At 54.5% G+C, this 57,671-nt stretch carries 51 protein-coding genes (1 of these 51 running past the window's edge); 4 read left to right on the forward strand and 47 right to left on the reverse strand.

The genetic code is table 11. The annotated features are described in order from the left end of the window. From KJ970_18605 to KJ970_18635, 7 genes are all read right to left on the reverse strand, one after another. Nucleotides 1–2,648: hypothetical protein (locus KJ970_18605; GenBank protein MBU2692933.1), on the reverse strand; the 2,648-nt coding region annotated here is incomplete at its 3' end. A gap of 189 nt (nt 2,649–2,837) precedes the next feature. Further along, nucleotides 2,838–3,677: a flagellin gene (locus tag KJ970_18610; protein MBU2692934.1), complete on the reverse strand. Its 840-nt coding sequence runs from the start codon at nt 3,675–3,677 to the stop codon at nt 2,838–2,840. A gap of 167 nt (nt 3,678–3,844) precedes the next feature. After that, nucleotides 3,845–4,087 carry a carbon storage regulator CsrA gene (gene csrA, locus KJ970_18615; protein ID MBU2692935.1) on the reverse strand — a complete coding sequence of 81 codons (243 nt, stop codon included), beginning with the start codon at nt 4,085–4,087 and terminating at the stop codon, nt 3,845–3,847. Beyond that, nucleotides 4,075–4,554, reverse strand: a complete 480-nt coding sequence (locus tag KJ970_18620) for a flagellar assembly protein FliW (GenBank protein MBU2692936.1) — start codon at nt 4,552–4,554, stop codon at nt 4,075–4,077. Before KJ970_18620 ends, csrA begins: the two co-directional genes overlap by 13 nt. 5 nt (nt 4,555–4,559) lie before the next feature. Beyond that, a complete protein-coding gene (locus tag KJ970_18625) occupies nt 4,560–5,465 on the reverse strand; it encodes a hypothetical protein (GenBank protein MBU2692937.1) in 906 nt (301 codons plus the stop codon). 12 nt (nt 5,466–5,477) lie between these two features. Further along, entirely contained in the window at nt 5,478–6,827 is a 1,350-nt protein-coding gene (gene flgK, locus KJ970_18630) for a flagellar hook-associated protein FlgK (protein ID MBU2692938.1), read from the reverse strand. Between the two features lie 18 nt (nt 6,828–6,845). After that, entirely contained in the window at nt 6,846–7,352 is a 507-nt protein-coding gene (locus KJ970_18635; GenBank protein MBU2692939.1) for a flagellar protein FlgN, read from the reverse strand. 476 nt (nt 7,353–7,828) lie between these two features. On the opposite strand from KJ970_18635, the gene KJ970_18640 reads away from it, so the two are divergent. Next, nucleotides 7,829–8,344, forward strand: coding sequence for a chemotaxis protein CheX (locus tag KJ970_18640; GenBank protein MBU2692940.1), 516 nt, complete (start codon nt 7,829–7,831; stop codon nt 8,342–8,344). After that, nucleotides 8,341–8,712, forward strand: a complete 372-nt coding sequence (locus KJ970_18645; protein ID MBU2692941.1) for a response regulator — start codon at nt 8,341–8,343, stop codon at nt 8,710–8,712. Before KJ970_18640 ends, KJ970_18645 begins: the two co-directional genes overlap by 4 nt. A 97-nt stretch (nt 8,713–8,809) precedes the next feature. Here the strand turns inward: KJ970_18645 and KJ970_18650 are convergent, their stop codons facing one another. From KJ970_18650 to KJ970_18675, 6 genes are all read right to left on the reverse strand, one after another. After that, nucleotides 8,810–9,676, reverse strand: a complete 867-nt coding sequence (locus tag KJ970_18650; protein MBU2692942.1) for a lytic transglycosylase domain-containing protein — start codon at nt 9,674–9,676, stop codon at nt 8,810–8,812. 168 nt (nt 9,677–9,844) lie between these two features. Next, nucleotides 9,845–10,975 (reverse strand): flagellar basal body P-ring protein FlgI, encoded by a 1,131-nt coding sequence (locus tag KJ970_18655; protein ID MBU2692943.1) that lies wholly within the window; start codon nt 10,973–10,975, stop codon nt 9,845–9,847. A 33-nt stretch (nt 10,976–11,008) separates the two neighbouring features. Further along, nucleotides 11,009–11,608, reverse strand: coding sequence for a flagellar basal body L-ring protein FlgH (locus tag KJ970_18660; protein MBU2692944.1), 600 nt, complete (start codon nt 11,606–11,608; stop codon nt 11,009–11,011). After that, complete coding sequence (gene flgA / locus KJ970_18665; protein ID MBU2692945.1) at nt 11,605–12,324, reverse strand: flagellar basal body P-ring formation chaperone FlgA; 720 nt, start codon at nt 12,322–12,324, stop codon at nt 11,605–11,607. The genes KJ970_18660 and flgA overlap by 4 nt, the downstream gene beginning before the upstream one ends. Further along, nucleotides 12,324–13,112 (reverse strand): flagellar basal-body rod protein FlgG, encoded by a 789-nt coding sequence (flgG, locus tag KJ970_18670; protein MBU2692946.1) that lies wholly within the window; start codon nt 13,110–13,112, stop codon nt 12,324–12,326. The genes flgA and flgG overlap by 1 nt, the downstream gene beginning before the upstream one ends. Nucleotides 13,113–13,127: 15 nt before the next feature. Further along, nucleotides 13,128–13,832, reverse strand: a complete 705-nt coding sequence (locus tag KJ970_18675; protein MBU2692947.1) for a flagellar hook-basal body complex protein — start codon at nt 13,830–13,832, stop codon at nt 13,128–13,130. Between the two features lie 531 nt (nt 13,833–14,363). Here KJ970_18675 and KJ970_18680 point away from each other — a divergent pair. Beyond that, nucleotides 14,364–16,832, forward strand: a complete 2,469-nt coding sequence (locus KJ970_18680; GenBank protein MBU2692948.1) for a SpoIIE family protein phosphatase — start codon at nt 14,364–14,366, stop codon at nt 16,830–16,832. A 509-nt stretch (nt 16,833–17,341) separates the two neighbouring features. Here KJ970_18680 and KJ970_18685 read toward each other — a convergent pair. The 9 genes from KJ970_18685 to recG all read right to left on the reverse strand — a co-directional run bounded on the left by KJ970_18685 (nt 17,342) and on the right by recG (nt 26,886). Further along, a complete protein-coding gene (locus KJ970_18685; protein MBU2692949.1) occupies nt 17,342–18,130 on the reverse strand; it encodes a L,D-transpeptidase family protein in 789 nt (262 codons plus the stop codon). 109 nt (nt 18,131–18,239) lie between these two features. Continuing rightward, nucleotides 18,240–19,040, reverse strand: a complete 801-nt coding sequence (gene uppP / locus KJ970_18690) for an undecaprenyl-diphosphatase UppP (GenBank protein MBU2692950.1) — start codon at nt 19,038–19,040, stop codon at nt 18,240–18,242. Between the two features lie 5 nt (nt 19,041–19,045). After that, nucleotides 19,046–19,777: a tryptophan synthase subunit alpha gene (gene trpA, locus KJ970_18695; GenBank protein MBU2692951.1), complete on the reverse strand. Its 732-nt coding sequence runs from the start codon at nt 19,775–19,777 to the stop codon at nt 19,046–19,048. An 83-nt stretch (nt 19,778–19,860) separates the two neighbouring features. Then, nucleotides 19,861–20,970, reverse strand: a complete 1,110-nt coding sequence (locus KJ970_18700; protein ID MBU2692952.1) for a tetratricopeptide repeat protein — start codon at nt 20,968–20,970, stop codon at nt 19,861–19,863. 17 nt (nt 20,971–20,987) lie between these two features. Beyond that, entirely contained in the window at nt 20,988–21,521 is a 534-nt protein-coding gene (locus KJ970_18705) for a hypothetical protein (protein ID MBU2692953.1), read from the reverse strand. Nucleotides 21,522–21,562: 41 nt separating this feature from the next. Then, complete coding sequence (locus tag KJ970_18710; GenBank protein MBU2692954.1) at nt 21,563–23,143, reverse strand: hypothetical protein; 1,581 nt, start codon at nt 23,141–23,143, stop codon at nt 21,563–21,565. Nucleotides 23,144–23,299: 156 nt separating this feature from the next. Beyond that, nucleotides 23,300–24,037, reverse strand: coding sequence for a hypothetical protein (locus tag KJ970_18715; protein MBU2692955.1), 738 nt, complete (start codon nt 24,035–24,037; stop codon nt 23,300–23,302). A 211-nt stretch (nt 24,038–24,248) separates the two neighbouring features. Then, the gene (locus KJ970_18720) at nt 24,249–24,785 is read right to left on the reverse strand and encodes a zinc-ribbon domain-containing protein (protein MBU2692956.1); all 537 of its coding nucleotides are present in this window, start codon (nt 24,783–24,785) and stop codon (nt 24,249–24,251) included. Between the two features lie 16 nt (nt 24,786–24,801). After that, nucleotides 24,802–26,886, reverse strand: a complete 2,085-nt coding sequence (gene recG / locus KJ970_18725; GenBank protein MBU2692957.1) for an ATP-dependent DNA helicase RecG — start codon at nt 26,884–26,886, stop codon at nt 24,802–24,804. A 130-nt stretch (nt 26,887–27,016) separates the two neighbouring features. Between recG and rpmB the strand changes: the two genes are divergently transcribed. Beyond that, complete coding sequence (gene rpmB, locus KJ970_18730; protein ID MBU2692958.1) at nt 27,017–27,253, forward strand: 50S ribosomal protein L28; 237 nt, start codon at nt 27,017–27,019, stop codon at nt 27,251–27,253. A gap of 143 nt (nt 27,254–27,396) precedes the next feature. On the opposite strand, the gene KJ970_18735 is transcribed toward rpmB, so the two are convergent. The 25 genes from KJ970_18735 to KJ970_18855 all read right to left on the reverse strand — a co-directional run. Next, nucleotides 27,397–28,128, reverse strand: a complete 732-nt coding sequence (locus tag KJ970_18735) for a UDP-2,3-diacylglucosamine diphosphatase (GenBank protein MBU2692959.1) — start codon at nt 28,126–28,128, stop codon at nt 27,397–27,399. A gap of 171 nt (nt 28,129–28,299) precedes the next feature. Further along, nucleotides 28,300–29,934, reverse strand: a complete 1,635-nt coding sequence (locus KJ970_18740; GenBank protein ID MBU2692960.1) for a tetratricopeptide repeat protein — start codon at nt 29,932–29,934, stop codon at nt 28,300–28,302. Between the two features lie 52 nt (nt 29,935–29,986). Then, a complete protein-coding gene (gene ftsZ / locus KJ970_18745; GenBank protein MBU2692961.1) occupies nt 29,987–31,408 on the reverse strand; it encodes a cell division protein FtsZ in 1,422 nt (473 codons plus the stop codon). Nucleotides 31,409–31,498: 90 nt separating this feature from the next. Continuing rightward, nucleotides 31,499–32,722, reverse strand: coding sequence for a cell division protein FtsA (ftsA, locus tag KJ970_18750; protein MBU2692962.1), 1,224 nt, complete (start codon nt 32,720–32,722; stop codon nt 31,499–31,501). A gap of 53 nt (nt 32,723–32,775) precedes the next feature. Beyond that, on the reverse strand, nt 32,776–33,594 hold the full coding sequence (locus KJ970_18755) for a hypothetical protein (GenBank protein ID MBU2692963.1): 819 nt from the start codon (nt 33,592–33,594) through the stop codon (nt 32,776–32,778). Beyond that, on the reverse strand, nt 33,591–35,033 hold the full coding sequence (locus KJ970_18760; protein ID MBU2692964.1) for a UDP-N-acetylmuramate--L-alanine ligase: 1,443 nt from the start codon (nt 35,031–35,033) through the stop codon (nt 33,591–33,593). The genes KJ970_18755 and KJ970_18760 overlap by 4 nt, the downstream gene beginning before the upstream one ends. After that, nucleotides 35,030–36,184 carry an undecaprenyldiphospho-muramoylpentapeptide beta-N-acetylglucosaminyltransferase gene (gene murG / locus KJ970_18765; protein MBU2692965.1) on the reverse strand — a complete coding sequence of 385 codons (1,155 nt, stop codon included), beginning with the start codon at nt 36,182–36,184 and terminating at the stop codon, nt 35,030–35,032. The genes KJ970_18760 and murG overlap by 4 nt, the downstream gene beginning before the upstream one ends. Further along, on the reverse strand, nt 36,181–37,335 hold the full coding sequence (locus tag KJ970_18770; protein ID MBU2692966.1) for an FtsW/RodA/SpoVE family cell cycle protein: 1,155 nt from the start codon (nt 37,333–37,335) through the stop codon (nt 36,181–36,183). Before KJ970_18770 ends, murG begins: the two co-directional genes overlap by 4 nt. Beyond that, nucleotides 37,332–38,717, reverse strand: coding sequence for a UDP-N-acetylmuramoyl-L-alanine--D-glutamate ligase (gene murD / locus KJ970_18775; GenBank protein ID MBU2692967.1), 1,386 nt, complete (start codon nt 38,715–38,717; stop codon nt 37,332–37,334). Before murD ends, KJ970_18770 begins: the two co-directional genes overlap by 4 nt. An 11-nt stretch (nt 38,718–38,728) precedes the next feature. Next, nucleotides 38,729–39,814, reverse strand: a complete 1,086-nt coding sequence (mraY, locus tag KJ970_18780; GenBank protein MBU2692968.1) for a phospho-N-acetylmuramoyl-pentapeptide-transferase — start codon at nt 39,812–39,814, stop codon at nt 38,729–38,731. Nucleotides 39,815–39,866: 52 nt separating this feature from the next. Beyond that, a complete protein-coding gene (murF, locus tag KJ970_18785; GenBank protein ID MBU2692969.1) occupies nt 39,867–41,312 on the reverse strand; it encodes a UDP-N-acetylmuramoyl-tripeptide--D-alanyl-D-alanine ligase in 1,446 nt (481 codons plus the stop codon). Continuing rightward, nucleotides 41,312–42,826, reverse strand: coding sequence for a UDP-N-acetylmuramoyl-L-alanyl-D-glutamate--2,6-diaminopimelate ligase (locus tag KJ970_18790; protein MBU2692970.1), 1,515 nt, complete (start codon nt 42,824–42,826; stop codon nt 41,312–41,314). The genes murF and KJ970_18790 overlap by 1 nt, the downstream gene beginning before the upstream one ends. A 55-nt stretch (nt 42,827–42,881) precedes the next feature. Beyond that, complete coding sequence (locus KJ970_18795) at nt 42,882–45,053, reverse strand: PASTA domain-containing protein (GenBank protein MBU2692971.1); 2,172 nt, start codon at nt 45,051–45,053, stop codon at nt 42,882–42,884. Next, the gene (locus KJ970_18800; protein ID MBU2692972.1) at nt 45,053–45,538 is read right to left on the reverse strand and encodes a hypothetical protein; all 486 of its coding nucleotides are present in this window, start codon (nt 45,536–45,538) and stop codon (nt 45,053–45,055) included. Before KJ970_18800 ends, KJ970_18795 begins: the two co-directional genes overlap by 1 nt. Then, complete coding sequence (rsmH, locus tag KJ970_18805; protein MBU2692973.1) at nt 45,535–46,425, reverse strand: 16S rRNA (cytosine(1402)-N(4))-methyltransferase RsmH; 891 nt, start codon at nt 46,423–46,425, stop codon at nt 45,535–45,537. The genes KJ970_18800 and rsmH overlap by 4 nt, the downstream gene beginning before the upstream one ends. A 189-nt stretch (nt 46,426–46,614) precedes the next feature. Further along, nucleotides 46,615–47,049 (reverse strand): STAS domain-containing protein, encoded by a 435-nt coding sequence (locus KJ970_18810; protein ID MBU2692974.1) that lies wholly within the window; start codon nt 47,047–47,049, stop codon nt 46,615–46,617. 11 nt (nt 47,050–47,060) lie between these two features. Next, entirely contained in the window at nt 47,061–47,483 is a 423-nt protein-coding gene (locus KJ970_18815) for a hypothetical protein (GenBank protein MBU2692975.1), read from the reverse strand. A 294-nt stretch (nt 47,484–47,777) separates the two neighbouring features. Then, a complete protein-coding gene (locus tag KJ970_18820; protein ID MBU2692976.1) occupies nt 47,778–49,034 on the reverse strand; it encodes a glycosyltransferase in 1,257 nt (418 codons plus the stop codon). Then, nucleotides 49,031–51,352 carry a hypothetical protein gene (locus tag KJ970_18825; GenBank protein MBU2692977.1) on the reverse strand — a complete coding sequence of 774 codons (2,322 nt, stop codon included), beginning with the start codon at nt 51,350–51,352 and terminating at the stop codon, nt 49,031–49,033. Before KJ970_18825 ends, KJ970_18820 begins: the two co-directional genes overlap by 4 nt. Further along, nucleotides 51,349–53,508 carry a glycosyltransferase gene (locus tag KJ970_18830; protein MBU2692978.1) on the reverse strand — a complete coding sequence of 720 codons (2,160 nt, stop codon included), beginning with the start codon at nt 53,506–53,508 and terminating at the stop codon, nt 51,349–51,351. The genes KJ970_18825 and KJ970_18830 overlap by 4 nt, the downstream gene beginning before the upstream one ends. Before the next feature lie 5 nt (nt 53,509–53,513). Continuing rightward, nucleotides 53,514–54,251: a polyprenol monophosphomannose synthase gene (locus KJ970_18835; protein MBU2692979.1), complete on the reverse strand. Its 738-nt coding sequence runs from the start codon at nt 54,249–54,251 to the stop codon at nt 53,514–53,516. Between the two features lie 2 nt (nt 54,252–54,253). Next, nucleotides 54,254–55,237, reverse strand: a complete 984-nt coding sequence (locus KJ970_18840) for an SDR family oxidoreductase (GenBank protein ID MBU2692980.1) — start codon at nt 55,235–55,237, stop codon at nt 54,254–54,256. Continuing rightward, entirely contained in the window at nt 55,221–56,159 is a 939-nt protein-coding gene (locus KJ970_18845) for a glycosyltransferase family 2 protein (protein ID MBU2692981.1), read from the reverse strand. The genes KJ970_18840 and KJ970_18845 overlap by 17 nt, the downstream gene beginning before the upstream one ends. A gap of 17 nt (nt 56,160–56,176) precedes the next feature. Continuing rightward, entirely contained in the window at nt 56,177–57,133 is a 957-nt protein-coding gene (locus KJ970_18850; GenBank protein MBU2692982.1) for a GDP-mannose 4,6-dehydratase, read from the reverse strand. A gap of 10 nt (nt 57,134–57,143) precedes the next feature. Beyond that, nucleotides 57,144–57,671: the final stretch of a DUF2723 domain-containing protein gene (locus KJ970_18855; GenBank protein ID MBU2692983.1), read on the reverse strand. Its footprint extends 2,082 nt past the window's final position; the window shows 528 of its 2,610 coding nt (coding positions 2,083–2,610); its start codon lies off the right edge, out of view; it ends in the stop codon at nt 57,144–57,146.

Raw genomic sequence — 57,671 nt, forward strand, 5'->3', positions numbered from 1 at the left:
ACGCTGTCAGGGTAGACCAGCTGCATCTCAACCGTACGCTCCAGATTATTCTGCATCAGTAGCGTCGGATCTCCGTCCCACTGATCCCGCAATGTCAAGGCTGTCGTCAGTTTGCTGTCGATCGTCAATAACTCCGTGCTCGTTGCGGCGTCGGAAGCGACCCTTACCCCGGTGCCGTCGCGCAGGATGGCAAACAGGTAATAGCTGCCATCGGCGGGTGTGCCGCCCGGAGAATTTTTAAACGACCATACCGCCGTGCCGGCCGTCGGAGTGGCGCTGCCGGCGGGAACGCATAATTTCGCTGTTGATGTATCAAAAGTTCCCGTTGCGCCAAAGTAAAAATCAACCCATCCGCCATCCGGCGCATTCTGCGTCGTATAGCTGATGGTATAAGAAGAGGCTGGTGGGAAGCTGTTGGGTAATGCGCTCGCACCGGTGAATGTTAATGTCACCGAGGGTACAGGCGCGGCTTCATACTTCACGACCTTGTTCCGGGATCCATCAGCGACATAAATGTCCAATTCGGTCCCGTTATCCACCAAATCAATAGCCTCAGCTTGGGCATAGTATCCGAAACCGTTGCCCATGGTTCCAAAACCCGTGCTGTATTCCGGCGGCGTGGATCCACCATTCAGGGCTTCGGTATCTTCATAAACCAAGATCCGATGATTGGATTGATCTACAACAGCAATAAAGACATCGCCGCTGGCATCATCCTCAACATCGATATCCCAAGGTGAACTGAGCTTTTCAGAAACTTCGACCCCAAAATTCCATTCCGTTACATATTCAATATAGGCTGGAATCTGCAGCGCGGGGTCTTCCGGATGGAAGGCCAGCTTCTGGATTCGATCATTGCCCGTGTCCACAACATACACGTCGAACTGGCCCAAACCGCTGTTCCAGCGGGCGCAAATGGAGCGCGGGTCGCTGAACTGGCCGGGGCCGTCGCCGGAGGTGCCGTAACGGAGAACATCGGGTGTGGTTGTGTAATTGAATCGAAGAGAAGTTGCTGTCGGCGGGATCATACCGTGAATCCCGTCGCCAAAGGTGATCTGACCCGTCTGCCAATCAACCTCGAAAACACGATCGGCCGGACCGGCGGTCAGAACATTATTGTACCGTGTCCACGTCACCGGCGTCCCGTCGGGATCCGCCGTGATCGTGTTCAAAGACCCCTCCTTGATCGGAGCCGTCAGGGTCCATGTCACCCAGTTGATCGGCACCGTACCCGGGGTCACCACGTCATATTCGACATCCGCCACCGCGCCGACAAGACCCGCACCCGCAGGCTGGGCCGTCATTGTCCGCGCATCGCCGGGGAGCTGATCGCCCGCCCAGTTAAAGTTTCCAACCTCGACAACCTTGATCCGGTTTGCGCCCGCATCGGCGATAAAGGCGTAGTGATTCACCACCGACGCCGTCGTCGCCCAGTCATAATTGGCCGCGGCGGGAGCCACAGCGGGGGGATCCGCGGAGATGCCCGGGACGACCAATAGGGGATCGGCGAGGTTTGCCCATGCCGTCGATGTCACCAAAGTCCGGCCTGTCGTCAGGTCCAGAATGAGCGTGTTGCCCGCGCCATCAACCGTCGCACGATAGGTATGACCGGTCACCTGGTTCGGGTCGGTGATTGACGCAGCAGCGTCCGCCCAGAACGTCGCGCCGCCGCCGACGGCCGCCTGGGATGCAATAGTGCTCGCCCCGCTCCACGCCACATAGACATCGGTGGGATTTGTTAAAACATCGTCATACGCTTCCTGATATGACTCAACACCGGCCGCCGTCACCGTATAAACAAAGAATTCCTCGTTTTGATTTGTGCTGTTATCCGCTTCATCAATGACAAAGATGTCGTCGGATGTGGCGGTGTTTTCATTCGCCGCCACCACAATCGAACTCAGCGCCTCGAAACTGGTAGGACCGCCGGTCGCTTCATCAATCTCAACCGTCGCCACCGTAACGCCGGAGGAGTTCCCATAGTCCAAATCACCCAGACCGAATGCCGCCGTGCCACCGCCTTGATAATCCGTCACAAGGTAACGGACCTCGAAGGACGACGTCGCCGTCAGTGAGTTCGTGGGTAGTACAATTTCAGGAGCATTGCTTACATCATCGTAATCAATGGTATAAACCTGGTCGGCCGCCGTGAATCCCGACACATCGGCGACCCAGGTCCAGGTGACACCTCCAATCATGACAACTTCAGATCCCGGAATCACCCAGTTCGTCGCCGGGTCTGCATATTCCGCCAGGATAATCTGGTTCGAATCCCATTCCTGCGCGGCCGGAGTCACACCGAGGGCCTGAAAGGTGAAGCTGGCGGACCTGTCATAGATATAGGTCGCATTGGCCTCAAATCCCTGGATCCGGTCATTACCGCTGTCCAGTGAATAGACCATCTTCCGACCGTCCGCCGCATAGCGCGCGCCAACGCCGGTAGGTCCCTGGAAGGGTATTTCCGATACCGTGGCATCGACCCTCTGTGCGAGATTCACCTCGTTGATGACGTTATAGGTTGGTCCCTCCCATTCCAGAACGGCGATATATGCCGTATAGGTAAGACCCGCCTGGACCGGCTGTATCAGAACCCCCATGACAAGCCCCAGTGTGAGCCCGATGGCTATAAGCTTGAGCTTCGCTTCCATTAGATTCATCTCCCCTCTATTAGATCAAAACAGCCAAGCGAACCCCGGGTCTCCCTTGGGATTGCGCTCCTATAACCATCCGTTGGCGTTCTGCTTCAGGCAGTTGAGGACCCCCGACCCCCTTCCTGGAAGTCGGCTCTTCATTTCATGCAGGATGTTTATTGTTCACCAGCATTGACATCCCTCTCACTATTGAAATAGCGCCAAGACAGACTGTGAGTTGTAATTCGCCTGAGCCAGCATCGAGGTCGCCGTCTGCTGAAGGATCTGCATCTTTGTCAGATTCAGCTGCTCCATAGCCATGTCAGCGTTCATCAGCCGGTCAAAGGCCGCTTCGGTGTTTACCTGTGCAATTGAAATGTTATCCTCTTTCATCGTCATACGGTTGACCATCGACCCGATACGCGCCAAGGCCGTGGTCACCGCATCCAGCCCCGTATCTACCTCATCCAGATAGGTCGTATAATTGGTGCTGTCGATGATCGAGTCTTCCGTCAGCGCCACGAGCTGACCCATGCCCAGACTTGCCGGTGCATAATCTTGTGTCTGCCAAATCGTGGCGTTTCTCTCACCCGTTTGAAAACTGAAGGTCGCGGAACCGCTCAGCAGCGTCACACCGCTGAACTTGGTTTGCTCAGCAATGTCTTGTATTTCTTCCACAAATTGTACAAGCTGCTTGCTGATCGCCTGCCGCTCGGAATCACCCAACGTATCGTTGGCGGCCATCTCGATTTTCTCCGAAAGAGTAACCATGATATCGTTGATCGAAATCAACCCTCCTTCAGCCACCTCTAACAGGTTCTTTGCAGTTCCAATATTGTTATAGATGGCTTCAAAGATATGACTCCTGTTTTCCAATTTTGATGAGAGAATATAACCTGCCGGATCATCATAGGCATTGTTGATCCTTTTGCCGGTTGCCAGCCTCAGCTGGCTCCTTCCAACGTCTCTGTTCACTTCCCTGAGGGCCCGAATCATCATCAGACCCTGTATATTGCTCCGAATCCGAGTTAGATCTGGAGTAGCCATTTCCTGAGTTCCCTCCTCCTTGATGGACATTCACCGAAGTGAATGCGGGGTTCCTTCCCACAAGGATGAGCAGCGTAACAATTGCCGCCCAACCCGTCCGTTATAAACACTCGGTAGAAAACTTACCGATATTAACAAAATATTTACCGACCACTTCACCGCATAATTCAGGTCTTATGTTTCCGCTTCTTGAACAACTGGGCCACATCTCTTAGGGTCTTGCTTGGTAGACCTTCCGCTCTCTGGTTTTCCTGTTGGATCCGTTCGTAGACCTCTTCGCGGTGAACCGCTACATCAGGCGGCGCCGTAATCCCCAATTTGACTTGGCTGCCACGGACTTCCAGGATCATGATCTTGACCTTGTCCCCTATGCGAATAACCTCGCCTTGTTTTCGCGTCAGGATGAGCATGAATCTTTTCCCCCCAAACTTTCTTCCTGTATGAGCGCCGTTGCCTGACTCAGGAAAGGGGCCCGCAGGGACAAGGATGGATTGTAAAGCACGATCTGTTTGGCGATATTCCGCCGCGGATTAAAAACGATGGGGCCTTTCAGATTGGCCGTCGGAGGACTGTTGTCTCCCGCCGTGACAATGACAAAGATCCGGATCGGGTCATCCGGACCCAATTCCAGAACCTGCCGGTCTTCTAGTGTCAACGAAACCTCATATTCCCCTTCAAAGAAGAGGCTCGGATCTATCAAAATAAACCCGAGACCGTCCTCGATATCGGAAATAAGCCAATAGAAAGGCTGTGTATCCTCAATTTGTGTCAAAAGATATTTATTTCGCTCTTCGAATCCGAGAAGACCGTCAGGAAATTTGTATTCCTGAGCGCCGGCCAGTTCCAAACTCTCTTGCTGAAATTCCGCTAGGCTCATACAAATCACCTTAGAAAATCCAGTAGGCTCAAATCAAAGATGCGCGCACTTGCTGCTAATGTTGCTTCTAGAACGGCGGTTTGTTCCTGTATCTTCATTGCCGCTTCCGTCATGTCGAGGTCTTCATGGCGTGATCGGATGGCTTCTGATTCAACACGTTTTGTATCTAACACATCTTCCATGTCGAACAGCCGATTCACTTGAACTCCGACAACAGCTTGCTGTGTCTGATGCTGTGACAAATGATCCTGAAACACGTCAATGAAGTTCCGAATACCGTCCCCATCGTCTGCCTTCAAACGGTCCCGAAGAGAAAGGATATCCTGGAAAGTCTCTCCATCTTTCCCAAACACATCGGCAGCCGTCACACCCAACGTTAGTTCTTGGCCGGTGCCGAAATAGAATGATCGCGCCTCGGAATCCGCAGAGGTCATTGCCACCGATTCGATCTCACCCTGCTCTCCCCGCCCCAAATCGACAGGAGCCGATTTTGAGGCTTTACCGCCAAAGAGCCTGACCCCGTTCCACTCCGTGTTTGCCAGATCGAAGAGCTCCTCCATATAGGCCTCCAACTCCACCGCCAAGGCATTACGAGAATCAGCTCCCATCCCATCTTGGGCGCCGCGATAAATAATCGTCGAAATCTTGTCAAAAACATCGTTCATCAGATCCAGATGGGCTTCCTGTGTTTCAAGAAAGGAACGAACGGTGAGCAACTTATCCATTCCCGATTCCGCGACCCGAACATCATGTCTCGCCCGCAAAATCGGCGTGACGGCTGCGGGATCATCAGATGGGTTTAGGACCCGCCGACTGGTCGCCATGCGGGCCTGTAAATCCGCCAAGCTGGCGGCATTATTCTGAATGGCCGACAATGGAATCTGATAGCTTGAATGTGTCGAAATCCTCACAATGAGTCTCCTTTAGATCGACAACAGGTCACTTAGCATGTCATCCGCTGTTGAAAAAACCCGGGCCGCCGCTTGAAATGCTCTTTCCGTCATAACCAGATGCATCATTTCTTCGTCGAGATTGACACCGGTGATGGCCTCCCGTTGGGCTTCCAGAGACTCTACGAAGCGGGCCGAGGCCTCCGTTTCCTCTTCTCCGCGCCGGCTCAATGTCCCCACGCGCCCCACCCAGGTCGTCCAATAGTCGCTGGGCGTTGACCCGGAAAGGCCGGGCAATGGAGAATCCTGCAAAGAGGCGATGGCGACACTTATGTCATTTTCCCCTGGATCTCTGGTCGTACCGGCATTGACACGGGTCGGGTCCAAAAGAATGTCATCAGAAACTTGGATATTCCCGGCAGTGGTGCCACTGAAGAAAGCGATTCCATCTGGTCCCATTGAATGAAGTCGATTTACTTCTTGGACTAGAGCAAGGGCAAGATTGTCAAGCTTCCCGCTGATGTCCGGGATAACCTCATCATGCAATTGTAGAATTCCACCGAACTCACCACCGGAAATATGAATTTGGCGCCCGTTTGCGAAGACTTGACTCGCGATACCATTGGCGCTGGTTTCACGCCGTGTTTCCAATGCAACCGCCCCGGTATCTCCAACCAATTGGACACCATCCATACTGATGAGAAGAACACCGTCCTCCCTTTCTTGCGCCACCGCGCCCGTGATGGATGCAACCTCTTCCATCAACCGATCCCGTTGATCTCTGAGATCCGGCGCTTGATCCCCTCTGACTTGCGAATTCCTTACCGTCGCATTGAGTTCCGCAATTTGGGAAAGCTTTTGATTCAGTGAATTGACACCCTGTTCAAGGCGAAAATCTAAGTCTTCTTGGAGCGTTTTCATCCCTTTGGAAAGATTCTGGAAGCGGTCACTGAGCCTTTCCCCTTCCTGCACCAATACATAACGCAAGCCGTCACTCTCGGGTTGATTCGCCAATTCAGTCCAATCATCAAAAAAGGCATCCATGACGGCGCCCAACCCGTTATCAGACGGTTCGCCGACCAGGGCTTCCAGACGCTGCAGATCTTGCTGCCAGACCGACCATTGGTTGTTTAGCGATTTTTGCCGGCTGATCTCCCGATCAAGGTAGGCGTTTCTCCTGCGGCTGATCTGGGCGACTTCAACACCGGTCCCGAATGTTAATGTCCCTTCACGGATAGCAGGAGTTGGAGACAACTCGGCCACCCGGCGGGAATACCCGGGAGTACTCACATTGGCAATATTGTGACCGATGACGGCCAGGGTCTCCTGGTGTGCCATCAGTGACCTTTGGGCGATGCTAAGACTACGGATTAAACCCGACATGGCTCACATCCCCTATAGTTAGGCACGCCGATCCAGTATGGACGGTGGCGTTTTGGCATCCGGCCGGTGACCTGAAGGACCGTACTCGGGCGGATTTAATACAGCGTCGATGAGAGTGCGTCCCAGTCCTTCGACACAGACCAAGGATTTTTCAGCAAGAAGGGCGTTAACTCTCTGAATCTTTCCCAATTGTTGAGCCATTGTGCGGCATGTCTCGCCCAGATTTTGAAGCTCTTCCCGGGCTTGATGGTCGAGATGCGGCAATAGATCAGAGAGGGAACTATTAGCGGATGGGATTTTAAAATGCGCCGTGAGTTCAACAACGACATCTCGGCGTTTCTGTTCCCACACCTTCAATTCGTCGAGACAGCCGACCTGTTGATCCAGGGCTTTGATAAGCCCTTCTGATTTTCCGGCCACGAGAGCATCTTGAACATTCCCCGCGTAGATAAGGAATGTTTTCAATTGCCCGATCTCGGTCTGGAGAATTGATATTAGCCGGCGAACCCTATCCGTAGGGATCATACTGATCGCCTCCTTGCGACGGTTAACCTCACTTTGACCCATCGGAAAGCGGATGGGATATCTGAAGCTGAAACCGTGTGTGGAAAACGCACTCCCCGCATATAAGGCGGATGGTGATATCGATGAGTGCAAAGGCCTCCTATCGGGTCATCCGCTTTTTGTATCCAGGCTGTCTTAGCGTCTGCCTTGAGGGACTGCTTGAAGGACCCTTCAAGGGATGTTTCAAAATGAGACGCCCTGATGGAGGCCCTCTATATATTGGAGAAATTCTTACAACCGGATAAGGATTGCGCTCTAAGGGATCTCCCTTTTGTGGCCGAAATTTGACCCAGCAGATCTTTGTGCGATTTTCAGTTTGCAGGAGATCTCTGCGATTCAAGCGGAGGGGATACCGATCATGATAACATTAAGACGGTTCGGATCCGACATTCCACAGCACTGATCCGCCCAATGATGAAGGAGCGGGAGGCTTGCCTATGAATTTTGAAATCAAAGCAACGGATGACCTTACTTTTGGAAAGCCCTTTATAGAGAGTATTCAGGACCTTTTCCATACAATGTTTATGGAAGAGATAAGGGTCGACTCCATTGTATCGGGTACGGATCCCGTAACAACCCGGGCGGTAACAGCTGTCATCGGTTTATCAGGAGCCGTTCGCGGTACTGTTGCGATATACTTCCCGGATTATATTGCCTGCCATTTGGCAGGGCGTCTTCTTGGGATGGAATTAAACACAATTGATGAGACAGTTTCGGACGCCGTAGCTGAAATCGTAAATATTGTCGCTGGCGGCGCCAAAGGAAGAATCGCGAGCGATCAGATTCGGCAGGTTGATTTGGGATTACCGACGGTCGTCGTTGGTACTGATTATACCGTCCAGTACCCCGCGGGGAGCCGCCGCGCTACCGTTGCTCTCAGCGGGAACTTCGGTGAATTCAGCATGGCAATCACCTACAAGGAATTGATCGGAGAAGGGAGCTACGGCAAATGAGAGTTCTGATTGTGGACGATTCAGCCGTCATGCGGAGAATTCTGGGAAATGCCATGTCTCAGATCGGTGCAACCGTGATCACCCAGGCTGCAGACGGGCGCGAAGCTGTTGAAGCCGCAAATAGGGCTGATTTTGATCTCGTCCTTATGGATTGGAACATGCCCAACCTGTCGGGATTCGATGCACTTAAAGAGATACGCGCCAACGGGAAAAAAATGCCTATTATCATGGTCACGACCGAAGCGGAGAAAGCCCGGGTCATCGACGCGGTCCGCGCCGGCGCCAACAACTATATTATTAAGCCCTTTACTCTCCCAGGTGTGACGGCAAAAATCAAGGATACGCTCGAAAGGGCCCGTGCGGCCTAGGCCGGAACCTTACAACCAGGAATTTTAAAGGGATCATTGGAACCATCAGAATATCCGGAGATCGGCGCACAGACGGTCTTCGGATATTTTCACTTGATCAAATTGAATTACCGAGACTCCCGGGAAACGAGGATGTAGTAGCCCCCTCTGGATCTGCGGCATCAAACCGGCTTTTCAATTCCAAAACATCTTTTATATATGCCTTTGTGGATGGATAGGGCGGCACTCCGTCATACTCCTCGACGCGGCGGGGACCGGCATGATAGGCGGCCAGAGCCAGTTGAGGTTTCTGAAAGCGCTGTAAAAGATTTTTTATATACCGCGCGCCGCCGCGCAAATTATCTAGTGGATTCAGCGGATCCAAGACACCCATATCCTTCGCTGTGCCCGGCATCAACTGCATCAAACCCTGAGCGCCCTTTGAGGAGACCGCGTCGCTTCGACCCGTTGATTCCCGCATGACGATAGCCCGAATCAGATTAGCCGGTAAATCCAACTCACCGGATACTTTTTGAATCAGGGAATCGATCGGTTTCAATGCTGTTTTCTCGGAACGAATCGATTCCAAAGCGGCGGTGTTTCGCACAGCAGTATGATCCGCGGGTGATGCCGTTGGTTTCTGTGATGGATGGAGCGCTTCCTCAATCGTCTTCTTTCGACTGATTTCAGGAGGCGCCTCCCTGGAATCCTTCTGTACCAGATCCAACTGAGGGCGTCGTTCTATTGCGAAACCGGATGCGGAAGGCGGCATCGCGTTTTCATTATCCGAGACCCAGAGTCCGGAGGGGAAAAGATCCATTCTCTCAGCCATCTGGTGGGCCACGGGATCCAGCCAGAGGCTGCTCAAGAGGTCGCTATGCGCCCCCAATCCACCCGTCGATTTTTCCCCTGAAAGAGAAGATTCCAGAGGACGGAGAAGTTCCTTGAACAATAAGGCTTCGAAAGAATCGATCGCCTTCTGCATGGAAGCCGGCGAGTTCAACTGACTTCCAGAGTCCGAAATTCCAATGCTCTTCGTGATGGGGGAGCATGAATTCGCCGGCGCCTGATTGAGTGGGAAATATTTCACACCTGGGACCGGTAACTTGCCGGGCGTTATGGGGTTGATCGGAGGCATCAGGATCAAACCGCTCTACAACACCACAAGCTCGGCCTGAAGAGCGCCCGCCGCCTTCAGCGCTTGGAATATTGAGATGACGTCACGGGACGAAAGTCCCATGGCGTTCAAGGCCCGGGCCAATTCACCCAATGTTGCTGCGCCGCCCAGCACTGTGAAGGCGCTGATCTCATTACCCACCGAAATATCCGATTCGGAAACAACCGTTGTTTCCCCGCCGGAGAAAGCGCCGGGTTGGCTGACATAGGGTTGATTCCGCACTTCTATATTGAGGTTTCCCTGTGATATGGCGACCGGTTGAAGTGTCACACCCGCTCCGGCGACGATCGTTCCGGTTCGCTCATTGATCACAACTCGAGCCGACACGCCGGGTATGACGCGGAGATTTTCCAACTCAGCAACAAAGTGAACAGCGGATTGACCACTCGGGATCCGCGATATGACGGTCCCGGCATCTTCCGCATTGGCCAGGTCTCCATTGGCATCGCCAAGGGAGCTGTTGATGGCCTCAACAAGCCGGCGGGCGGTTGAGAAGTCGGGTCTGTGGAGAAGAATCTTCAAAGAATCCCCCGAAGAAAGTATAACCGGCACCGTCTTCTCGACGATAGCGCCGTTGGGGATTCTTCCGACGGTAAGATGATTGGACAGAACCTGGCTGCCGCTTGGAGCCCCAGCGCCGTAACCGCCGAGAGTGACCGCGCCTTGGGCGACGGCATAAACCAGGCCATCCGCCGCAAGCAGAGGGGTCTGAAGCAGAATCCCGCCCATGAGGCTGGACGCATCACCAATAGAAGAAATAGTGACATCCAACTCCCCCCCTTCGCGGAAAAAGGGAGGCAATGTCGCCGTAACCATGACGGCGGCGACGTTCCGCACCGACATATCATCCTTGGATATTGTTATTCCCATCCCTTCAAGGACATTGGCCAGGGATTGGATTGTGAAACCGGTCCCCGAACGGTCTCCGGTGCCGTCGAGACCCATGACCAAACCATAGCCGGTGAGCTGGTTATTCCTCACACCTTCAATCCTGGCCAGGTCCTTGATCCGCACACCGACATCCTGTCCTTGACTCATACCGGGCATCAGAAGCAGGCAAAGAATTAAGTAGAGAACCGAACTCCATCGATTCTTTTGCCCTCCCATTTCTTCTATTAAGTTTCGTATCATCATTTCAGCCTAGAAGATCCAGCCCAGGATCCTGGAAAAGATCCCCCGGTGAGCCGTATGCCGACCGACACCTTTGCCTTTGTAAGAAATCTGTGCGTCGGCCAAATAGGTGGAAAGCACAATATTGTCGGCTCCGATATCATCCGGGCGGACAACACCCCGTAGCGTTAAATGATCAATTTCTCCGTTCAACTCTATCTGCCGTGTCGCCTCCAGAACCAGATTCCCATTGGGTAAAACACTGACAACCTGGGCCGTCACTTTGGCCCTCAAATCACCGGTTATCGAATTATTCCCCTGGCCATCCATTTTATCCTCAAATCCCATCCCACCACTATAGAGGGGTATGAAATCCAGGATTTCTTCCCAGGGACTGCCGGTTACTTCCAATTCATTTTTCTTCGAACTGCGGAGGGTCGTCTTATTCGTGCCCTGAGCCGATTCCACGATATGGACGGTGACTAAATCGCCCACGCGGCCGGCTTTACGGTTTGCATACAATGACACTCGATCTGAATTGTACAAGGATGTCGCCGCGGCAGACTGTAATCCGGGACCCAAGAAGATCAACGCCCAGAGGACCGGCAGATATCGATTCCTGCATATCACGGCAGCAAGACCTCCAATGTTCCATCTTCAAGAACCCGCGCCCGGCACTCCTTCCGTGCGTCGGTAACCCGGACCCGAATGATATCCCCGGCGCACCCATCCTCGCGGACTTCAGCCACCGTCGAGATTTCCATCATTGCCGAGCGGTATCTTATGGGGATTTTTTGCCCCCGTTGGACCACGGGCGGTTCTTCAATAAGTTCCAGCGTGAGAATCCGCGTCGATCCGATGCCGTGACGGGCTCTCATTCCGACCGGGCTCTTAAAACGGATCTCCTCTTTCTGATGTGTATGCCGCAGCCACTCCCGCCGGACATCCTCTATAGTGAGAATCTCGCCCGGCGCAATAGCACGAGCCGAGATCCAAACCGAGTCGGTCCTGGTTACATCGACGGTGAGAACCCTCTGGATTTCCCGGTCTCCATCCGAAATCCGCATTTGGAAATAATTCCGTCCCATCTGGATTTTTTCCGTCGGATTCAAATTCAAAATCGCGCCATCGGGAAGATCAAGCTCGCTCGGGCTGAAGGTAAATGAGTAAGGACCCGTGCCCAATGATTCCTGGATCAAATGTTCCACCTGCTGCGAGAGGACTCCCATTGATTGACCGCCGAGCGCCCTGGAACCGAGAACCATGATAAGGACGATCCCCAGTCCCATCATGACCGCAACGATTCTTCGGCCGGATTGGAATCGTTTTCGCCCACCAGACGGCATTAGATTCTCCTCAGATTGTTGACGATTGAGAGCATCTCATCCGCTGATTGAACAGCTTTCGAGTTCAATTCAAAGGCCCTTTGCGCCATGATGAGGGCGACCATCTCCTCCACGACTTGGACATTCGATCTTTCCAGGGATCCCTGGATCGTCCGCCCCAGACCCAGCTCCTCCGGTGCGCCAACGACAGGATCACCGGCGGCGGCGCTCGCCTGCAATAAATTCCCCCCCTGCCCCTCCAATGCTCCCGGGTTGAGAAAACGGGCTAATAGGATCTGTCCCAGTTCAGCCGGTGTCGTGCTTCCCGCCGTTTGAGCTATAACGCGGCCGTCTGTGGTAATGGCAACACTGGTGGAATCCTGTGGCAGAGTAATTTCAGGTTCGAGGACGTACCCGCTGGCATTCACGAGCCGCCCTTCAGAATCGACTTTGAGGGCTCCATCGCGTGAATAGGCGATGGTGCCATCGGGTTGCACAAATTGTAGAAAGCCTTCTCCTTGTATAATGAGATCCAACGGATTGTTTGTTGTCTCGGACTCACCCTGGGAGAAGAGCCGTTCCGTCGCGACAACGTGGCTTCCATGGCCTATCTCCAAGGGATTGGGAGAGCCGGATTCGCCGGCTTGGCCGGTGGCGGGGCGAAGCTTCTCATAAAGGAGATCTTCGAAGGCCATTCGAATCCGCTTGAAGCCTGTGGTGTTCACATTGGCCAAATTATGGGCGATTGTGTCCATCGACATCTGTTGCGCCAACATTCCAGAAGCCGCTGTTCGGAGACCTCGAATCATAATTGATCCTCTCCTCTATTGCATGGCCCAGCGCATCAAACCGTCTAATGATTGATCCTGGGCTTGAAAGGCCTTCTGATTCGCTTCGAGAAAACGTAGAATCGTGATCATTTCAGTCATGGTATGTATAGGTGAGACATTGGAGCCTTCCAGACGCCCCTGGACAACCTGAAGGCCGGAGGCCTCCTCGGGTTCCGCATCACTCGAGAGCAAGCCTCCCCCGGCATGGCTCAACGATGTGGGATCCTTGAATTGCACCAATCGCAACCGGCCGGCCGATTGACCGTCGACCAGGACCTCACCCGAGGATTCGACGACCACCTGTGACGCACTCGAGACCATGATCGGTCCGCTCTCCGTTTGAAGCTCGGCCCCACCATAGGTTTGGATTGTGCCGTCCGGTCCCAGAAAGAAATCACCCGAACGCGTATACTTCTCTCCCTCTTCCGTGGCGACGGTGAAGTACCCGTGGCCGATAAGCGCAAGATGCAGGGGTTCGCCTGTTGTTTCGAGGGCCCCCGGTGTTTCATCAACCTGCATCGTGAGGCTCGCGCCGGATGCCTCCGTCAGGGAGCCGGTTTGAGCGGTGAGAAGATTGTGAAAGGCGGTGCGATCCGCCCTAAAACCGGAGACGGAGGAATTGGCGAGATTATTGGCAAGGACCTGTTGAAGGGTCAGAGCGGGGCGAATGGCCGATCCTGAGATCACTAAACCACGCATAAGAAAGCCCCCTTCTATTAAGGTCATCCAATTGATCCGCCCGGGGACCCAAGGGATCCCCGGATGGATCCTGGGACTTCCTGTCCCAGGGTGTGGTCAGGAAGGCGATCGGCACCGTTGTGGATTCCGAGAAGGAGGCCAGTCCCAAACCCATCCTCCACTGGTAACGGACCGCCTGGCGACACCTGACGACCGTTTCACTATGCAGAGGGCGTGCCAACTTGGGTGATATTACACAGGGCATTTTGCAACTGATGGATAGATTTGCCGTTACAGCGATAGTTCTTCCTCCGCCACCAAAGACGCCCCTCCTCGACGCACCGAATGAACCTCCAAGTGGGCAACTTTTGATATCTGGAGAGGAAAAGTTTGCCACTCGGCTGAAAGAAAAATGACCATTTGACCCTAAAACCATGATCTTTGATTGTCAGCACTTCATTTGACCCGTAATCTATCTGTGCCGAGGGCAGGGGATAACGGCCGCATAGAATTTCTCTTCTTGGAACATCATCCGACCCACGGGGGTGGAGCATGGCGGTCTCATTTCGATCTCTTCACTCCCTCTTTGTTCCTCTCGCGATCCTCACGATCGGAGCTCAGATCTTTTCTTTGGACCGCCTCGCCCAGGAGCCGCTTCTGGGACTCAGTGACAGAGAGGGAATTATCCAGGTCATTCATAAGGGAGGGCCCGCGGAGAAGGCCGGGCTTCGAGGGGGTGACCAAATCCTGGCCGTCGACGGAACGAGGGTTCGATTTCCCTACAGCGCCTCCGATCTCCTTAAAAGGGAGGGGGCCCGGCCCCACATACTTTACCTCCGTCGCGGAGCTGCGGGGCTGACGCTCGAACTCACTCCGAACCCGCCCCAGAAAGAGGATGTTGCATGGAATCTCACAATGGCGGGAATCGTGCTCGGCACTCTCTTGATGGGCCTAATCGTCTACCTCAAGAAACAGCGCTCCGTCACTTTAACATTTTTTGGCATCTGTTATGGAATAGGTATCCTTATACTCCCTCCTCACTTGCCACGTCAAGAGACGGTCCTGCTCATTAATGCGGTCCTAACGGATTTGGTTTCAGCCTTTCTCCCGGCCCTCTTTGTCCATTTTTTCCTGCTCTTCCCCGCTCGAAGATCGATCCTGGCCCGGAACCCTTTTCTGGTCTGGATCCTCTATCTACCCTCATTCACACTCTTTGGCCTCGCCCAAATCACTCATCATGTTCAATACTTTCTGGATATCGATACCATAAGATTGTCCATTGCCCTCGGGATGGCGGCCGACATCCTCTTTATGACCGGAATCGCCCTCTCATTGGGCCTTTTTATTCATGCTTTCCGCCGGATGAAGATTCCATCGCTACGCCGCCGGATTCATGTCACTTTCATCGGCACTCTATTGGGAATCACGCCGACTCTGATCGTCTATTCGCTTCACACCGCCCTGCCCGGGCATACCATTCCCGGGGATCGGTGGGCTGTCGTCACCTTTATCTTCATCCCAGCCTCTTTTGGCTATGCGATTATCCGGCATGGCGTTTTTGAAATTGATCGCCTCATCCGGCGGAGTCTCGCCGTGACGCTGCTCATCGCCCTCGTGGTGATTATCTACTTCGGAATTTATACAATCCTTCAGGGCTCCCTGCCGAAACTAACCGGAACGCCGGGACTGACACCGAGTCTCGTGGCTCTGATCCTCGTTCTCGTGCTCTTCAGCCCGATCCGTGGTCGTTTCCAAAGGCTTTTGGATCGCGACCTTCCCCTCTCCCCGGCCTCTTCCGATCGAACCGCCATGGAGTTCGGCCGCAGGATACGCTCTGTCACAATCTGGGAGGAATTAGTAGCAGAAATTGTAGATGGGTTGTCTCAGCACCTGAATGCCCGATCCGGACTCCTCTTCCTCCCCGACGCTGATGGAAATCGGCTCAAGTTGTCCTATGCCAGTGGCATAAAACTCGGTCTGCTCGGCAGATTCAATCTCAGCGTCCGGGTCCTACAGGCGGTCAGCAGCCTTGGCAGCTCGATCGTCCGGGATGATTTGGATGCCGAACTACCATTTGGCTGGCTCGATGAAAAGGATCGTTTGGCTTTGGATCAGGCGGATTCGCGTCTCCTGGTCGCGCTTCAGGGCAAGGACCGGCCGTTGGGTTTGATCCTCCTCGGTCCCAGAATGGACGGTGGATCATATGAGGGATGGCAGCTCGGTTTTCTTGACGACCTAGCCGAGCAGGGCGCCGTGGCCCTCGAGAACGCCCTTTTCCACCGGGAAGCGGTTCGTGAGGTGAAGCTAAAAAACGATTTGGAAATCGCCCACTCGCTTCAAAGCAGTCTTCTACCACGCTGCCCCCCGGTGATTCCCAACGCGGAGTTGTCCGGAAAAACCATTCCATGCCAGGATGTCGGCGGCGATTACTACGACTTTCTGACGCCGGATCCGGAACACCTCATCCTGAGTTTAGGGGATGTATCCGGCAAAGGCGTTCCCGGCGCCCTGCTGATGGCCAATTTGCAGGCCATTTTCCGCGCCGAAGCATCACACACATTCGATCCCGTGCAACTGCTTCAGAGGGTAAACCGGAGAGTTTGTGAAATCAGGCGGCCGGACCGCTTCATTTCACTTTTTTGTGCAACCTATGAGATTTCATCAAGGGTCCTGCGGTATGCATCCGCGGGCCATCCCCCCGCGCTGGTCATGCTGAAGGACGGCACAATGAGGCGATTGGATCTCTCCGGCCTTCTCCTCGGCATTCAACCCGATGCCGAATACTATGAGGGGCGGATTTCACTTTCTTCCGGGGATCTTCTCCTGAGCTACAGTGACGGCGCGATCGAGCGGGAAGGTCCCATGGGAATGCTGGGTGAAGAGGGAATGGTAAAAGCTTTGTCACGTCATAGGCAATTATCCGCCAGAGACCTCTTAAACCGTCTCTTTGACGAAATCCGTTATCACTCGGCCCAGCCGCTCCAAGATGACACGACCTTGTTAATCTTAAAAGCACTGTAACCGCTTGCCGTTTAAAGACAAATCGGATCTGCTTTTTGCGAAAATACCGTGTGTAACAGAGCCATTCGCACGAAAAAAATAAAAAAAGCCTTTCCCCCTCAAGTTAGGCTCGCATTCTGCAGATAATTGTAATGGGAAGTCGGGAGGTGTGGAGTCATCGGGGTATCGTTTGATTCCCAGGGTTGGCGACAGGGGGATCGGCCAATCTTCCTCGTCGCCTCAATAACAGGAGGGAGAGGGGGCTCGACATGATTTGGGTAGCCCTACTCGTGGGAGTTCTGTTCGATCTTTTCTGGTGGCTGAGACGTTAGGATGGCTTCCGTTTTATAATGATCGAGGTCATGAGTTAAGATCACAAAAGAGTCGCCATCGTCCCGCACCCACGGCGGGCCGGTACGACAGGAGGTTTGGATTCAGTGGAAACAATAACACTGCGCCTCCTGGGCACCGCGGTTCCAGGGGGCGCATCTCAATTCCCAAAAATTCCTCATAACGCCTGATTCTAATGTTTAATATGAAATACCTTGGGGTTCTTCTTCAGCGGCGGGAACCGTGAAAGTATAAGCACCTTCGGAGTCTATCGCAACAACCGGCGGCATCCCCGTTCGTACAAAACTCTCGTATCCCTCCTGGAGATTCCGCCAAAATCTCAGAAGTTCGCTGCGTTGATCTTCCCCCCCCGGTTCCTGGACCATGGCGGCATAGGGCCCGGATCCGCTCAATAGGGCCTGCTGCAGCCATTCCATACCTGAGGAATCCATATGCGCCGGGAAAATATGAACCGGGATCTGCCCCTGTCCCATATTACGCGCTTCCACGGCCGCAATATAGAGTTCCTTGATATAGCTATCCGTCATGGCCAGGCATCCAATGCTGAGACAGCTTCCATGAATAAAAATATCTCCACCCGGGGAGTTCTGATCGCTGAAGAAGCCGTCGGATAGATTCGGATAATCCAATCCCAAAGCGAGATGGAAGCGGCTGGCTGGATTGAAACAATTAATTTTATAAAAGCCCTCAGGCACCTGCATATCACCTTCGCGGCGTTTCGGCCCCAGTCCGCCTGAGTGGGCGCAAATTTCGTATTCGCGAACCTTGAGGTACGGATCATTGGGTTCCGATTGTGTCCATAGCTCGAGAAGACCCTCGGCTTTGATAACACGCATATAGATTCCGGTGGGCGGGAAAGAGGCTTTCTGTTGATCAAAAAATGTCTTTATGACACCGAGCTTTTCCTGATAGGCGACCCGGACCCGTGGGAAGCAGATTTGTTCATCTTTAAAGGACCGGCCGGCCACTCTCTTCACCCCCCGCAAGAAGACATGTTGAACAGATGCATACGAATTAACCGCCGTTTCGGCGGAAAGCTATCCAGAAATTATAAAACGCGACGGCTCAGGCGGCGCCTCAGAATAAAAAGAGTCCCAATCCACCGACAAGAATACAATACACCCCAAATAAGGCCAAGTCACCCTTCCTTAACAGCCGCAGCAGGACGGCGATCGCTGAATACCCCGAAACCGCGGCCATGGTAAAACCGGCCGCCAGAGATCCCAAACCGCCGGTGGATACGGTGCCGGCCAGTTCGGGGAGACTCACGATCATCGCCCCCAAAATCGCCGGAATGGAGAGGAGGAAACTGAATCGGGCGGCTTCCCGGGCATCCACCCCGAGCATAAGCCCCGAAGTGATTGTGGAGCCGGATCGGGAGACGCCCGGCAGGAGAGCGATGGCTTGAAAAATTCCGATGAGGATCGCTGAAGGAGGCCGGACACCGGCCTTCCCACGGCGGAACCACCGGGATGACGCCATGAAGACCCCGGTGCACAGAAGACAAAGCGCCGCGGAGCGTGGGTATTGGAAGGCTTCCTCGATGTGGGACCTTAAGAGGAATCCCGCCACCACGACCGGTAACGTGCCGAGCAGCAACAGACCGGTATAAACGGCCTCCGAGCGCCCCTCCCCACCACGGGTGGCGATCCAGCGCATAACCCCGCCCACCAAGCGCACCAGATCCGACCTATAGTAAATAATGACGGCCAGAAGTGTTCCCAAATGTAAAACGACTTCGAGTGCTACTCCCGGCTCCTCGATACCAAGAAGTCTTTGGGCAAAAACAAGGTGCCCGGAACTGCTGACCGGCAGAAATTCCGTGAGCCCCTGCAGAAGCCCCAGAAGCATCGTCTCCCATGTCGTTGGGTTAAACATGATGGCTATCTCCCGAGAGCCGGAGAAAGTTCCTGCAGAAAGCGGGTCAGCTTCGCGGTTCCATCCGTCAGATCCTCGGATTCCATGAGGATCTCCAGCAAGCGCGCGCCGAGAACAACGCCATCAACATCGGCCTTAATCGATCGTATATCCATTGCCGATCGCACTCCGAAACCGCAAACAATGGGAAGATCGGTATGATCACGGACGAGGCCGACTTGCCGGTCTAGATTGTCGGCAAAACCCCGGCCGTGCCCCGTGACCCCGGTTCGGGTCAAACAATATACAAAGCCTGAAGCCCTGGATAGTATCCGGGGCAAACGCGCGGGTGGAGTCGTCGGCGCAACAAGCGTGATACATTTCAATCCCGATTCATGGGCTAATTCCCAGAAATGAGGTCTTTCATCAACCGGGAGATCTGAAACAAGAAGCCCATCGACTCCGGCCGCGACGGCATCTGAAAAGAAGGCCTGCTCCCCATAGGCCAGCAAGGGATTTAGATAGGTCATGAGGATAACCGGTATGGTGCTTTCGCGCCGCAACTCGCCGACCAAACCCAATATTGATTTGACCGTGACGCCCGCCGCGAGCGCTTTCTGTGAGGCCGCCTGAATCGTCGGACCATCGGCAATCGGATCGGAGTAGGGAATTCCGAGCTCTAACAGATCGGCGCCCCCCTTTTCCAGAGCTTTAACAATGAATAGAGTCTTATCGGGCTGAGGGTATCCCCCGGTCATGAAGGGAATGAGAGCGCGCCTTCCTGCGTCACGAGCGGCTTCAAAGGCCCTGGCGATCCGGCCGGATGTCCCACGTCTCGGTATCAGAGATCCTCTCCGCGCTTGGATCCCAGTTCATCGGCCTTCTGGTAAGCTCTCTGGGCTTTTTGATAGGCACCCTTCTTATCATAAGCGATCCCTTGATAGAAATGGGCGCGAGCGTTATCCGGCTCAAGCCTTAACAATTCATCCAATAGGCGAATTGTTTCATCGGGGCGATCCAATTTGTTATAGGTCAAAGCGAGATAATAAAGGGCGCGGGTATCCTTGGGTTCCCTGTCAAGCCCCCTATGAAGAGCCTTCAGCGCCGCCGTATAGAGTCCACGCTTGTAACAGAGGCGTCCTATCTGAAGAGTGGCATCCTGGTGGGTGGGATCCATCGCAAGAACCTTGCGTAAGCGATCCAAGGCCGCATCCGGTTCTGATTCTTCAAGGAGCAGGCCGAGATTGAAATGGGCTTCGATACATTTATCATCAAGCTCCGCAGCTCGATGGAATTCCGCCGCCGCTTCTTGTCCATAACCCTTTTCGGCGTAGAGCGTGCCCAGATTCAGATGCCCTTCAACATTTTCGGGCTCCAACTCCAGCACCCGGCGCAGCATTTCGACGGCGCGATCGGTATCCCCCATCCGTTCATAGAGAAGACCGAGATTGACCAGGGCGCCCCCCATCCTGGTGTCCCGCTCGAGGGCGTCATGGAAGTACCCCAGCGCCTCTTCATCCTCCCCCAATTCAAGTGAAACCAGTCCCATCCGAAACCGGGGCTCCGCCTCTTCCGGTGCAAGCTGGGCCGCCCGCCTGTACTCCTCAAGGGCTTCCCGGAACCGATCCAGACCCTCGAGACAGGATCCCCGCAGCCGCCAAAACTCCCATTGGTGCTTGAATTCCGACCCGCTCTGATTGAGGATTTCTGCAGCGCGTTTCGATTCACCCGCTTGCAGAAAAAGCATAACGCAGGTGCGCAGCGTGGACCAATCCCCCGGGTGTTTCCCGATGCGCAGCCGCAGTAGTTCCGCCGCGGCATGGGAGCGTCCAGTGGATCGATAGGTATCTAGAAGTTCTTGAAGGAGGATCTCATCATCCGGGCATTGCTTAAAACGGGTCTCCAGATCCTGGAGCCGCTGGGTTTCCTTTTCTGAGGACCGGGTGTCCACGAACGGGATCCCCTAGGTTAGGGTGAGGTTTCGTCAGACTCCTGGGTGACGTCATCCCCGCCCCACCAGGGTCGATAGCCTGGATAATACCCCAGTGCGTCATTCGCCGGCCGAAATTGCCAGGGTTGATAACCCCTGTAAGAGGCATACCCAAATGAAATCTGCGTATGCCGGGAGGGATTCCAGGTCACCTGAAGATCGCGGATCCCAAACTCCGTCTGATTCCCCCCGAAGGCATCGGCGAAAGCAGGATTCCAATCAACCCCAAGACTCATCCTCATTTTAAGGGTCGAAGAAACAGGATAGGTTAGATGGGTCAGATAGTCGCCGGAGGGTCCTTCAAGGAATCCGCCTGACGAATAGCCAAAAGAAACAGAATTGGAAACCTGAAGTTTTTCCAAACCGGAGACCGATCCCAGGAGCCAAGGCGTCGACTGGGTGGGGATTTTAAGGAGTCCGGGTTGTTGGGTTGTGATCCCGCTATCGGATGTGGCGCCCGCGGAAACCGCTCCCCATACACACAAGACTATCACGGCCAGGGTTCTTCGCATGCTAGACGACTCCCGGTAGATATGGTCCAACCTGGTACCCCTCACCTCAAATCTACTGCACGAAACTCCCTCCCGTCAAGATCATCGCCTTCATCCGGCACCTCTTCTTCCTCAATAAACCGGATGAGAAGTTTGAGGGCGATCTGTTTTTCCGATCCCCGCCTGGGGATCACCACCGGAACGATGATCTCTTGTGGCTGAAAATCCGCCGAGGCCGGTCCGGGCGGCGCATAGGGGGGTGGAACATTTTGCGGCAAGGGCGGCGGAGGGGGAGGCTCCTGTCTCATCCTCTCTTCTTTGGATTCCTCATCATGCGAGGCGATCATTCTCTGAGTCGGATCGGAGAGGCGGTCCTCGGTGATTCTCAAATCCGGCGGCGCCATGCGCGCCCCTTTCGAGATCGCCATCGGTTCCACCAGTTTCAAGGTAGGAACCTGTTCGGGTTCTGCCTTTGACTCTTCTTCTGAACCTTCTTTTGACCCTGCTGGATCGGACCATCCGGCAACGGGTTGAAGCGGCCGGACCGGCTCCTTTGTTGCATCCGTTTCAGCTGTTTCCTTACGTTCCTTCCCAAGCGGGATTGATTCCTGAATGGGCTTCAGCTCCAGATCCCTGTCGTCCGTTTGACCGGTCTTTTGAGCCGTGATTTCTTGGGGGAGATCCTCAGCCGGGGCCTGCCCTTTGGCTGGCGCCTCTTCCTGGCCATTCTTGGAGAACCACCGTTTGAATCGGGCGGTAAAACCATTTGATGGAGCATAGGCCGTCTCTTCCGGCTCCGCTTCCGTCTTTGCGATTTCCTGCGATGTGACGGAAAGGGATGGTTCGATCGGTGTCATTTCTTCCTTCGAAGGAATGTTCGACATTTCCTGCAGGTCCGCCACCGCCTCCACCGCCTCTTCCACCTCCTCCACCTCTTCCGGCCCCTCATCCATGATGGGCTGGATTTCCTCTTGCTCCTCAGGCTGATCCAGAATCTCCGCGGTCAGATCGGCTTCCGGTTGCGAGCCCGGCGGCGCCGGTGTCACAACTTGTACACCAATCTCCTCTGAGAGATGTCGGAGAAGAAGGCGGCTGATGGCCTTGAAGGTATCCAAGACCCCCTCCCCTGTCGTCGCCACCGCCTCAAACCATGGAACACCCGTTGGATTGAGAACCCGCTGCATTTCATCGATGCTCATGACATTCGGAAGATCCCGTTTGTTATACTGTATCGACCATGGAATATCATCTATGGACAATCCCTGTTCCCTGAGGTTCTCCTTAAGATTCTGGAGGCTCTCCACGTTTTCATCCATCTTGCCTCTTTGGGAATCGGCGACAAAAACAACGGCATCCACACCTTTAAGTACAAGTTTGCGCGTTGCATTGTAATAAACCTGTCCCGGCACGGTGTAGAGCAGAAATCGCGTTTTGAAACCGGCAAGTTCACCAAGATTGACGGGTAGAAAATCAAAGAAAAGGGTACGCTCCGTCTTTGTTTTGACAGAGACCATGCGACCCTTGTTCCCCTCCGGAACACTGCTAAAGATAGATTCCAGATTTGTCGTTTTCCCACTCAGTCCGGGGCCGTAATAGACGATCTTCGCGTTGATCTCCCTACCGGAGTAACTGACGAGAACCATGCCTCCTCCAATTCCCTGGGCAACGACCAGGGTTTGTCACTTCCTGCTGATGAAATGAGACCGGCGATAGCGGTATTGATTCCTAAATCCCTTCGCCGATGATCTTTAAAACCTAGACGTCCGAATGCCTCCCCTAACGGCATTCCGACGTTCCTCTTATCGGCCGCCCGGGCAAACACCTTGAAAGACCTGCTTTGAGGCGAACCACCATCTTTTGGACCCCGCACCCGCCTTCAACAGCTGTCGGGAAAGACGGTGCGGCCGGGAAACCTTCACTCCATCCACAACACCCGTAAATCCGGCGGCACGGGCGAGGGTGACAATCCTCTCATCCCCCTTTTCAAAGGGGAGAGCCAGCCACAAATCCCGCTCCTTTCGCTCGGTCCGCGGTAGATGAGCCATGAGCGTGTGACAGAAAAGTTCGAGATTCCAAGCGGCATCGGGTGTGCATAGGCTCTCCAGGCGGACGGGGGTATCCCAAAGGCCACCCAATCGGACCCCTTCTCGGAGAAGAACAGAAAGATCCAGGGAGGAGATCATCCCCTCATCTCCCAGTCTATTGGGATTCAGAAAGAGGGTGACGGGGATGTGCATCGCCTTTAAAAGAGGCCATACATAGTCCCTCTGGCACCGGCACCCACCCTCCAAGGCGACGACAAATGATTCGGTCGCCTTCATCCCATTCCGCCCAGGTGTAAGATCCTGGGATAGCTCGCCCGCTTGACAGAATCTGTAGCCCCTTTCTCTGTACTCCAGGAGGGTGGAACGAAGATGTGAAATGGTAGAATCGCCTGAGCCTCCTCCAGGGACGGCATGGCCGACGACGAGTACCTTGGCGCCCTCCATGAATCCAGGTACGGACCTGTTCGGACGCATCCATAGCGCCTGCAACATGAGAACCTCCTTTCCCACCCGATCAATGTTGCAATGAAAGTGCCGGAATAGAGATAGAAATTATATTGAGGCAATGTTGTTAATTTATTGAATTTCAATGCATTAGAATCATGTGTGAAAAAAAGAAGCCGCGGGGTGGAATCGACGGGATCCAGTGTGGACGGAACCCAACAGGTTGTGGCTATTTTTCTACCACTGAGGGGAAAGGGAATCAGGAATGTTTCGAGGCCGGGACCATCTCCAAAATCGTCCTAAGTCGTTCGAGTGCAACCCAGCCGATAGACCTAATCCTGCCTTTGGGGGCGGATTCAGGCGGCTCGGTCTCGGAGAACGCCTCGAGAAATTGTGAAAACTCCAAACCGTAGCTGGCCAAAAATTCCCCCTTTGCAAGAGCCTGGCGGATTTTGACCTCTCGGCCGGCGGCCCATCTCCGAAGCGCCCGATCGAGGAGTTCCTCCGGCGCAGAGGCTCTCCTCTCTGATTCTTTATCGGATTCCGAGGGGCTCTCGGGATGTTGAACCTGAATCGGTTCCCGTTGGTCCCCATCCGCTGTGGGAGAACTCATGGGTATCGGGGAAGCGTCACTCCATGTCGAAAGACCCTCTTCCTCATCAAACCGGGGTGGCTCAATCCAGAGAAGCCGCCCGCATCCCTCACAACGGAATTTGACACCGCAATCGGGAATCCAGTTGTTCTGGACATAATAAATCCGCTCACACTCGGGGCATCGGATCTTATGGCTGCTCATTCATTGAACCCACCTTTCAACCCACGCGATAAAGTGATACGCGGTCCCGGTAACGTCGCAGGAGTTCGTCGAGCATCCGTCTTGTCTTGGGATCGTCCGGATCGCGGAGATCGGCAGTCCACTGTTGCGCCTCCTGCCGGGCCAAGCTGATGAGGACAGCATCTCCCTGTAAATCCGCCATCTTCAGTGGGGGCAGTCCACTTTGGGCCACACCAAAGAAATCGCCGGGACCCCTGAATTTCAGATCTTCCTCTGCAACCCGGAAGCCATCCGTCTCTCTTACGAGAACTGATAATCTCTCCCTCGCCTCTGGAGATGTTTCGGATCCAACCATGAGGAAGAAATGGGATGGTTGCCGGCCGCGGCCCACCCGTCCCCGGAGTTGATGCAGTTGACTGAGTCCATATCGCTCCGGATGTTCCACTACCATAATATTCGCATTAGGTACATCAACGCCAACCTCGACAACCGTCGTTGTCACGAGAAGGTGAATATCGCCGGAGCAGAATTCCTGCATCAGCCGGTTTTTCTCCTCACCGGACAACCTCCCATGAAGCAATCCAATCCGGTACCGGCGCAGCAGTGGATGGGCCGCCAAGAGATCGGCCGTATCGGTGGCGGCCTTCAGATCGGAGAGTTCCGACTGCTCAATCAGAGGACACACGACGTAGATCTGGCACCCCTCCCCCAGCGATTGCGCGAGGAATGCGATCAGGTCATGACGCCGGGATTCGGGAACCCGCCGCGTGCGGGGAGGTCGGCGGCCGGGCGGTTTTTCATCCAGAATGGAGAGATCCAGATCACCATAAAGCGTCATCGCAAGCGTCCGCGGGATCGGTGTGGCTGTCATCACCAGGCCGTGGGGGGACCTCCCCTTCGACAGAAGCCGGGATCGCTGCAGAACACCGAATCGCTGTTGTTCATCGGCTATCACCAGGCCCAGCTGTTCGAACTGTATCTCATCCTGAATCAGGGCCTGGGTTCCCAAGGCCAATTTGGCCTCCCCGGAGATCAATCGGTCCCGGGCCTCCCGCTTCTCGCGAACCGGCATCCGCCCCAGCAGAAGACACCAAGGCAAACCCAGGGGATCCAGGATTTGCGCGGCGGTACGGGCGTGTTGTTGAGCCAGGATCTCCGTCGGGGCCATCAGGGCGACCTGCGCCCCGGCTTCTATCGCCGCGAGAGCCGCCAGGATGGCGACAATCGTCTTCCCCGACCCGACATCTCCCTCCAGCAGCCGGTTCATCGGGTAATCCCGGTCCAGATCGCCCAGTATTTCGGTGAGGACTCTCTCTTGCGCCCCCGTCAGCTGGAAGGGCAGGGAAGCCCTCGCCGCAGCCACCAGACGGTCCGTTCCCCGAAGAGGCAGCGCCATCCCCGGCCGGCGATATCTCTTTCGCTCCAGGGCCATTAGAAGCTGCAGGAAAAAAAGCTCATCGAAAGCCAACCGGCGGCGGGAAGCCTCTGCCTCAGCCATTGAATCAGGAAAATGAAGCCCTTCCAGGGCTTCCTCGATCGGCAGCAGTTTAAGGCGGCTACGAAGCTCAACGGGAATTGGATCGGTTAGATGTGGAAGAACGGTGTCGAGCGCCGAGCGGATGAGGGTGCGGAGCCCCCGTTGCCCGATTCCGGCTGTCAGCGGATAGATCGGCACAATCCGCCCGGAGGAGAGGGCGGGACCCTCCCGTTCGGTCAGGATATCAAACTCCGGATTGAGGATCTGGAGGCCCTGGTAAACCCCAACCGTGCCGGTGGCGGTCACTTTTACACCCGAACGAATGATCTTTTGCAGAAAGGGTTGGTTGAACCAGATCAATGAGATAGACCCTGTTTCGTCGGAGAGAAGGGCATGGAGATTGATTTTCCCCTGCCGTGTGCGGCGTTGGGAAACAGAACCGAACACACCCTCTATGGTTACCGTATTTCCGGGACGGAGAGAGGCGATGGGCACGATATGGGATCGATCGAGATAGGTCCGGGGCCGGTGGTGGAGGAGGTCTTCAATCGTGGCGATACCCAGGCGCTCGAGAATCTTTTTCCGCGCCGGGCCGGCCCCCTTGATGAACTGGACATCCATTTCGAGGTGTTTTCTGTGGGCCATGGATCCTCGCCCCTCTTTTCGGGCCCCTTTGTGACTCGTTCCCCGCTCGGAAGATGTGAGCGGGGTTGACGCCTCAATCCTCTGCCGTATAGGATAAGGCCTTGACCGTATCGAGCAAGGAGGAACTCAAATGTCTCGCATTTGTGACCGCTGTGGCAAGGGGATCCAATTCGGAAACCGGGTGAGCCACGCCCACAATGTCAATAAGCGGATTTGGAAACCGAATCTTCAGCGGGTTCGGGTGATCGTGGATGGAAAGCCGAAGCGGATAAGGCTCTGCACCGATTGTATCAAGAGCCCCGACATTCAAAAGAATGTGCGTGTACAAGCCACCCCACAGGAGAAGTCCGGGGTCTCGACCCCATAACCTCCCTTCTTCCGCCGGTGATGGCGGAGTCGCTGAAAACTGGAGACGGGCAACATGGCGCCACCGATCGTTTCGATTCGGGGCGTTTCCGTCTTTTTTGGTTCTTCCAGGGATGGAAGCGGAGGCCTATCGGCTCCAAAGACTCAGGGATGGAAGCGGAGGCCGTCATCATCAAGAACGGCGAACTCGAGGCGGTCGATACAACTTCCGGGCGAAACGAGTTCACAGGATCGGCCATCCACCGACCGGCTTTGTGAAGACTGCCGGTGGACGTGCCCGAAGATCATGGTATCGAAACCTCGCTTGAACTTCTCTGCTATGGCGCTTTCATCCATTTCCAATATTTTCTGTTCCGTTCGTGTCTGGTATTCAACGGATGAACGCATCATTTTTTTAATGACCCACTTGGCCGCAAACCACGGCAGCCAGCCGAAGAACATCTTGGCAAGGGGTGATCGGATCAACCGGCGGAAGCGCAGGTACCCCCCGTCGTTGCGGCATAGAAGATCGCCGTGGATGAGAAGGGTCCGTTTCCCATTAAGTAAAACTTCCGCCTCATCTCCGAGAATCCTAATATTGCTCCCGACATGGCGGGGGAAATGCTCTTCATAGGAAAAATCCCTGTTCCCAAAGATGATCCCGACACTTTTCACCGACTGCGCCAACTCTCTGAGAAGCTCGAGTTCCTTCGCATAATATTCGAACAATCCGCGGTTGCGTTCATACCAGAAATCAAAGAGATCGCCCAGGATATAGACCTGTAGATCGGCCGGGGATTCCGGTCGCTGTCGCATGATGTCCACAAAAGATCGAAACCTCTCCGTTCGTTCGGGAAATTCGGGATTCAGATGAATATCACTGATAAAACAGATCATCTTGTCATCCCCATGGCATGATCCGCACCAAGCATTCAGGCGGCCTTTCCATTCAATTTAACATTTGAAAGATATAGGAAAAGCGGGTGAATAGAAAGTCCGGGCTGCCTTACGCCAAGCCCGTTCTGCGATGGTGCGGCGGCGGATGGGCCCCGTCCCCAAGGCCGGGGATCAGAGTTCCTCAACCAGCGCGACATCGCCGAGAATGGCGCTGGGGAAGGCGAAGGGATCGATCAAATAGGCGTCCGCCCAGCATTTCAACCCCTCCTCGATCTTTCCCAGCCGGATTTGAACGCACCCGAGATCGCGCAGCAGCCGGGGATCGGTCGACAAGAAAGAGGCGGCGGAATGATAAGATTGTTCAGCCGTTTCGAGCTCCCCTTCCTCCTCCAGCAAAAGACCGCGCAAATAGGTCATCTGGAAGCTGGAAGGGAACCGCGCTTTAGCCGACTCCAGAATCTGAAGACCGTTTTCGATGCGCCCCTCCTTAAGATCGAGGGTGACGATAGCTTGAACGGCGATGCGGGCGACCTCGCGACGCGCGGCGTTCGCCAGCTCATCCAAAATCCCCCTGGCGGCCTCGGCCGTTCCCAATCCGAGCTGAGCCATCCCTTCAAGGAGACGCAGGCGCTCATCCCCCGGATGATTTTGCAAACCGCGCCGGGCGATTTCCAAGGCATCGGCATTTTTACGATCCCGAAGATGCCACCATCCCAGATCCGTCAGCGCGGCAACAAGAGAAAAGTGGCGCGCCGATTGTTCCAGCACCTCGCGGGCCGAACCCATATTTCGGGTCAGGGCAAGACAGCCGGCCAATAGATATTGGGCGCGCGGCTCTCCGGGCAGCCATTCCAGGTATCCGTTCAATAATTGGCGGGCCTCCTTGACCCGGTAGATCCGGATACAGGCCAAGGCCTTTAACAATACGGCATCCTGGTAATGCGGCTCCAAACGCAGGACTTCGGAAAGTGGAGGCAAGGCCTGATCCGGGCTGTTCCAGCGCAGATAGGTGATTCCCTTTTGAAGATACGCTTCCACATACCGGGGATTGATTTCCAAAGACTTGTTTAAATGTTCAATGGCCTCGCCATACCGGCCATTTTCTTGTAGTAATATCGACAACCGGCAACGGAGATCCGGATAGGTGGGATGTTTCTCGACGGCCCCCAGAAAATGTTGAAGGGCTTGGTCCTTTTCACCTTCGGCATAGGCGATCAGAGCCGCTTGCGTCTGATTCGCTGAATCGCGGAAATGATTCAATCGGGTTTCGAATTGTTCAAACCAGGAAGGAACATCCTCAGCGCGGGGATTTTCCGGCCGCCCGATCGCGAGATCGGTGGAACCCTCATCAAGCTTGGCCAGTTCGGCGAAAGCCTCCTCGACGCGATCCATCTTCCAAAGAACCAGCGCCAGCCATCCAAGCGCCTCATCATACCGCGGATTCAAACGCAAGGCCTCACTGAGGCGGATCAAGGCTCCTTCAAAATCGTTCCGCCGCGCCAGGAGACGACCGAGATGAAAGTGATAGTCCGGGAAAGTGGTCGGCGTCTTGACCGCCTCCCGCAGATCACTCTCCGCTCCGGACGGATCACCCTGGATTTCCTTGGCGAGACCGGAACGGACCAAAGCCTCAACCCGGTAGAAACGGGCCAATTCTCCGTAGGGGTGCGATGAGTCCTGAAGCTGCTGAAGGGCTTCCTCAAAGTGAGGGATCGCCTCGGAAAAGCGTCCCTTATTATACAATCCCATGGCTTGAGTGTAGGCGACCATAGCTTGTGACCGAAAAAGACGTCCTAAAAGCGACACGCGGGCCTCCTTTGTCGACCCGCGCTGCGCCACACCGCTTTATGCTGAGAGACTATCTCGCGATCCGCCTCCGGAAGGCCGGAATATCAAAAGTCCGCCGCCGCGGCCTGCGATCCCATCCCTCTTTGGGTGCAGAGGAGACGGGTGTCAACGGCAGCGGCATGACCGCCTCTTCCTCAATCTCTTGAGGATCCAGCGGCTCATCGTCTTCCTTCCTGTTCCAGAGCGGCAGATCGTCCAAAGAGGTTGGGGCCGGATCGATCGCACCTTTCCTCCAGGATCGGCTCATTGAATCGACCTCTGGAGTGGTATCCTGCGAAGCCGCTGCTTCATCGGCCGCCCGGTCGACAGCCATCGCCTCGAATCCGACGGCCTCGGCCCCCGCCGCCTCGCCTCCCATCGTCCCGGCTCCCACCATCTCAGCTCCCACTGTCCCGGGGAGTGGATCGGCGATTTCAAGCGGATTTTCGGATCTCTCGTTGCTCTTGTTGATCTCGGTTGTGATGCCGCGCTGCTTGGTGCCGAATCCGGTAGCCACCACCGTGACACGGACCTCTCCCTCCAGGGAGGGATCGATCACATTCCCAAGATAAACATGCGCTCCACGCCCGGCTGTCTCCTCGATCAATGTCACCGCTTCACTTAACTCGCCGATGCTGAGCTTTTGGCTTCCCGCGACATTGACCAGGACCGCCTCCGCGCCGGCGATGGAGACATCCTCCAACAGACGGTTGGAGATCGCCTGCTGGGCGGCGACCTTCGCGGCGCCCTCACCGGAGGCGACGCCGATCCCCATCAAGGCACTGCCGCCCCGCTTCATGACCGAGCGGACATCAGCGAAATCCCGATTCATGATACCGGGAATCGTGATCAATTCTGAAATACCCCGGGTCGCCTGATACAGCACCTCGTCAGCGGCGCGATAGGCTTCCTCCAAGGGGGTTTTGGCATCAAGAATCTCAAGGAGCTTCTGGTTGGGCACCACGATCAATGTATCGACAGATTCCCGAAGCTTTTCAATCCCGAGTACCGCCTGATCCGTCCGTGGTTGCCCCTCAAAGTTGAAGGGGGTGGTGACGACAGCGACAGAGAGGATATCCCGCTCCTTGGCGAGCCGGGCCAAGACCGGCGCAGCGCCGGTTCCTGTGCCCCCGCCCATCCCGGCGGCGATGAAGAGCATATCAACCCCCTGGATTTGCGCCTCCAGGGTCTCAGCGTCTTCCTCGGCGGCCTTCCGGCCGCGTTCGGGAAGCCCCCCGGTTCCTAGCCCCCGGGTTTCATCGACGCCGATCTGGAGCTTAGCCGGGCAGACGGAAACCTCCAGCGCCTGGAGATCGGTATTCATGACAAGGAACTCCAATCCTTCCAGACCCTCGAGGATCATTCTCCCCACGGCGTTCCCGCCGCATCCCCCGACACCGATGACTTTCAGCCGGGCCGGGCTCAAGACTTTGTCACTCGCTTCGATCAGCATGGGTCATCCCTCCTCAGTGCAGCCATCCTTGTTGAAAAGGCTCATTGCAAATGCTTGGTGAAAATCCTCTCGGAAGACCTCCTAGCCAATTTATAAGGCCAGACGGGCTTTAACAAATTCTTTTATGGGCCGGGTTACCTTATTTATGAGCTGTTTTTTGCCGGACTGCTCCTCAGGATTCCCCTCGGCCGCCATCTCCATCAGCAATCCCACCGCGCAACTCCAAGAAGGATTCAATCCTTCCGGCGGCAGATTGCCCAGGCCCGTCGGATGCCCGATCCGGACAGGGACTTGCAGGATCCGTTGGGCGTGCTGGGATAGCCCGATGAGATTGGCCCCTCCTCCGGTGAGGACCAGGCCTCCCTGCAGACGAGAGAGAGGCATCGTATATTGGATCTTGCGGACAACAAGACCGAGGATCTCCTCGACCCGCGGGCCCACGATCGAAGTGAGGAGGCTCGGGGCGACGTTTCGGGATCCATTGCCGCCCATGGCGGTGATTTCCGGCTCGTCCCGGCCCGTGGAGGATCCCGAGGCAAGACCCCAGCGGCACTTGACCATTTCGGCCTCGGCCAGCGGCGTGCGGAGTCCGACAGCCAGATCGTGGGTAATCCGATCGCACCCGACGCCGAGAATCGCCGTATCCTTGAGCGTGTCTTCATGGATAATGGTGATGCCTGTCGTCTGGGCGCCCAAATCGATGACAGCGACGCCCCAATGTTCCTCATCCGGATGAAGGACGGCCCGGGCGATCGCGAGAGGCGCGAGAATGATCCGGTCGGCCTTGTAGTGGATCCGCCCCAGCGCCTTTTGGAAATTCCGAACGACGGAGACCAGACCGGTGACGATATGGGCCTGGGCCTCCAATCTCTCCCCCCACATCCCCTCCGGTTCACGAATTCCGGACTGCCCATCGAGGATGTACTCCTGCTGGATCATATGGATCACTTCACGATCCGAGGGGATGCCCATCGCCTGGGCCGCCTGGAAGGCTTTCTGTTTATCAGCCGCCGAGACCTCCCGGTCTTTGCCCATGACCGGGACGACACCGCGTCCGTTGAAGCTGCGCACAGAATCATCCCCCAGACCCATCGCAATTTGCTCGAGAGGGAATCCACAGTCATTCTCGACTTGGTGCAAGACCGTTTCCATCGCATCGGAGGCGGCCTCAAGATGGACGACGGCGCCGGCGCGGATGCCCCTGGAGGCAACGGATCCGTGCCCAACGAGTTCCAGACGGCCCTCTTCCGTCATGTATCCAGCCACCGCATTGATGGTATGGCTTCCAACATCTAATCCGGCCAGTATCCTCATATACAATCTCCTTGCCGGTCTCCAAAGGCCTGGTTCCGGCCGGTCGTACGACGTTAGCCTGAGCTCTCTTTCCCTTCTGTCGATTTGCGGACGACAATCTGGTCATCAAAACGCAAATCCAGAACAACATCGGTCAGTTTCCTGCGATCGAGATCAGCCAAGATCGTCCCCACGGTACGCCAGCGGGCCGCATCGAGGTTATCCGGCGCCACGAGAACCCTCCTGGAATCACAGAGTGTCAAGCGCCACAATCCGGCGCTGAAACCCTGCGCCTGTGAGATATCCGCCCAGAGACGGGGCTGCTCCTTCTGAAGATGATCCATCCATCCAAGAATGGCCTGGAGGCCGCCGACCCGAGCGCTCCAGCCTTCTCTTCGCAGTTGGACCCTCCCCTCTTCAACATTGAGAAATACGAGGGGAAGGTCCGGCAGCGAACCGGCGGCAGGCCAGGCGACGCCATCGGCCGCGACCTCCCAAGCTTCATCTGGAAAAGCAATCAGAAGCAGAACTGCTTGGCGTTCCTCAACCTCAATGTACAATTCGCCCCAAGGCCGCCAGGCCCATCGCATCGACCTGATGCGCGGATAGGTGTCGCTGATCGTCCGAGCCTTATCATTCGGCAGCTTGAAGAAACTGATCCCCTCCTGTATTTCCAGCCAGGCGAGGAACTCTTCTTGAGGCATCGAAGATAGGTTCGCGACTTGCAGACTCCGAACCTGGAATGCCGGATTATTTATAATGCGCTCTTTTTGCCAAATAATTCCCGCGGTGATCGCCCCGATCGTCAAAAGAATCAGCGGGAAACCCCATCCATACCGGTTTCGCCTGAATCCGGCGGGTGCGCCTTCTTTGCGGAATCTCTGCGGGCTCATTCTGATTTCATTCCCTTTACCGCCTTTGCCGCCTTTGCCGCCTTTGCGGCAGGTTCCGAATGGAGAGCTTCCAGCTCGGATAACACAGCTTCCCCCCAGCGCCAGACATTTCCGGCGCCGAGGGTCACCAGAAGATCACCCGACTTTAACAAACCAGGGAGATGCCGGCGGATGGCCTCTTCATCCTCGAGATAGCGGACCTCCGTGCGGCTTTCATTCTGAATCGGCTCTGTCAGGTTACGGGCATCGATCCCGGGAATCGGTTTCTCGCCGGCCGGATAAATTCCGGTGACCACGACGATATCAGCGCCCTTGAAAGCGCCGGCGAATTCAGCCGCCATATCACGGACCCGTGTATAACGATGGGGCTGGAAAAGACAAACGATCCGGTCCTTCCAGATCGGTCGGAGCGTGGAGAGCACCGCATGGATCTCGGTCGGGTGGTGACCGTAATCATCCATCAGGGTCACACCGCCGACCTCGCGACGGACCTCGAAACGCCGGCTGACACCGGGGAAGGTGGATAAACCGCGGCGAACCGACTCCATTGATATTTCCAATTCCCTCGCGACGGCAATGACCGCCAGTGCATTTAATACATTATGGAGTCCCGGCAGGTTCAGCGTCACGAGACCCTCGTCCTTCCCCGTGATCCGCACCCTGAAGTGGGTTTGAAAACCCGCAGGCCGGATATCCGAAGCGCTCACCGAGTAGGATGGATCCAGGCCGTATGTAACGATGCGCCGCTGTATCCGCGGCATGATCTCCCGCACCCCTGGATCTCCCGCGCAAACGACATTCACACCGTAAAATGGAACATGGTTGGCAAAGGTGACAAATTCAGCATGAAGGCGGTCCAGGGTCCCGAAATGCTCCATATGCTCGCGATCAATATTTGTGATAATTCCGATCGTCGGAAGGAGATCCAAAAATGAACCATCTGATTCGTCGGCCTCGGCGACAAGTATTTCACCAAGACCCAGACGAGCATTGCTCCCCAGGGTCCGCAGCCGGCCGCCGACGACAAAGGTGGGATCGAGACCGGCTTCCGTCAGGACATGGGCGACGAGACTCGTCGTTGTTGTCTTACCGTGTGTGCCGGCAACGGCGATTCCCATCTTCATCAGCCGCATGATCTCCGCCAGCATCGCGCCGCGCTTTAGTACGGGGATCTTGCGGCGCCGCGCCTCTTTCCATTCCGGATTGGAAGGCTGAACCGCGGAGGAAACGACGACAAGGTGCTTCCCTTCAATATGATGGGGATCATGCCCCGTATGAATCTCGCACCCCAGGCGCGCCAATCGCTCGACAGTTTCACCGACCGCGAGATCGGATCCACTGATCTCGTAGCCAAGGTTTGACAAAACCTCGGCGAGGCCGCTCATTCCGCTTCCGCCGATGCCGACGAAATGTATACGTTGAACGCGGTGGGAGCTCATGCTCTTCCCCTGGGACGGCGGCGGTGGCGGCGCGGGGCCACATCCTTCGGCTTGGGCTCCGACCCTTCCAAATTCGCCAGGCGTCTGGCGATGGTGTCCGCGGCCTCAAACCGAGCCAGTTTCTGCGCCATCATTCCTTGTGATCTCAGCAGCCGGCCGTCACCAAGCAACCGGGTGATTTCCTGCGCCATAACAAGACCCGACACCTCATCGCTGAGCAGGACCCTGGCCGCCCCAACCTCCTCCAGACACCGGGCGTTGGCTTCCTGGTGATTGTCGGCGGCGTGGGGATAGGGGATTAGAATCGACGGCCTTCCTGTGACGCAGAGTTCCGCTAATGTTAAAGCTCCGGCCCGAGCGATCACCAAATCGGCGACAGCCAGGGAATCACCCATCTGATGAATGAAAGGCCGGACCCAGGTCCGTATGGGAAGCGGCCGGACTTTTGAGAGGAGCCAGTTATAATCGGAGGGTCCCGATTGCAGCACGAATTGGATATCGTCCCGGCGTCCCAATTCCCGGATGGTTTCAACCACCAATCCGTTGATCGCGTGGGCGCCTTGACTCCCGCCTAGAACCAAAATCGTAAATCGATCCGGATCGAGACGGTACATTCTCGCCGCCCGTGTTCTGTTACCGAATAGAACATTTCCCCGGATCGGGATTCCGGTCAATCGGACACGCTCTCTTCTGGGGAGCATCGCCCGCGCCATCGAATTGCCAAGTAGGATTTCTGTCGCCAGATGACTCATCCAGCGATTGGCGCGGCCGGGGATAGCATTGGGCTCGAAGATGGCAACCGGAATCCGCCGCAACCAAGCGGCGAAACAGACCGGTGGGGAGACATAGCCGCCGGTCGCAAAAACGACATCCGGTCTCCATTCGCCCATCCAGCGGTAGGCCTGCTGGGCGCCACGCAGCAAAGCCCATCCGGCTTGAAAACGTTGACGGCCGGATGTTCCCATCACTCCACGAACGGGAAGAGTGATTAATTTATAGCCCTCGGCTGGAATCAGATTCGACTCCAACCCGCGGGTGGCTCCTGCAAAGCGAATATCCACATCGGGAAATTGGCTCCGCAGGGCGTCGGCAACGGCCAAAGCCGGCATGATATGGCCACCTGTTCCACCGCCGGCCATGAGTACCTTCATCGTTTTCTCCATCGTGACAGTCCCATATCGAGGGGCTCCTTTTTCGGAGTTTGTATCCCCTGCCGGGAGACTGCCAAAACCAATCCCACACCCACAAGATTGGCCACCAAAGCCGATCCACCGTAAGATATAAAGGGCAATGGAACACCCGTTGTCGGTCCTACACCGAAATTTACGGCGGTATGAATGAGTACCAGCAGCCCGATCTGCAGTCCGACCCCGAAGCAAAGAAGACGGCTAAAGGAATCGCGGGTCGCTATGGCAATTGCAAAAATTCTCCAAACCACAAGAGCCTCGAGTCCAAGCAGGATTATAACACCGAGGAACCCTGTTTCCTCCCCATGAACGGCGAGGATGAAATCTGTATGCGGCTGCGCCAGAAATTTAAACTTTTGGAGACCGCGTCCGACCCCCGTACCGAGGAATCCGCCGGATCCCAATGCGATAAGCGCCTGCTGCACTTGATCATTGGGCGCGGCCAGGATATCTCCTTGAAGAATGCCCCTTATCGCCTCGACGAAGGTGGTCCATCGCTTCTCCTGGTACCCAACCAGAAGGAAACAGGTCACCCCCGACATCCCGGCTATCAATCCTCCCAGCCAGACCCACCCGCCCCCGGCGAGGAAGAGGATGCAGAAACCGGTCAGGCACAGCACCACGGAGACACTGAGACTGGGCTGGGCCGCCACAAGTCCCGCCGTCAGAATCGTGATGGCCAGCGCCTTGAACAAATCTTTTGTTTGCGGAGGGATCACCGCCTTCGCGAGGACCGCGGCTAATACCACAATCAAGGCGATACGCGCAAACTCCGACGGCTGTACCATAGAACCCCAAAGGGGAACCCATCGGACGGGGCTCGATTTGCCCGATAGCAAGCGGATGGCTACCAGCAGGGTCAGAAAACCAACGGTAATCCACCACCCCACAAAGGACAATTTATCCCTCAGCAGCCGCAGCGGTATCATGGAGAGAAGGAACATCAGAAACAATCCAGCCACTGCTTTAACAATTTGACGCTCTACAAAAAAAACGGAATCTTTGCCCAACACCATCTGCCCGATGGTCCAACTGCTCGAGTAGACCATCACAAGCCCCCAGAGCGTCAGGAGTAGAACGAGCACCATCAACCATCGATCGGCCTTGCGCTTCATGCCGTTTCCTCATCCCTTCCACAAGATTCCACCTCAAGATGATGCTTCCGGACCAGATCGCGGAATTGATGACCCCGCTCTTCATAGTCCTTAAACATATCCTGGCTGGCGCATCCCGGGCTCAGAAGAACCACCTCGCCGCTTCGAGCCTTCATCCCCGCCGTTTGAACCGCCTCTTCAAGATTCGCCACCATCGTGGCCGGAACATCAGGCCATGCCCGCCGGATCGTTTCCGCCGCTTCCCCCAATAGGATGAGATGCCGGATCGATTGGACGGCGAGAGCCTTCAACCGGGAAAAATCACCTTCTTTATCTCTCCCGCCTGCTATGAGAATGATCCCAGATGGGTAAGATTTCAATGCCACTTCGAGGGAATCAACATTGGTCGCTTTGGAATCATTAATCCACAAAATCTCATTCGCCCGGCCTACCGGTTCCATTCGGTGCGGCAGGGCTTTGAATGTGCTGAGACCCTCGACGATTTCATCCGGCGCCAGACCGTAGGCGATCGCCGCGGCGGCGGCCGCCATGGCGTTCCGCTGGTTGTGCGGCCCAGGGAGGGGAAGCCGGTTCAATGGAATGATCAACTCCCGCATCCCTTCCCTTTCACAAACCATCTCTCCGCCCAAGCTGAAGACCCCATCGACGCCGGGGGCATCCCCGAAATGGAGCGTCCGCGCTTTTAAGGAACGCCCCTGGGACAGGTCGCCGGGGAGAACCGCCCAATCATCCGAACCTTGATGTGAAAAGAGGTTCCATTTCATCTCCGCATAGGCTTCAAGCGAGGCATACCGATCCAGATGATCGGGGGTGATATTGAGGAGAACCCCGACATGAGGGCGGAAGGATGAGATATCCTCCAGCTGAAAGCTGGAAACTTCCACGACAAAGCAAGTATCCGGCGGTTCTTCAAGTACCGCGTCGCTCAACGGCCTGCCGATATTACCGGCGGCCGTGGCCCGGCGTCCCGACTCCTTCAAAATATGAGCCAGCCAGGCCGTCGTCGTTGATTTCCCATTTGTCCCGGTCAAGGCCAGAAGGGCGCCCCGGATGCGACGATAAGCCAGCTCCAATTCCCCCACGACCTCAATGCCGCGCTGATAAGCTTCTTTTAACAATGGGATGTCATGACGGACCCCGGGACTTCGCACCAGGATCTCAACACCATCGAGCGCAGACAGGGGGTGTTCTCCCCAGAGGCCTTGAATCGAGCCCATCCGCTCCAGGGCGGGCCACACCTCATGGGTTTCGGCAGACAGTGTCCGGTCGAGGGCGATGACATCATAGCCTTCGGTGAGAAGAAGCCGGGCGGCGGCACGGCCCGATCGAGCCATCCCGAGAATAAGAGCCCGTCCCCTTTTCTTTTCTCCTTTAACCGGCATCGGCTTCCACCCTATTGGAGTTTCAATGTGCTGAGAGTGATCAACGCCAACAATATCGAAATGATCCAAAAGCGGACCACGACCCTCGTCTCAGGCCACCCCATCATCTCAAAATGATGATGCAGCGGTGCCATGAGAAAAATCCTCCGCCGCCTCGTTTTCCAGGAAAAAACCTGCAACATGACCGAGAGGGCTTCCGCAACAAAGAGCCCGCCCACGACGACCAGCAGGAGCTCCCGCTTTATCAATATGGCCAGGGTTCCCAAGCAGCCACCGAGAGCAAGCGAGCCCGTATCACCCATAAAAATCTGCGCCGGATACGCATTGAACCAAAGGAATCCAAGACAGGCCCCAACAAAAGCGGCGCAATAGATAGTCAACTCTCCCACACCGGGCAGGTACGGGATATTAAGATATTCCGAAAATTTGGCATGGCCGCTGACATAGGCCAGGAGGCCGAAAGCCGCCGCCGGTGGAATGATCATTCCAATGGCCAATCCGTCCAATCCATCAGAGAGATTAACGGCATTGCTGCTGGCCGTAATGATCAGCACCGATACACCCAGATATAGAATACCAAAATTTAACAATATATCCTTGAAGAAGGGAATCGTCGTCATCGTTGTGAGATCCCCTTGCGGCCGGTGCCAGAGTAGAAGCCCGCCGACAATGAGACCCACAACAATCTGTCCGGCGATTTTGTACCGGCCGAGCAGGCCTTTGGGGAATTTCTTCACAACCCTCAGGTAATCATCCAAAAAGCCGAGCCCACCCAGGGCGATGGTCACCAGAAGGATGATTTGGATATAAATGTTTGTTAGGTTCGCCCAAAGAAGCGTCGGAACAAGGATGGCGCTAAGCACCAGGAGACCGCCCATCGTCGGCGTTCCTTGTTTTGACAGGTGTGTGGTGGGCCCGTCGGTCCGGATCATCTGCCCCCAGCCCTTCGAACGCAGCCAGCGGATGATCAGCGGTCCCAACAGGAAGGAGAGGATGAGAGCCGTCACTGCAGCATATGCTCCGCGAAATGTTATATAGCGGAAGATATTGAAAACGCTGACCATATCCCGCAGCGGATACAATAAATGATAAAGCACACATCCCCCAGACTGAACTTACCGGCATCGCCGGCGGCGCTCCTTCGGACTTCTATTCTCTGCCGGCATTCCTTTCGACCGGCGATACCATCCCTGCCTTAAACAGCTTGCAAACCTTCTCCATACCGCTGCGGCGGGAGCCCTTGACAAGAATCAAATCCCCCCGCTTTACAATCGAAACCAAATCCTGCGCCAGCTCTTCATGGCTGTCATAGAAACGACTTCTGCCCCCGAGCCTTTCAACTTCACGATGAGCCCATATCGCTTCCGGCCCCAAAAAGTAGGAGACATCGCAGCGGGCCGCCAATCGCCCGACCTCTTCATGGCATTCCCGGCTGTAGGCTCCCAATTCCCCCATTTCGCCAAAGGCGAAATAGCGATGTCCGGCTCCCTTGATGGCCAGGAGAAACTCCAAATTGGCCACACTCGATTCAGGACTGGCATTGTAGGTGTCCTGAAAAAGGGTCACACCCCCGATCCGAACGGGCTGCAAACGGCCGGCCGGTGAATCTACGGTTGCCATAGCGCGAGCGGCCTGAATCAGGGGAAGTTCCATGGCCCGGCACACCGCCAATGCCGCCAAGAAGCATTCAACGGCGCCCCTTCCAACCAGGCGCACTGTAACCGGCTCTGGAAGCCCTGAAACGCGAAAACGCGTTCCATCTTCGCTGAATTCCGGATCACCTTCGAGGGAGATCTCTGCATTCTTCGATGTGCCGAAGAGGAGCATCCGCCCGTTCCAGATACCTTTCGCATCAACATGGAGATCCGCCGGTTTATCGGGGAGAATTAAGATTCCGTCCGGATCCAACCCTTTGATGATTTCAAGCTTTGCCGCTTTGACCGCTCCGGGGTGCCCCAGGAATCCCACATGCGCCCGACCCAGGGATGTAATGAGAGCGATATGGGGTTTTACAAGGCCCACTAGGGCTTCAATTTCCCCGGAGCGGTTCATACCCAGCTCAGAGATGAGAAAACGATGCCGTGGTTCCAATTGAAGCAATGTATAAGGTACACCAATGGCATTATTAAAGCTGCGTTGCGCCGCACAAACCGGTCCGAAACATGATAGGGCGCCGGCCAAAAGATCCTTTGTTGTTGTTTTGCCGCTGCTTCCCGTCAGAGCGATTGTTCTCGGATTGAGCCGACCCCTGAGAGCCCCGGCCCAAAGCTGGAGTGAATGAAGGGTGTCGTTGCTGAGAAGCCAAATGCCTCCCCTTTCCCGCGCCAGCTTCCTCAGCGATGCGTCACTTAGCCAGCGTTGCTCATCCATAAGAATGCCGGCGGCGCCCCCTTCTAGACTTTGAGGGATGAAGTCGTGTCCATCGTACTGTTCACCTTTGAGGGCAAGAAACAATTCGCCGGACTGGATTGAGCGGGAGTCGATAGAAAGCCCGCTGAATATTTTATCAGCAAACGGATCGAGCCCAGCTGCGGGGCGGGCCCCGGCCATCCTGGCCACATCCTCCCACCGCCACATGTCGGATCGGGTGGACATTAGGATCCTTCCTGATTCAGGCCACGCCCCGCTGGATCATTTGAAATTTCCAACAAGATCTCTCTCACTACCTGCCGGTCGTCAAAGGGAATCTTTTCCCTCCCGAAATCCTGGATCGTTTCCGCGCCGCGGCCCGCAACCAGCAGGAGATCCCCCGGCTCCAGGCGGGGAATCACGCTGCGGAGGGCCTCACGCCTGTCCATAATCACTTCATGATGAGCCGAGGTCACCCGCAACCCTTCCAATATTTGAGCGACGATCCTCTCTGGATCCTCGCGCCTGGGATTGTCTGTCGTGATGATGACTTCATCCGCCATTTGACCGGCGGCCAATCCCATCAGGGGTCTTTTGCCTGAATCCCTCTCCCCTCCGCAGCCAAAAACGACATAAACCTTTGAATCAGCCATCGCCCGGGATTCTCGAAGAACCGTTTCCAGCGCCTCCGGGGTATGGGCGTAATCGACAAGAATGACGCCGCGCGGTCCACGGGTTATACATTCCATACGTCCAGGGACCGGAGCGGACTTTGCCAGGGCATCCGCCGCATCTTTCCCACTGACACCCAAAACAAGAAGCGCGCTCAAGACCGCCAGCAAATGCGTGGCCTGAAACCTTCCCAAAAGCGGGGATCTGAGACGCAAAGAGCCCCCCGGCCACATGACACGTAAAAGAAGGCCGTGTGACCCGGCTTCCAAAATTTCGCCTCGAAGCCAGGGGTGGCCTTCATCCGTCAGGCCATGAGTCACCAAGGGAGAACCAGCAGCCACCGGCCAGCTTTGTCCTCCCTGTGCATCAGATGGATCTCCTCCAAGCAGGGCTTCTGCCAGCCGCCGGCCTTCCGGATCATCGACATTAATGACGGCGGCGGGTGGAACTTCATCAATGCAGCCCCGTCCCTCCGGCGTAAAAAGTTTCCATTTTGAGGCGCGATAATTTTCAACAGTTTGATGGAAATCCAAATGATCTCGGCCAAACAATGTGAACAGAACGATACGGAACTGCGTTCCCAAGATCCGGTCCATGGCGAGGGCATGCGAAGAGACTTCGCATGCCACATGTGTAATCCCGGACTCCAGGAGTTCATAAAGGGTCTTTTGAAATGCGGGGGCCTCTGGTGTGGTGTGCGAAGGCCAAGCGATCTCACGCTTTTCTTTTCCTCGGGGGGCGAGACTGGCGCCCAGTGTTCCCAGAGAAGCCGCAGGAAAGCCCAAGATCACCAGGGCTTCTCTTAGGAGCCAGCAGACAGAGGTCTTGCCATTGGTTCCGGTTGCGGCGATGAGATCCATCCGTCCGCTTGGGTGGCCGTAAAACGCATCAGAGAGATAGGCCAGCGCCTTCCGGGGTGCTGGGGTTTGAATCCAAGGTATCTCTTTATTCTGCGGATCGGTGTCGGAGACGATCAGGGCGGCGCCGGCCTCAATGGCGCTGCGAACGAAACTCCGGCCGTCGTATTCCTTTCCCTTGATTCCGACAAAGATCGACCCGGGTTGGATAGCGCGGCTATCGTGATGCACTCCGGAAATCTCCATCCCAAGGATGGACTCCGGGAAAGATGCTCGAATCACGTCTCTAGGGACGCGTTTTAACATTTCCCCAAGGTGCGGCATCCGCGACTCCTTCGCCAACCATTCGCCACTTCATCCATGCGTGACTGGCTTGATGTGTTGCCGTCAAGCGGCAGACTGCTGATGTCTTCAATACTTCACCCGGCAGGGGACTCTGCCCACTGATCCAACCTTCGCCGTCGGCCGTCCATTCAACACCTCGGCGGGAAAGTAGAACGATGGCACGGCGCAAAGGCCAGCCGAGAAGATTCGGCATGACTTGCTCTTCCTCTGAGATGGAACCGCCGGGGAACAATCTGACAACCCCACCATCAATCCCCAATGATCCCGGCGCCGGGTTCATTTCTTTAATACGCAGGCCTCGGCCCTCGAGAACAGGAATAAATCCGGCCTCTTTTATCACACGCCGGGCTTCATCCGGGGAGAGACCGCGAACATCCGGAAGTGGTTGCGGTTTCTCCTCATCCTTGAAAACCTGAACTTCGGCCGTTGCCATCCCCCCATGGACGGCCGTCAAATCTTCCATAATCGCCTTAAAAATCGGCGCTGCTGTTTGGCCCCCGTATATCGACCCCTGAGGCGAATCAAGAACGACACAGCAGAGATAACGTGGCTCGTACCATGGCGCAAAACCGATGAAGGAGGCCATGTAGTCTGTAGAGCTGTAGGTCCCGAGTTCAGGATCATACATCTCAGAAGTTCCGGTTTTCCCGGCAGGAGGAAACCAGGGAATCTCAGCTAAGGTCCCCGTTCCATCAACAACAACCTGCCTCAGGAGCTCCGTCAGAATCTTGCAGGTTGTTTTCTTGAGAACCGGGCGCACGACCCGTGGGGCGCACTTCTGTACAATTTTCCCGCGGGCATCCCGCACTTCGCGGATGAGCTGCGGCTTCAATAAATTCCCGCCATTTGCGACCGCTGCATAACACATGGCCATTTGGAGGCAATTAACAGAGAGTTCCTGGCCAAACCCCATCGTCGGCAAACTTCTGCGATTCCAGCGATCGGGTTCGAGCACCCTGCCCTTGGCCTCTCCCGGGAATGGGATCCCTGTTTGGGACCCAAATCCCAAGTGCCGCACCATCCGGTAAAATTCATCGGTCCCGATTCGTAAGGCGATTTTCGCTGTTCCAATATTTGAAGAATGAACGAGAACATCGCGAGTCGACAATATCCCGTAGCGCTCATGGTCTCCGATTTTCCAATCCGCGGTGATCCATTTCCCATTTTCACAATCAATCGGTTCATCCAGGTCGATGCGCCCATTCTCGATCGCGGCGGCGAACGTCACAATTTTAAATGTAGAACCAGGTTCCCACTGATCACAAATCGGGCGTTGCCGCCAAGGATGGCCGTTTCGACGGCGCCAAAGAGTCGAATCCGGATTAGGAACTGAGGCGATAGCAAGCATTTCACCGGTCATAGGGTCCATCACCAGCGCAAACGCCGCACGGGCTTTCCAGAAAATCACACCCTCCTGCAAACGCCGCTGCGTAATTTCCTGTATTCGCAAATCAATGGTTAATTGTACATTCTGACCGGGTTGCGGTACCTCAATTATCCGGGGCGGCAAACTCGCCGTGGGACGATTTCCGCCTGTTACAAAGCGCTGTTCCCACCCTTGATGACCTTTAAGAAGGGGATCGAGTTCCAATTCGAGCCCGGAGAGGCCGGCGCCGTCTCTGCCGACGAAGCCGAGGATCGATGCCAGCAGGGGTCCTGATGGATAGAGTCTTTTGGGCTCCACCCTATGGTAGGCCCCGGCCCATAGACTTTCTACATACGCAACATTTCCCCAAGACGCCCAATCACGGTATAACCAAACAAAACGCCGCTGGCATGCATTTTCGATTTTCTGGGAAACCAGTCCCGGTTTTGTCCACCCCAGATTCGCCAGGGCGCGGTCGAGACCGACCGGATCGGAGACCTCTTTAGGATCCGCCCAGAGAGAGGGATTTTCAAGGCTTTGTACAAGGACGGTCCCATTACGATCTTCCAGGGAGCCGCGCAGAGCTTGGATTGGCAAGGTATCGCATTGCTGAGTCATAGCTTCTTCGCTCAGAAACTCATGATGGATGATCTGAACTTGCGCGGCGCGGCCGATAAGAAGGAAAAGAATCAGGCATCCCGCAAAAATCAAGAATTTCTCCCGGCCGCTTAAACGTTTACCTCCCATCAGGGATTCCTCACACCCGGGGCCGTAAAGAGGGCGCGATTGACATATTCGGTCTCTTCAGCGGTCGGCGTATTTCGCCCATGGGGAACCTTGATTTCAAGCCAATGCGAAGGCATGAGAGCGGCCCAAGCTGTTGAAGTCGTCTCCGGTACGGGTGTCACGACCGAAGCAATCTGATCAGGAACCGATCTCTCCAGATTCAGATATTTCAATGCCGGAAGAATCGAATCCAGGGCTAGATCCGTTTTCAAATCTCTGACGGCCATAAGCGCTTCTGTTCGAAGCGAATCCCTTTGAAACTCCAACTTTTCAACCCGCTGACATGATGAGCAGAGCTGTGTTTCAATTTGTACAAGTAATGCAAAGTAGATACACGCCAATGGAACCAACCACCAGGCAAAATGGAACCGGTTTCCGGCTCTTTTCCCACATCTGGCCATGGGACGGCCGTTCCCAGGAAAAAGAATGGTTTCTTTCGGCTTCATTCTGTGACCTTTCTATAAACCCGTAGGCGTGCGCTCCGGGATTTTGGGTTTCGCACAACCTCTTCTTGTGTCGGTGCCTGAGCTTTCCGAAGCACCAATTCCCAAACCGGCTTCCCGTCCGAATCCAACTCCTCCCGCAGGACCTGCCGCACGCACCGGCTCTCCAAAGAGTGATAACAAAGCACAACCAGACGTCCCCCCGGCGCCATATGCGGCGCGAGATTTTTCAGACAGCGCTCCAGATTTTCCAAATCCCCCTGAAGAGCCATCCGAATGGATTGAAATACCTTGCTGAGAAGCTTGGGGCTCGGGGACCGCCCGACGGCAACCCGTATACCTTCAACCAAATCTCCAACCTTCTGGATGGGCTGATCCTGCCTCCGTTCAATCAACACTTGCGCGATGCGGCGCGCCGATCGAACTTCGCCGAATGATCTAAAAACTTCAGTCATTTGATCCTTGGTCCATCGCCTTAACAAATCCGCCGCTGTTTCCTTCTGGCTCATATCAAAACGCATATCCAGAGGGGCGTCTGGGAAACGATAGGAAAGCCCTCTTGCGGGGTCTTCAAGCGCAAAGGACGAAAGGCCAAGATCCAATAAAACTCCAGCCGCTGAATATCCGCGATCGGCGAGCCGCCAGGGCAGCTCAGAAAAATTAGAACGAATAAACTCTGTATAGGGTGAATACTTTTCCAGATGCTCCCTGGCTTTTGTTAAAGCAATGAGATCACAATCAAGGGCAAGGAGACGGCCGTGTGGAATGATGCGGTTTAGTATGGCTTCAGAATGCCCCCCTGTTCCGACAGTGGCATCCACGTAGAGGCCGTGGTGCTCAGTGATCAGGGCCGATAGGACCTGGTCCACCATGACCGGTTCGTGGAGCACTTCCTCTCCCCCCCATGACATCCCGAAGGGGGCGATGGGGTCCGATGGACCAAGCCTTTCCCGAGGTAGACCTGGAGGCAGGGACGCTAACTTCCCATTGGTCTCTTCCCGGTCCTATCGGACCCCACCACCCCCCACAGGGACGCAGCGGTTGAACACACATAGCAAGGCAACTTCAACCCCGGCCTCTTAATTTGGTGAGGGAAGGGGCATACTGTATCCCATTCCCAGTTGCACCATGGTCGGGCATGCTCGTAGCAGGGGTTCCTGCAGTGTGGGGGTTTGTGACGAGTTCCGGTCAGGTGCCGGCTTAGGATTGGTGATCAACTCATCCACTTCCTGAGCCACACCCAATCTCAGGAGATCCCAGAGGTAGTCCGAGACTCCCGTCATCTGCATCTCTCCTCCCCGGAGCCGAACCAGTCGGCATGTGGCCAGGAGAAAATGGCTGCCTCTGAAATCCAAATGCCGAACTTCGGAGAAATCCAGCAGGATCTTGGAAGGCGGATGTGTCCCCAATCGGCTGGTGAGAGTACTCAATTGCCGCAGATCATTCTGAGTCAGTGAGCCCATCACTTGGACCCACCAGAGCGAACCGATCCTTGTCATGCCTAAGCTGGACATGATGGACTCCCTCAGAGCGATTGGACGATCTCCAGCCAGAGGTTGTTTTCGTCCTGCGACAATGCCTTCTGCGCCATACCTTCAAAGGCCTTCGGGGACCACAATTCCAGGACGCGCATATTACCAAAAATTTGACATTCTTTACTCACACCGGCGGCCTGCAATTGGTCTGGGCGAAGCATGATCCGCCCTTGAGAATCCAACCGACAAATCTCCCCACTTAATGCAACTTGACGCCGCAAATAGTCATAATGCTGGGCGTTATGGGGGGGATTGTCTTCCGACAAAAGTCGTTCCACGAATTTCTCCCAAGCATCCTGCGGAAACAGGACGATGTGGTTTTCCCGGGCTACGGCGTAGAGGTCGGATTGACCCCACTTGGCGAGCTGATCCCGGAATCGCGCAGGAATCGCGACCCTGAATTTCTCATCCACCGCATGTTTAAAAACCCCGAGAAAAGTGACCATCAACCTGCTCCTGGGAAACGCCCCCTTATTACCCCATTTTGCCTATTCAAGGCGTAATTTTGCCCCTCATCGCGCCATATCATAATATCGAGGATAACACCTCATCGTCAAGAAATAGTTGAGACTTTTCGTCCTAAAAGAGGACAATTCTATTCCGAAAATGTATAGGCGCTAAGACGATCGATTGTTCGTGTCGTTAAAATGGGTTATTGGGAAGAGAAAAGAGGCGGAAACACAGCAATACGAACATTTGTTTGTTATTTATAGCTCTTTCAAAATATCGAAAAGTTGATGAGTCAGCGCTTTCCTCTCAAAAGGGGCCAGATCCTCCCGTTGGGCTCCATGTTCCGTCTTACCCTCACGAAAGGTCTGCCACCGGCTCTCCAGGCAATCGAGAATCTCAACCCCTGACCTCGGCGAAAAAGCCCAACCAGCACCCAAATCACGGGTCAATCGAACCGCATCGCCCTCTGGGTCGGCCAATGTCAGCAAAGGTCGGCCTGATCGCAAATACTCCCAGAATTTACCAGGGAGTATCAGCCGGCCCCGCTCCCCCTCTTGCTCGAGTAAAAGGAGAAGGTGCGCCGTGCCGAGCCAAGCGACCCCCTCCCGATGTCGGCACGGGGGCAGGAAGCGAACGTGACCCTCCACACCCGCCCGTAACGCCTCGGCTTCGTGGGTCGCATAATGGGGTCCGACGCACACCAGCTCGATATCTTTCTTGGCTTCAGGCCGGCGTCGCAACAACTGTGACAGCGGTTCAAGCAGGGGCTGAAGAGGCCGTTCGGGATTCAGTTGTCCCAGATGCAGGATTCGAAAACACTCAGGCGGAAGCTCGGTCTTGAAGTCACGAAAATCACCCTCATCGAATCCGTTCGTCAAGACGACAAATTTCCCGGGATCGATTGACGGATAACGTCCCACGAAATCCTCGCGGGTCATATAACTTGTCACAATAATCTTGTCAGCCCGTTCAATGACAGCCTTCTCCATAGAATGATGGATCTTTTTATGGATTGCCGTCGGAGGAGCGAAGCTCAATCGTTGGGTCCAAGGATCCCGGAAATCGGCGACCCATGGAATGTCAAACTTTCGGCATAAACGGAGTCCGGCAAGATGAGTGGAATCGGGTGACGACGTTGTCCAGAGAATATGATCCGGCTCCCGCCGCAGAATCTGAGTCGCACAGCGACCGGCCAGCAATGACCATGGCAGATAGGCATCCGGAACAAGACCCAGACCGGCGACCCAGCGCAACCCTCGGATCCAGCTTGTGGATCGGCGCTTCCCCTTTCCACCCCCCCCCATTGGAATTGGATTTTTGACGCGATGCACCGTGACGCTCTTTGGAATTTCTTTTGTAAGGGTGGCGTCACGAATCCAATATCCCGTTTCATGGGCCGTAACCACCGTCGGACGGACACCAAAATCAGGCAGGTACCGGACAAACTTCAATGTGCGCTGAACACCGGCGCCGCCTAGAGGAGGAAAGAAATAGGCAAGAACCAGTAATTTCAAGGACCGCAATCTCCATCGAGGACAGCGAATGGAATGGAACGGAAACCCTGTGATGACCGAATCCGCACAATGTACAACCCCGCAGGAACCATTCGTCCGTCGGCTCGACCGTCCCAAATCACCTCACCGGAACCGACATCATCAAACACCGCCAAATGGCGCCCTTCTGTATCCAAGATAACGCCACTCACCCGGCTGGGAAGACCGAGGATGCGGAGCGATTGGCTGCATTTCGGCTGGTAGGGATTCGGATAGACTCCCGGACGTTCCCTTCCTTCGGTCACCGTGCTGCTGGGTCGCACCATTGATAAACCCCAGGCCGTCCCAAGCCAAAGTGAACGACCATCTGGGTCAACCGTCATCGTCTCTATGTCGGGATGAACGAGTTCTGGAGAATCATAGGTATATTCATATGTGAAACCTCCGAACCCGTCTGGTAAAACCCGAGTAACGCCACTATTTTTTGTCGCAATCCAGGCGCCTCCCTCAGCGGTCGGAATAATATCTTTGATCTCGCTCGCCGGGAGACGGTTGTACCCTTGTGTCAGATAACGGAGACCATAAATATCCTTAACCCGGGTGACACCGGATGTGCTACCAACCCAAACGGCATCGGAGCCCACCGCGATACAGGTTGTCCGATCGCCAACCGGTCTGCGTTGAACTTGGGAACTGGAATAGTGAATCCAGTCGTCATCCGTCGTAAGAGGCACTCCATCAGAACCCAAATTCCAGCGTGAAAAACCTTGATCGACATAGCCGATCCAAAGAATCACCCCTTCAGCTGCAATAGCTCTAACATTATTGCTTTGGAGCTCTGCGCCCATCGTCGTGGTTGTCAACTCAATCCAGGTTGAATCTGAGGGATCCAGCCCGGTGACACCAAAGGCAAACTCTGTATTCTCGCTGGATGAAGCAAACCAAAGTCTTCCCCGCGCATCCTTTGTCATATCCTTGATATTGGTGGCTTGAGCATATTGGGAAATACCGTCAGGCCGGATCACCTCAACGCCGAAATCAGGCAAGGTCGAAGAAGTACCGCAGCAATTGCCCAGCCAAATGGCATCCCCATCGACGAGCAGGCGCCAGGTCCAAGTATTGGTCAATCCAGAAGTTCCCTTAACAATGGTGGACCAATTCCCGTTATCCCTTATTGTCAATAGCGGCTGCTGCTGTGGTTGAGCGGTGGAAGTCCAAAGACGGCCGTCTTTATCGAAGGTGATATCCCGATAGTGATGCCGCCTATCAGGACCCAGCATTCGATGCTGGACCCATTCTCCACCGAGACGTTCCCACAGACCGTCTTCCGAGTCGGCGAGACCATTGGAATTTCGGGCATTGGCGCTGGCGCCCGCCCATAACCGGCCTTGCTGATCGCGCGCCAGACTGGAGACGGGAGGAGCCCCCGCCGCCGCTGTTATCCACTGCTCACCGGCCGGGTCGAAGTAGTAGACACCCGTTTTGCCGGCGAGCCAGAGAGTATCGGCCGCGGAGTATAAATCCATCCAAAGTGGTGATCCCGGCAGACCTGCCTCATGCCCGATCCATTCATCGCCGTTCCAGATACCGATGAAGTCATCCGTAGCGACCCATATCAACTCATCATGGACGGCAAGATCGCGCAATGTTCGATTCTCCAGTCCCTGCGATCGGTCTTCCCACCGTCCAAGCTCAAAATTGAGCCTGACGACTCCGCCCAGATACCCTTCTTCCGTCACGGGTCGGCCGCCGATCCAAAGTTCACCTTGAAAAATTTGCCCGGTTCGAAGGTCCCAACTGGGCACAGGATCCAGATCAAGTCCCTCCAAACTCATCCAGACAAGAGAATCACCCTGAAAAACTGAAAATCCACCACGGGCGAGAACCAAGATCCAATCATCCTGTTTTATAAGATTGACGATGTCATCGCTCGGTATCGATTCCAGCAATGAAGTGAACGGCATGAAGATCGAGGATTCCACATCATAAATGGCGATCCCCTGCGTTTCTGTCCCGTACCAAATTTGATCGCCGGGGGCGCCAATGGCGCAGGTCAGCGTATCGCTCGAAAGACCATTCGCCGCCCGGTTCCATTGACGGAATTCGCCCGTCTCGGATTGATAGAAGAGAGCTCCGCCCGAGGTTGCACAATAAATCCCATCAGAGAGAGGAACGACGCCCCGGATATCATTCGCATAAATGTACGTCTGCCATGATTCCGCGGCACCATGTGATGAAGGATAACTGAGAAGTAAAACAATCAAGATAAAGAGACAAGTCAGACACCCGTGCGAGGATGATCTTCCCAAACACCCTTTGCTGGTATTATACAAACTCATAACGCTCCTGCACCGTCGGTTCGGCTCATTTCATGGCCAGCGGTTCTCTGACCCCAAAATATTCTGAGATCCTCTTCAAAGCTCCAGCGAAGGACGTAATATCGGTTGAGCCGGCGGTAATCCACGTGGGCGTTGTAAATCCAGGGATCAGAACCCCAGAGCCCCATAAGCCCCGGTGGAGCATCAGGAGCATCTTTTCTTTCTGACTCTACGAGACCATCCCAAATCTCCACGGGAAATGGGTAGATACCCACAATACTCATCCGCCCTCCGATTACATTAGGGAGTCTAGGATACAATGCCATCCATCTCAAGATACGGGTCAGACCGGTTTCTTTGACATATCTCCTGAGATCGAAGATTCTCCCTTTTCTACCAATCGATTTCCTTGTTTCCAGCTTCGGCTTCCCCCTCAGCAAGGATAGATTGATGAGATGAAGTGGAAACCCCAAAATGAGAATAGGAAGGGCAACAAGCAGATCCATCGTTCTCTTGAGCGGTGATGAAACGCCTCGACCCCTGCGCCCCCCAATAGAAAGCACCGACCACCCAAAAAATCCCTCAATCCGGGATCCGGGAACTAAAAGTCCCTGGCTCACCGGAACCAAACCAACCGGCACACCCAGCTTCGAAAGTGGTTCGATCACCTCCTCGAGGATAGCCCGCGTTTTCTCTGTTTCAAAGACCAGGACCTCACCGATTCGCTCTCTCTGGACCCAGCGAATCATCTCCTCAGCCGGATTCAGGATCTCACCGGATGGATGTCGCTCAAGAGTTTCTGGCTGAAAGCAAATGGGTTCAATCCCCGTCCGGCCTTGCGCTTCACAGGAGCGCTGGAATGTTTCGATCTGCGACATGGAGCCGACAACAAGGAATCTCTTCAACTGCAATCCCTGCCGTTTGACCTTGCGGACCAGTCTCCTCAAACAACCCCGGCCCAGTCCGACAAACAACAGGGTCAATGGAAAGTATAGGGCCACAATGACACGGGAGTAGGTTCGGGTATGCATGAGATATGTGGAAGCCATCATGACCATCGATATAACGACCATGGCCCGAACCAGTTGCCACCACCCATGAAATGGATCAAACCATGCCCTTGCACGGTATAAACCGAATCCAATAAATGCCAGTAGACCGACAGTATTTGCAAAGAATAAGAATCTCAAATAATCACTCAAAGGAAACAGCGGATTCGCGAATAAAGCGCCAAAGAGAGCCCGCAATGAGTATGCGGCAAGAAAGGCCGCCGTCAGCATGGCGATATCAGAAATTACGGTGACGAAGGTTCGTATTTGAGTTGTTTTTAATTTCAGAATGTATAATATCATGCTCCATTTTTCAGTATACCGGAGCCATGATTCCAAATGTCTTCTCATCCCGAATCCAAGGAAGCCCTTTGCACTCTCTCTGCGATGATGATGGTACATCGTGGCATCCGGGACATAGAGTACCCGCCAGCCTCGTTGATGAGCCCGATAGCACCAATCGACATCTTCAAAATAGAGGAAAAACCGTTCGTCCATCCCACCGACGTCGTCCATCATCTTTCTGCGGATCATGAGGCTGCCGCCGATCATCCAATCGACATCCCTGGACGTGGCATGATCCCAATCAGACATAAGATGATCCCGCAGCACACGGTGGTGAGGAAACACCTTTCCGAGAAAGGTGCGGCGAAGAAGGAGTGTCGGGATGGTATAGAATGACCGGCATGAATATTGAAGCGTGCCGTCGGGATTTAGAAGTTTGGGTCCAGCTATGCCAATACGCGGATCCCCATCCATCACCGCGACCAGCGAATCCACTGCACCCTTCATCACAAAAACATCAGGGTTGAGTATTAAAACATATTCAGCCCGCGACAATCCTATTCCAAGATTAACCGCTTTTGCATAACCAAGATTTTTTTTGGGGTTATGATACCGGCACAGTGGATGGGAAGAGCAAATCTCTGCAGCTCCATCCTCGGCGGGCCCATTATCAATGACGATAATTTCTGCAGACACCTCTGGCGGATACTTCTTGAGTGCATCCAGCCCCTTCTGAAGAAGAGTGGTCGTGCGGTAGTGGATAAATAATATACTCAGCCTAGGATTCTTGGCTATCCCTTCCGGCGGAATATCCTGATTAGAGTTTTCCCGGCTCGATTTCATTTGGATCAGGACCTTCCCTTATCTGCTTTTGGTGCCGATCCAAACCAGCGGGAAAGGGCCAAACGCCAAACCAACCAGATGGCCTCCCATACAATCCAACGGGATAATTTGCTGGCTCCCTTTTGCCTGTCTACAAATACAATTGGAATCTCGCGGATTCTCAAATTTCTGCGCCAGCATTGAAAATTCATCTCTATCTGGAAGCCGTATCCATCCGATCCTATCTTATCAAGATCAATTAACTCTAATGTTGACCGACGAAAACATTTAAATCCGCCGGTGGCATCAGACAATGGCATTCCTGTCACGATTTTTGTATAAAGGTTGGCCCCAAAGCTCAGTATGAGCCGCCTTATGGGCCAATTGACAACCGTCACCCCGTTGAGATATCGGCTTCCTACGACCAAATCACTATCCTTAATGCCCTCTATAAACTCCGGAATGGCCTGCGGATCATGTGACAAATCCGCATCCATCTGGATTACGCAATCCACATCCATTTCTATCGCCCTTTGAAAACCGGCGACATAAGCCGATCCAAGCCCCATTTTCCCCGGGCGCCGCAGAAGAGAAATCCGTGGGTCACTCTTCCCCATCTCTTCTACTATCTGTCCGGTCCCGTCGGGCGAGCCATCATCCACGACCAGGATCTGAAGATCATATGGATGATCCAGGATCTTGGGGATGACGACCTGAATATTTTCCCTCTCATTATAGGTGGGTATAACGACTAGTGTGCGCATCGTTACCGGCCTTCCATCCCATTCTGGATTTTAATCGCCTCTCGGAAGTATTCCACAGTTCGAATCAGGGCATCTCGTATATCAACCTTTGGTTTCCAATCCAGTTGGCGCTGCGCCAGAGTTATATCCGGCTGTCTCACTTTTGGATCATCTTCAGGGAGTTCCTGAAAGACGATCTTGCTGCGGCTGCCGGTGATTTCCAGAATTCTCTCCGCCATTTCACGCACCGTCATCTCTTGCGGATTTCCTATGTTTACCGGCTCAACGGAATCAGAGGCCATAAGTTTTACAATGCCCTCTACTAGATCAGTGATATAACCAAAACTCCGGGTTTGGGTTCCATCGCCATAGATGGTTATATCCTCACCCCGCAAAGCCTGTGTGATAAAATTCGGAACCGCCCGGCCGTCATTCATACGCATCCGGGGGCCAAATGTATTAAATATCCTTACTATTTTTGTTTCTACGCCATGATAACGATGATATGCCATTGTCAGCGCTTCAGCGTATCTTTTGGCCTCATCATATACACCACGTATCCCGATTGGATTAACATTTCCCCAATATGATTCTGGTTGGGGATGGATGAGGGGATCGCCATAGACCTCTGAGGTCGATGCAAGTAAAAATTTTGCATTTTTCGCTTTCGCCAGTCCTAGGGCCTTATGCGTGCCCAGGGCGCCGACCTTAAGTGTATGGATGGGCAGCCGCAGATAATCGATCGGACTTGCCGGACTCGCAAAATGAAGAACATAGTCCAGCGCTCCCTCGACGTAAATATAATTCGTTACATCATATTGAATGAAGGTGAATTCAGGACTTCGAATATGAGCAATATTATCCGGTGAGCCTGTGAGAAGATTATCCATGCAGATAACCTGATGCCCCCTCTCCAGCAGACCGTCACACAGGTTTGATCCGATGAATCCTGCGCCACCGGTAATTAATATTCTCACCTCATTACTCCTTTCAATTGTCCTTGACATCCTCTGGCGGAATTCTTTTCCGCACCCTATAAGGACGTTCTCTCTGCAAACCCGCGATCATCTCACCCAACAAGCCCATTGTAACAAATTGAATCCCCAGAATTATGAGAACAACACCAAACAGCAATAATGGGCGAACTCGAAGGCTATGCTCAATGATCCAGATGCAGGCCATATAAATATTTATCAGAACACCGATCCCAAGAAAGGCCACACCCATCCGGCCGAAAACATGAAGCGGACTGCGTTGATGTGATGACATGAACATCACTGTCAACAAATCAAGGAATCCGTTTAGGAAGCGTTCAGCACCGAATTTCGAAGTCCCGAAACGCCTTCGGTGATGAATAACCGCCTTTTCACCAATGCTAAAGCCTTGGCGCGCCGCCAGAACAGGAATGAATCTGTGGAGCTCACCATGCAGTTCCAGTTGTTCCACAACTTCCCGCCGATACGCCTTGAAACCGCAATTGAAATCATGTATTTTTATCCCGGTAACAATCGATGTCACGGAATTATAAAGCCTTGACGGCCAGACTTTTGATATTGGATCCCGTCGCTTTTGTTTCCATCCCGATACCAAATCGTAATTTTCCAACATTTTAATCATGTCCGGGATCTCACGCGGATCGTCTTGAAGATCAGAATCCATGGTGACAATGATTTCACCGCGGGCCGTATCGAATCCCGCCGCCAGAGCAGCCGATTTCCCGAAATTCCGTCGCAGCGAAATCACTCGAAGATGGGCATCCATACGACTCAGCTCCTCCAGCACAACCACTGAGTCGTCATTTGAGCCGTCATCAACAAAGATAATTTCATAAGTACTATCGGTTTTTATCAAAACATCGGTGAGAGCCGAGTGCAGTGCCTGCAGGGATTCTTTCTCATTATACGTGGGAATGACAATTGATACCGCAATTCTCTCAAGTGACATAATCAAAGCCCCCGCCTCAGGCAGGCATCCATCCAAAGGGCCATTTCCCGCAAACCTTCTTCCAACAGTATCTTTGGTTTAAAAGATATTTCACGGCGTGCCAGTGCAATATCTGCGCCCGTATGCAGCGGATCACCTGCGGGTCGTTTTTCGTACTTTATCCGTATTGACTGACCTAATATCTTTTCCATAGTTTTTAATATTTCGTTGATGCTCACCCGGTGGCCCCCGCCTATATTATATATCCCATTTTCAGAACCCTGATCCATTGCCTGAATGGTTGCATGCACAATATCGCCGACGAAAGTTACATCCCGGGTTTGATTTCCATCACCAAAAACAAGAATTTCATTATTTGTCATAATAGCGCGAAAAAAACGATGAAAAGCCATGTCGGGCCGTTGTCGAGGACCGTAGACTGTAAAATATCGCAGAGCCGCCACCGATTGCTTAAAACAGCGGTGATATGCCATGACGAGATGTTCGCCCGCCAGCTTGGAAACTCCATAGGGCGACATCGGCCGTTTCGCATCATCCTCCCGAACCGGCCGACCCGGCATCTCTCCGTAAACAGATGAGGAGGAGGCATAGATTAACCGGCGCGGGCGGGTTATGATACATGCTTCTAGAAGTCGCTGAGTCGCTAAGACATTTTGACGATCATAAATTCGATAATTCTCGCCCCAGCTGTCCCGCACGCCGGGCCTGGCCGCCAGGTGGAAAACGAAGTGCGCTCCTTTCAGGATTTCAGTGAGATCAATTTCCATCAGGTCTCCATGAATCCATTGGAATTCACGACGGGCCTTCAGTGACTCTAGATTCCACTCTTTAATCCTGCAATCATAATTGTTGTCCAGTGCATCAATGCCTATAACACGCCATCCCGCTGATAGAAGAGCGTCGCTCAATTGTGAACCTATAAATCCCGCGGCTCCTGTTACAATACAAGTATTTGACATTTTCCCCACATTACCGGGGGTGTGCAACCCCGGTGGAATCTAAAGTTTCAACGATGATACGCCGTGCGTCTAGGAACGCGGCATCATCCGGTTTAAACCGCAACCATCGATCAAGAATATCCAGCGCCAATCTAGGTTGATCAAGACTTACCAGGAATTGAAATAGATTAACATAACTTTCCCGGTCCGCTGGATCCATATTCAGAGCGCTTTCATAAGACCGCAACGCATCATTGTTTTTGCCCTGAGCCTCTTGAGACAAACCCAATAGTCTCAGAACTTGGACATCGCCATCACCCTGTTTCACCAAGTCCATGAATGTGGATTCAGCTTCAGCATAGTTTTGCATCCGGTAATAGATGACTCCCAAAGTATAACTTGTTCCAGGATAGGTCGGGCTGATGTTTTTTGCTTTTTCCAAGGCTTCCAACGCCAAACGCCGATTCTCTTCGTCTCCTCCGCGCTGCACATATCTGTGCGCTATCCCAACCCAACCTGAAGCGTAATTTTGCACCAACTTTGATGCGGTTTCATCCTT

This window comes from Candidatus Eisenbacteria bacterium (assembly GCA_018831195.1).
In the GTDB taxonomy this organism is placed as follows: domain Bacteria; phylum Eisenbacteria; class RBG-16-71-46; order CAIMUX01; family JAHJDP01; genus JAHJDP01.

Excerpts from the sequence above, each read along its gene's own strand:
- KJ970_18760 (MBU2692964.1), bottom strand. The coding sequence starts at position 35,033 with ATGAGCTCCCACCGCGTTCAACGTATACATTTCGTCGGCATCGGCGGA.
- KJ970_18830 (MBU2692978.1), bottom strand. The coding sequence starts at position 53,508 with ATGAAATCGAGCCGGGAAAACTCTAATCAGGATATTCCGCCGGAAGGG.
- recG (MBU2692957.1), bottom strand. The coding sequence starts at position 26,886 with ATGGCCCACAGAAAACACCTCGAAATGGATGTCCAGTTCATCAAGGGG.
- KJ970_18610 (MBU2692934.1), bottom strand. The coding sequence starts at position 3,677 with ATGGCTACTCCAGATCTAACTCGGATTCGGAGCAATATACAGGGTCTG.
- trpA (MBU2692951.1), bottom strand. The coding sequence starts at position 19,777 with ATGACCGGGGGATACCCTCAGCCCGATAAGACTCTATTCATTGTTAAA.
- murD (MBU2692967.1), bottom strand. The coding sequence starts at position 38,717 with ATGCCGGTTAAAGGAGAAAAGAAAAGGGGACGGGCTCTTATTCTCGGG.
- KJ970_18770 (MBU2692966.1), bottom strand. The coding sequence starts at position 37,335 with ATGAAGCGCAAGGCCGATCGATGGTTGATGGTGCTCGTTCTACTCCTG.
- KJ970_18800 (MBU2692972.1), bottom strand. The coding sequence starts at position 45,538 with ATGAAGCCGAAAGAAACCATTCTTTTTCCTGGGAACGGCCGTCCCATG.
- KJ970_18655 (MBU2692943.1), bottom strand. The coding sequence starts at position 10,975 with ATGGGAGGGCAAAAGAATCGATGGAGTTCGGTTCTCTACTTAATTCTT.
- KJ970_18810 (MBU2692974.1), bottom strand. The coding sequence starts at position 47,049 with ATGTCCAGCTTAGGCATGACAAGGATCGGTTCGCTCTGGTGGGTCCAA.
- csrA (MBU2692935.1), bottom strand. The coding sequence starts at position 4,087 with ATGCTCATCCTGACGCGAAAACAAGGCGAGGTTATTCGCATAGGGGAC.
- KJ970_18825 (MBU2692977.1), bottom strand. The coding sequence starts at position 51,352 with ATGAGTTTGTATAATACCAGCAAAGGGTGTTTGGGAAGATCATCCTCG.
- KJ970_18720 (MBU2692956.1), bottom strand. The coding sequence starts at position 24,785 with ATGAGCAGCCATAAGATCCGATGCCCCGAGTGTGAGCGGATTTATTAT.
- KJ970_18705 (MBU2692953.1), bottom strand. The coding sequence starts at position 21,521 with ATGCGAAGAACCCTGGCCGTGATAGTCTTGTGTGTATGGGGAGCGGTT.
- KJ970_18835 (MBU2692979.1), bottom strand. The coding sequence starts at position 54,251 with ATGCGCACACTAGTCGTTATACCCACCTATAATGAGAGGGAAAATATT.
- KJ970_18715 (MBU2692955.1), bottom strand. The coding sequence starts at position 24,037 with ATGTTGCAGGCGCTATGGATGCGTCCGAACAGGTCCGTACCTGGATTC.
- KJ970_18735 (MBU2692959.1), bottom strand. The coding sequence starts at position 28,128 with ATGATCTGTTTTATCAGTGATATTCATCTGAATCCCGAATTTCCCGAA.
- uppP (MBU2692950.1), bottom strand. The coding sequence starts at position 19,040 with ATGTTTAACCCAACGACATGGGAGACGATGCTTCTGGGGCTTCTGCAG.
- KJ970_18635 (MBU2692939.1), bottom strand. The coding sequence starts at position 7,352 with ATGATCCCTACGGATAGGGTTCGCCGGCTAATATCAATTCTCCAGACC.
- KJ970_18795 (MBU2692971.1), bottom strand. The coding sequence starts at position 45,053 with ATGGGAGGTAAACGTTTAAGCGGCCGGGAGAAATTCTTGATTTTTGCG.
- murG (MBU2692965.1), bottom strand. The coding sequence starts at position 36,184 with ATGAAGGTACTCATGGCCGGCGGTGGAACAGGTGGCCATATCATGCCG.
- murF (MBU2692969.1), bottom strand. The coding sequence starts at position 41,312 with ATGTCCACCCGATCCGACATGTGGCGGTGGGAGGATGTGGCCAGGATG.
- KJ970_18640 (MBU2692940.1), top strand. The coding sequence starts at position 7,829 with ATGAATTTTGAAATCAAAGCAACGGATGACCTTACTTTTGGAAAGCCC.
- ftsZ (MBU2692961.1), bottom strand. The coding sequence starts at position 31,408 with ATGCTGATCGAAGCGAGTGACAAAGTCTTGAGCCCGGCCCGGCTGAAA.
- KJ970_18650 (MBU2692942.1), bottom strand. The coding sequence starts at position 9,676 with ATGCAGAAGGCGATCGATTCTTTCGAAGCCTTATTGTTCAAGGAACTT.
- flgK (MBU2692938.1), bottom strand. The coding sequence starts at position 6,827 with ATGTCGGGTTTAATCCGTAGTCTTAGCATCGCCCAAAGGTCACTGATG.
- KJ970_18840 (MBU2692980.1), bottom strand. The coding sequence starts at position 55,237 with ATGTCAAGGACAATTGAAAGGAGTAATGAGGTGAGAATATTAATTACC.
- rpmB (MBU2692958.1), top strand. The coding sequence starts at position 27,017 with ATGTCTCGCATTTGTGACCGCTGTGGCAAGGGGATCCAATTCGGAAAC.
- KJ970_18675 (MBU2692947.1), bottom strand. The coding sequence starts at position 13,832 with ATGCGTGGTTTAGTGATCTCAGGATCGGCCATTCGCCCCGCTCTGACC.
- KJ970_18710 (MBU2692954.1), bottom strand. The coding sequence starts at position 23,143 with ATGGTTCTCGTCAGTTACTCCGGTAGGGAGATCAACGCGAAGATCGTC.
- KJ970_18850 (MBU2692982.1), bottom strand. The coding sequence starts at position 57,133 with ATGTCAAATACTTGTATTGTAACAGGAGCCGCGGGATTTATAGGTTCA.
- ftsA (MBU2692962.1), bottom strand. The coding sequence starts at position 32,722 with ATGAGGATACTGGCCGGATTAGATGTTGGAAGCCATACCATCAATGCG.
- flgG (MBU2692946.1), bottom strand. The coding sequence starts at position 13,112 with ATGATTCGAGGTCTCCGAACAGCGGCTTCTGGAATGTTGGCGCAACAG.
- KJ970_18680 (MBU2692948.1), top strand. The coding sequence starts at position 14,364 with ATGGCGGTCTCATTTCGATCTCTTCACTCCCTCTTTGTTCCTCTCGCG.
- KJ970_18645 (MBU2692941.1), top strand. The coding sequence starts at position 8,341 with ATGAGAGTTCTGATTGTGGACGATTCAGCCGTCATGCGGAGAATTCTG.
- flgA (MBU2692945.1), bottom strand. The coding sequence starts at position 12,324 with ATGCCGTCTGGTGGGCGAAAACGATTCCAATCCGGCCGAAGAATCGTT.
- KJ970_18755 (MBU2692963.1), bottom strand. The coding sequence starts at position 33,594 with ATGAGCCCGCAGAGATTCCGCAAAGAAGGCGCACCCGCCGGATTCAGG.
- KJ970_18620 (MBU2692936.1), bottom strand. The coding sequence starts at position 4,554 with ATGAGCCTAGCGGAATTTCAGCAAGAGAGTTTGGAACTGGCCGGCGCT.